Origin of the sequence: Tabrizicola sp. (assembly GCF_016792905.1) — a bacterium.
Taxonomy (GTDB): Bacteria; Pseudomonadota; Alphaproteobacteria; order Rhodobacterales; family Rhodobacteraceae; genus Tabrizicola.
Genome location: NZ_JAEULP010000030.1, coordinates 1 through 45,800 on the forward strand (window position 1 = coordinate 1; position 45,800 = coordinate 45,800).

Consider the following 45,800-nt stretch of genomic DNA (forward strand, 5'->3'; position numbering starts at 1 on the left):
ATACCCGCCCCCGCGACAGCTCGCGACAGATCGTGCTGGCGGACCGGCCCAGAAGCCGCGCGATCTCCCGCTGGCTCGTGCCCCGGCGATGCTCCGCAAAGATCACCGCACGCTCGCATGCGTCCAGATGCCGCCCCCGCCCCTCCATCGCAACCCCCCTCCAAACCTCAGGTGTTGCGTTCCTTTCTAGAGGCTAAGTGGTGTTAAGGGGTGGGGTGACGCCTGGCCTTTTGATCCCACGGTTTGATGGTGTGATCCATATGCGCGTGTGGGAAGAGCACCCTGGGACAGGTTCGTCCTGGCAGCGCCATGACCACGCATGGCGTCGGAGCAGCAAGACCGCGAACGCTAGCGTCGCGTGCGCAGGGAACCGGAAGCGGGGCATCGACTGGAAGACGGTGGTGAAGTGGCTCAAGCGCGACAAGGTCGAGGATATGAAGAGAGGGCGGACGGAGCCGCGATCCACCGTCCTGACGGAGGCCGCGGCGGCGATGGTCGTGGCCGTCCGAAGGCATATCCTGTTGCCGCCGGATGACCCTGCTTGCATGCGCTGCTCGCGGCCGTCTGGCGAGGCAAACCGAAGACCAAGGTGATGATCCACTCCGCCCAAGGATCGCCGTTCACCGGCCGCGCGTGGCAGGTGTTCCTCGGCCTGCACAATCTGTACGCAAGCATGAGCCGCCGCGGCAAGTGCCAGGATCAAGCCATGGGCGCCATTGGTTCAAGCCCAATGGTGAGGGCTGTCGCGGACAGCTTCTTCCAACTGCTGAAGCGCGAACGCATTTGCCGCCGCACATTTCCCATAGGAGCCCCCTTATGGGTATCGCGATCATCGGCCAGCAAGCCTTCGGCAATGCCGTCCTTGAAGCTTTCCTTTCCCGTGGCACCGGTGTTGCCGCCGTTCTCTGCGCGTCGGCACAGCCCGGTGCGAAGCCCGTCCCATAGCGGGAACTGATACCCCTCTCGCTTCTGCCAAAGCATCGTGGCCCGTCGGCGATCAACTGGCCCGTTGCCCTTGGCGCGACAGAAACAAACAACGCCGACGGGTTGTTCTCAATCGCGGTATGAGGTCGGTGACGATTGCAACCCTTTTTCCAGGCGGCGAAGGCGCGACCATCAGCTACTCCACCCCCGCAGGTGGCCTGACCGACGACGGGAAACCTGTCGCCCGTGTCCCCGCAGCCGACGATGTCGCAGTCGCACCGATCCTGACGGTCAGTACGGGGGCGACGAATCCCCCGCTGCCATGAGGACCCGGGCTGCACTGGTGCAAAAGCTTTGTTTCCTTCGGTCTGCTGGCAGTTGAGCCGTGAAAGTGGTCTACAGCTTTGTTGCAAAGGGGCCATACGGATCAGGCCAGTTTGGGTGCAATTGCGCTCTGTCCCGGAATCGTGGGGGAGCGAGCCGGCATCGGCACATTCTTCGGCAGGACGAGGCGGGCCGTGGTGACGACGGCCCACCCTTCGGGTTAGGCGCGTGAGCGGGATGGTAATGCTGCTGCGTCTGTCGGGGGCGGTTGTGCTTCTGCCTTTTGCGACTCGCATGGTCCGGACCGGGGTTGAACGGGTGGGCGGGCTGGCGCTGCGGCGCCATCTGCAACGGGTACTGGCCAATACTGCCGTGTGGATGAAGCCGCATCCCGGTGGATGCAGGAACTGATCGCGGCCTGCATCGCGCTGGAGCACGTCGGCGATGTCGCCAGCGGCAACATGGTGGCGCATGTCAGGCGCAAGCATGACCGGGGGCTGTCGTTCAGCCCGGAAGGCTGGCAGGGGCTGGTCGAGCGGCACGACCTGTTGCTGACGGATGCCCGGTTGCCCTTCAACGGCATCGTGTCGCGCGACCAGAACACGGCGCTGGCGCTGGTCCGGGCCAAGGAACGGTTCCGCGAGGCGGAGCGTCGCGCCACGGCCCAGCATTTCGGCCGACTCAAGGATCGCGGCATCCACAGCATCGATACCTTGTCGCTGCACCTCGACACGATCTGCGACCTCAAGCAGATCAACTCGCTTCTCGCGACACTGGCCTACCCCATCCTGGAAGAACAGGGACTTCTGGCCAGTTCCCGTCTGTGTGTGTCCGACAGCGGCACCGCTTGTCGCACGCCGGGCACTCGCCTCTTCGGGGATGGTGAACGTCTTCACCTGGGACGACTATTTCCAGCCCAACATCGTCGACGCCTTCCAGAAGGCGACCGGCATCACCATCAACATCTCGACCCATGGCTCGAACGGGGTAGCTGCCAGCAAGCTTCGCGCGGCGGGCGGCAAGGGGTTCGACCTGATCTTCCCCTAGGTCGACACCCGTCCGAACCATGACGAGGGCGATCTATCCGGACGCAACGGGCGAGCTGGCGTCGAACCGCGCGATGGACCTTTACAAGCCCGAGGAAAACACCCGCCGCATCTTCGACGGCTGCGTGGCATTTGGCTGCTGTTCACGCCCTGGTTCAGCCAGGTGCGCGAGGAATATGTCGAGAAGCTGACCAACGCCTGATGATCCCCCAGCGGGCCCACGGGGCCCCGCAGCCCTCTCCTTACTCAGGACGGATGCTTCCCATGTTGGACCAGACAACCGGCAAGGCAATCGAATTTGACCGGGCCTCGGTAGGATACGGCCAGTTCCAGGCCGTGCAACCGACGGACCTGCGGATCGAGGCGGGCGAGTTCATCTCGATTCTCATCCCCTCCGGCTGCGGCAAGACCACGCTTTTGCGGCTTTTGGCGGGGTTTCTTGACCCGACTGAAGGCGATGTCCGGATCGGCGGTCAGTCGATGGTGGGCATCGACCCCTCGATCCGGCCGACGGCGCTGATCTTCCAGGACCTGGCGCTGTTTCCCCTGATACCGATCTGGGAAAACGTTGCCTTCGGGCTGGAAATGCGCGGCTGGTCCAAGGGCAAGCGGCGCGACCGCGCGCATGAGCTTCTGGCCACCGACGCGCCGAGCGACCACGCCTAAAAGTTGCCCGCCCAGTTGTCCGGCGGGCAGTAGCAGCGCGTTGCCATTGCCCGGGCGCTGGCGGTGGAGGCGTCAGTGCTCTTGCTCGACGAGCCGCTCTCGGCCCTGGACCTGAAGTTGCGTCGGCACATGCGCGCCGAATTGAAACAAATCCAGGCCCGCACCGGCATCACCTTTCTCTACATCACCCACGACCAAGGCGAGGTTCTGGCCATGTCCGACCGCGTGGCGGTGATGAACCGGGGGCCGGATCATGCAAGTCTGCTCGCGGGACGAGGTCTATGACCGGCCCGATAACGCGTTCGTCGCCACCGTCGTCGGCGAGATGAACGCGCTCGACTGCCGCATCACCGCCAGCGCCGATGGCTTCGCGCAAGTGGATACCCCGCTCGGCGCCGTTCAGCCCCCAATCCGAAGGGGCTGCGGACGGGCAAGACGGCCGAGACCGGATCCGGTGCCCTTCCCGGAAAGCGGCAGCGGCGTCTTCATCGCCATGGTCTACGCCTATATCCTGCTCGTGGTCTTCCCGCTCTACAACGTGCTGGAGACGCTGGACATGAACCAGGTCGAAGCGACGCGCGACCTTTGCGCCTCGACCTGGAACCTCCACCTCCGCGTGGTGATCCCGCACGCCCGGGTAGTGTCTCACTTTGAAATTTGGGGACCTTGACGTTGCACTGGAACCCGACCATCAACTGGACGTTAACGATGGCGTGGGCAAATGTGACCCGGTGGGCCTACTTTCGCCGCGCTGCCGCCCTATGTAAAGGCTATAGCCAAATCACCCAACCCCGTGGCACCATCGGCCCAGCGCCGGGTGACACGGCGGGGCGTAAGGAGGTTGAGAATGCCGAAAGGACCAAACGGGCAGACTCGCCCTGCGGACGTGATCGGCAACGCGGTGCATATCGCGAGGATCGCGACCGGAGAGATCGAAGAGACGGCGTTGAAGCAACCAGCCAAGCGCGCGAGCGGTCTGGCGGGTGCGAAGGCACGTCAAGAGAACACCACAGAGGCCCAGCGCCGCGAGATCGCGGAGCGCGCCGCAGCGGCACGGTGGGGATGATGGCACATTCATCTCTTGTCATTGCAAACGAGTTCATCCGTCGCTCTTTGCAGTCGGGTTGCCCGATAACCCAGATGCAGGTGCAGAAGCTCGTTTATTTCGCGCACGGCTGGTATCTGGCTGTCACTGGAAACCGGCTGGTTGAGGACCAGGTTCAGGCTTGGGATTTTGGGCCTGTTTTCCCGACTCTTTACAGCGCGCTGAGAAAATTCGGACGGAACCCAATCGACCGTGTGCTACGGTGGGGCGAGGATACTCCGTTCAATTTCGATGATGCTGGAGAGGCGATAGAAGTAATGGCGCCAGAAGAGAGCGCGATCATTGATCAGGTTTGGAACGCTTATGGAAGGTTCCCGGCGTTCAAGCTATCTGCGCTAACTCACGAACCTGGCACGCCTTGGGAGGCCGCATTTGAGGGCGGTAAAAATCGGCCCATCGCAGACGCTGACATCAAGAGTTACTTTTACAACCTGATGCAGGCCGCGTGACAGTAGACGAAGAAGCACTTCGTAAGAGGCTCCGGGAGGCAATCAACCGGAGCCTCACTGGCGTTCAGCAAAAGGCGCAACCCGACGACAAGGATAAGCGGGAGGCGCTGGCAGCAGAGAAGAAGCAAAACGCCGAAACACAAAGCATCGTTGAGTCTAATCTTGATCGTCGCGTCAACCGGAGACTGCGATGGAAGTATGCCCGATGGGTCTTTTGCTATCTTGTGTGTTACTCCATCTTCGTGGGCGGCGTTCTGATCATTTCTGGCTTTGGAATTTGCGGTTTTGTGCTTTCTGAGACGGTTCTGTCAACGCTTGTTGGCTCAACAGCTGTCAGCGCCATTGGTCTTGTGTTGGCAGTAACAACAGGGTTGTTCAAACCTATTTAAAGTGAACTTTTTGCTTGCTAAACGATCTGCGGCCCTCTAGATTGAGGGCATGAACAAGCTCGACATCAAAACCCGCGTCACCATCCTCAACATGCTCGTTGAGGGGTCGTCCATGCGTTCGATCAGCCGGATCACCGGGGTTTCCATCAACACCGTGACCAAGCTGCTTGAGGATGCGGGGCGGGCTTGTGCCGACTATCACGATGTGACTGTGCGCAACGTGAAGGCGCAACAGGTCCAGTGCGATGAAATCTGGTCTTTCGTCTACGCCAAGGAAAAGAACGTGGCAGACGCCCGCTCTGCCCCGGACGGCGCTGGCGATGTGTGGACGTGGACCGCGATTGACCGCGACAGCAAGATGATCCTGGCCTTTGAAGTTGGCGACCGTTCGGCAGAAACCGCGCGTGAATTCATGTTCGATCTGGCCGACCGTCTGGCAAACCGTGTGCAGCTGACCACGGACGGCCACGGGGCCTATCTCAAGGCCGTGGGTGACGCCTTCGCCGCCGAAATCGACTATGCGATGCTGGTCAAGATTTACGGAGATGGCGAAGGTGGCAAGGGCCACGAGCGCAAGTATAGCCCCGCCGAATGCACGGCCATCAGGAAAGTCCCTGTATTCGGTGAGCCGGTCAAGGAAATGGTCAGCACGTCACACGTTGAGCGCCAGAACCTCTCGATGCGCATGGGAATGCGGCGCTTCACGCGCCTGACCAATGGGTTCAGCAAGAAGGTGGAAAACCACCTGCACATGCTGTCGCTCTACTTCGTGCATTACAACTTCGTGCGGATGCACAAGACGCTCAAGATGACCCCGGCCATGGCCGCAGGCGTGACAGATACCCTGCGCGACATGTCTTGGTTGGCGGACATGATCGACGCCAGCTTGCCCAAGCCGGGACCGCGCGGGCCTTACAAGAAGAAAGTTTGAGGTATTGAAATACCTCAAGGTGTGAGGTAAGCTGATACCTATGAGTGACCAAGAGATCAGATTTCGGCTGGCCGAAGCGGTCGCCAAAACAACCACCTCGGCTGCGGAGGCTCGGGGGATTGTTGAGGCGCTGTATCGCTTTGTGACCGAGGCGAAAGCCTAACCGTACTTGCGGAAGCCCTTCACGGCGTGAAGGCACTCGGCGTAGGTGTCGAGCAGCCACTTTTTGTCTGGCACATTCTTCCCGTGAGAGAAGAGGTCGCGCCCTTCCATGGACGCCAGCTGATGCACCAACTTTAGCGCCACCTGTTCAGGCGAATTCTCTCCAATGTGGACCACGGTGTTAGTGTCGGCCATTCGAAACATCTCCTCTCAAAAACGAACAGGCAGGCTGTCACCTCGTCCGCGATTCTGCAACGGTAGGGATGGGTGTGGCTTCCGCCATCGCGGCGGCACCCATACCGCTCTCAAAAAAAAGATAATTCAAACTGAGACACTACCCACGCCCGGCCCGGCATTGCCGTCGGCTGCGTCATGACCTTCATGCTGTCCGCCGGGTCCTATGCCGTGCCCCACATCATGACACGCGGCACCGCCTCGTCCTGATTCACCCAGCTGATCTACAACCACTTCGTCGAGGCGACCAACTGAAACGTCGGCGCGGCCTATGCGCTGAGCCTGGTGGTGGTCTGCACGCTGTTCATCTTCGCCATGATGCGGCTTCTGAAAGTCAGCCTGAAGGACATCGCCAAATGAAGCCTGCCGGCATGGGCAGCACGCTGGCGCTGCGGCTCTTGCATGGGCCTGTCGGGCGCGCTTCTCTTGTCGCAGCTTGGCAAACGCTCGGCCGGGCTGCTTTATACAGTCATGGTTTCACCGCTTCTGACCCCGGGAATCATCATCGGCATCTCGACCGTCATCCTCTGGCGAAACTTCGGCACCACGGCGGGCCTCGTCGCCGCCATTCTGGCGCAGTCGGCCTTCATCGCCTCCCATGCCATGCTGATGTTCATGGCGCAGCTGCAACGGCAGGACCACACGCTGGAGGAAGCGGCGCTCGACCTCGGAGCGACCCGGGCGCACGCCTTCCGCCGGATCACCCTGCCGTTCCTGAAGCCGACCATCGTCACAACGGCGGCCATCGCCTTCCAGCAAAGCTTCGAGAACTATAGCACCACGATCTTCTCGATCGGCGGCGAGCATGCCCTTGTCACCGAAATCGGTGCCCGGATGCGGTTCGCCATCGACCCGATGATCAACGCGATCGGTATCCTGTTCATCGCGGTCACGGTGATCTGTGCCGTCGCCTGCTCGCTTCTGCGTCGGCACGAACGGTGGCGCGAGGCCGCAGCATGACCCTGCCGCAGTCCTTTGGCGCGGGCGGCTGGCGGGCGCGGATTGCAGCGCTTGAGGCGGATGAGGCCGCCAAGCTTGCCCATCGCGCCCGCACGGCGCCGCTCTTTGCCCATGCCTACGCCTTCCACCTGAACTTCCGCTTCGGCGGCATGCTTCCTTCCGATCTGCTGGCCCATGCGGCCGCGCACGGGCTGAGCGGGGTTCAGATCCATGTCGAGGATGGCGAAGCCGCCAGCCTTGCCGCGATGACCCCGCCCGAGCTTGCCGCCTTCGGCGCCGAAGCGCGTCGGCTGGGGCTGGCGGTCCATGTGGAAACCTCCTCGACCGAGGCCTGGGATCTGGAGCGGGCCGTCGCCATCGCCCATGCGGTGGGCGCGGTCGCCATGCGCTGCTATCCGCGCCACGAAGGCCGGGTGTCGACGGTGATCGCCCACGCCATCGAAAACCTGCGCGGTCTGGAGACGCTCGACCCCCAGCGCAGGTTGCGATTCACCCTGGAACAGCATGAGGATCTGACCTCGACCGAGTTGGTCGGCATTCTGAAGGCGGTGGACAATCCGCGCCTGGGCCTGCTGTTCGACTTCGGCAACATGGTGAATGCGGGCGAGACGCCGTTGCAGGCGCTGCAAACCCAGGCGCCCTGGCTGCGTGAGGCCCATGTCAAGGATTGCCACGTCCTGCCCGACCGCGGCGGCTGGGCGCATCGTGCCTGCCGAAGCGGCGAGGGCGATCTGCCGATGCAGGCGCTGCTGGTCGAGCTTCTGCTGCTGGGCGCCGAGAAGCCGCAGATCGAGGCTTTCGGGCTGGAGGAAGAGGAAGACTACTATGCCCCCGCCCTGCGCTTTCCGGATGGAGAGCCCGACCCGCTTATCCCGGCCCGCACTGCCAGTTTCACCGATCCGGGCGCGGGCGAACTACCCGAGCGGCTGCGACGCGAGCGCGAAGCTGCCCTGCGCCAGCTTCACGTCGTGAGCGCCATGCTGGACGACATCGCCACCACCGCCGAACGCCAGAGGCCCGCGCCATGACCGACCCCAAGACCCCCTGAGTGCCCGGCCGAAATGGTCGCGCTTGCGCAGGCCAGGCCCGTTTCACCCGTGCCTCGCATGATTGCTATGCGGCCGGGCTTCTGGCGCTTGGCACGGTGGACCTGCTGCTGGTAGGCAATGTCCACGACTACGACATCCTGCCGCAACTGCCGATCATTCAGGGCGCAGGCGGCATCGTGACCGACTGGGACGGGCAGCCGCTGGCCGATGCGGCGCGTTTCGACACGGTGCTGATGGCCGCGAACGCGACGGTCCATGCGGTGGCGCTGAAGGCCCTGCGCGACGCTTGAGCGCCTGCCGCCAGCGGCCAAGATGCGCTGGCGCAAGCCGCTCGACGGGGGGGCATGGCCAAGCGAAAATCCGGCGCCCTTCTGACGCGGATCGTGATCGACCGTGACAGCCGGGTGCCGCTGTTCCGCCAGTTCGAGGACCAGCTGCGCGGCGCGATTCTTGCCGGGTCGCTTTCCGGAGCAACCCGCCTGCCGGCCATCCGGGCCCTTGCCGTCGATCTGGGTGTGTCGCGGACGACCGTGGTGCAGGTGCTGGAAAGCCTTGCCGCCAAAGGGTTCCTGGACCTTCGCCGCGGTTCGGGCACCTTTGTCGCACCCACGTTCCTGCTGCATGTGCCGCAGCGTGTTGAGCCCGTGACGGAACCCGGACAAGCCTTTGCAGCCGCGCCGAGCGTGCCCGGACTGGGCAGCCGCTTTGGCGCGGCAGAGGTCGATCTCATCCCGCTGGAAAACCGGCCCTTCCTGCCGAACGCACCGGCCTATGACCAGTTTCCCTTCGCGCTTTGGCCGAAGAATGTGAACCGGCAGACCCGACAGGCTGGCGCGACAACATGGGCTACGGCGATCCGGCGGGCCATGCGCCCCTGCGCCAGGTCATCGCCGATTGTCTGGCATTGCATCGCAGCGATACCTGTCATCCCGACCAGATTTTCGTCACGCCCCGGCGGTCATGCGGCCTTCGTGGTGGCGGCCCTGCTGTTGACCGACCCCGGCGGTGGGAATCTGTTCGAAAATCCTGGGCCCCTGATCGCTCGCAATCTCTTTGAATCGCTCGGCCGAAGGCTGGTCCATGTTCCGGTGGACGAGGACGGCATGGATTTCGAACCCGCCTTGGCCCTGACGCGGGTGCAGGCGCGGGTCGATCAGGCCCGTGCCAGAGGGAAACCTACGCTCGAACTTGCCGCACCGGTTTGCCGCTGCGCTGCGTCACGCCAACGCCGGGCGCGACGCCGACGGCTGCGTTCGACGGCGGCAAGAGGGGCCGACCGCGCACCATGTCGGCGGCGCGTTCGGCCAGCATGATCGTCGGCGCGTTCAGGTTCGCGTTGGGCTCGCTGGGGAAGACCGAGCTGTCGATCACCCGCAGCCCTTCGAGGCCGCGCACCTTCAACTGGCTGTCCACCACCGCCATCGCGTCCTCGCCCATCCGGCAGGAGCCGCAGGGGTGGTAGGTGCTTTCCATCGTCTCGCGCACCCAGGCGTCGATCTCGTCGTCCTTTTGCACATCCTTGCCGGGCGCCATTTCCTCGCCCCGGAAGCGGTCGAAGGCGGGCTGGGCGATGATCTCGCGCGTGAGGCGCAGGCAGCGGCGGAAGCCCTCGCGGTCCTCCTCGCGGTCAAGGTAGTTGAACAGGATGTCGGGTTGTTCGAACGGGTCGGCCGAGCGCATGCGGACATGGCCGCGGCTTTTCGGCTTGTTCGGCCCTGTCAGCACCATGAAGCCGTGGCCGTCCAGCGGCTTCTTGCCGTCATAGCGCATGGCGGCGGGTAGGAAGTGGAACTGAATGTCGGGCGAGGCCAAAGACGCATCCGAGCGGATGAAGCCGCCGCTTTCGAAATGGTTCGTGACCGACAGCCCGCGCTTGAACAGCACCCATTCCGCGCCGATCAGGAAGCGGCTGAAGAGACCCATCTTGCCGTTGAGCGTGATTGGCTCCTTGCAGGCATACTGGATGTAGACTTCGGAATGGTCCTGCAGGTTCTCACCCACCCCCGGCAGATCGTGCAACACCGGCACGCCCGCCTTCTGCAGCACCGCCCCCGGGCCGATGCCGGAGCGTTGCAGGAGGTGCGGCGCGGCGATCGGCCCGGCTGAAATCAGCACCTCGCGGCGGGCTTTGGCGACATGGCGCTGACCCTGATGCTCGTATTCGACGCCGACGGCGCGTTTGCCTTCCAGCAGCACCCGGCGCGTCATGGCATGGGTGATCACCGTCAGGTTCGGGCGGCCCATCGCGGGCTTCAGATAGGCATTGGCAGTCGACCAGCGCACGCCGTCCTTGACCGTCATGTGCATCGGGCCGAAGCCCTCCTGCATGAAGCCGTTGGGGTCTTCGGTGGTGATGTAGCCCGCCTCATGCCCGGCCTCGACAAAGGCGCGGTAAAGCGGGTTCTTCATCTCGTTCCCGGCATTGGTCGACAAGGGCCCCTTTGCCCCGCGATACTCGTCGGCCCCGCCCTTCCAGCTTTCGGCGCGCTGGAAATAGGGCAGGCAGTTGGCATAGCCCCAATTGCGCGCGCCCAGGCTCTCCCACTCGTCGAAATCGCTGGCATGGCCGCGCATGTAGACAAGGCCGTTGATCGAGGACGACCCGCCCAGCACCTTGCCGCGCGGGCAATGCACTTGCCGCCCGTTCAGCCCCGGTTCGGGCAGGGTCATGTATTTCCAGTTGTACTTGGTGCCGTTCATCGGGATCGACAGCGCGGTCGGCATCTGGATGAAGATCGACTTGTCGCTGCCGCCATATTCCAGCACCAGCACGCGGGTCGCGGGATCCTCGCTCAGCCGGTTGGCCAGAACGCAACCGGCAGAACCGGCACCGATGATGATGTAGTCGAAGTCCTGAGACATGGGGGCCTCCCGGTGATGGATCGAGGAAAGGTGGCGGGGATGCTTCGACCCCCGCCAGTCAAGCGGCCGGAAGGGTCAGCCGCGCGGATAGTTGCCCCAGCCACGGCCCCTGGCGAAGATCCGGGTCAGGACATAGTGCACCAGCCCGGCCGCAAAGCACGACGGCAGCGAGGCGGTGAGGTATTTGAACGCGGGCGCGCTTTCCAAGGTCTGCGGGTTGAAGACCGCGATGTAGACGACAAAGCCCACCACCAGCGCCACGATCCCGATCGGGTTGAATCCGCCGGCGAAGCGATAGGCCGAAGTGGCGGGGTCGCCATGCAGCGCGCGCAGGTCAAGCTTCTGCCGACGCAGGAAGAAGTAGTCGGCAATGCCGATCCCGGCCAGCGCCGAGTTCAGCGCCGAGGTCCAGACGAGGAAGATGAAGAAGCCATCATACATCGTCGGGTAGAAGATCACGAGGATCAGCGGAACGATGCAGAACAGGAACAACAGCACGTCCCAGCGCAGCCCGCGAATGGCGCTGGTGCCTATCTGGCGCAGGCCCACGACCGAGGTATAAAGGATGTTCGCCATCGAGGTGACATTGGCGAAGGCCACGAACCCCAGCGCGATCACCCCAACCGTCACGCCGCCGACCTGCGCCATCCAGATCGTCGGATCGCTGTTGCCAAGTGCGACCGAGCCCAGCAGACCCACGACCTCGCCCAGGGCCGCCGCGCCGAAGATGCCGACGATGTTGGGCCAGAAGGCGGTGCGTTCGTTCTTCGTAAGCCGCCCGAGGTTGCCGATGTAGGGCCACCAGGAGAAGCCCGCGGCCAGGTTGACCTCGACCGCGATGATGAAGTTCAGCGTGTTGTCCTCGAACGGCGGGGCCAGCGCCTTCATCCCCATCAGCTCGCCGAAGGAATGGTGGCTGAGGATCAGGTACATCATCCAACCCATCAAGAGGACCAGCGCGGGCGAGATGACCATGTTGAAGAACTTGATCGAGGTCGGCCCCTTGGCGACGATGAACCAGGTCAGGAGAATCGCCCCGATCGCTGCGACCATGACCTTCGGCCCCAAGGGCGCAGCCTCGCCGCCCGAAACCAGGGCGGTCAACCCGTCGATGGAGCGGCCGAACATCATGCTGAGGACGGCAAGCCAGCCCATGGTCAGGAACACGACCGCAAGGAAATAGACCAGCCGGCTGCCGTTTGGCCCGAACTGGCTGCGCAGCATGGTGAACTGCTCGACCCCGTATTTCCCGGCCGGAACACAGGTCGGCAGCGCGGTAAGGATGACGCCGATGATGTTGCCGATGACGATGGCCGCGATGCCTTCGCGCGGGCCGACGAAGAGGCCGACCGCCCCGCCGATCAGGAAGGCCCAGGTGGCGATGGCCAGGGCCGAATTGGCATAGGTGAATTCCCAGAAGCCCCAGAGCCGTTCGCGCGGCAGCAGGGGCAGGTCGCCGCGCTCGGCGGCCTCGATGTATTCCAGGCTGCCGCTGGTCTCATGCCCGGTGTAGGTGGTATCCGCGTTTGCCATCTCAGACCCCCCAGATCCAGAAACCGGCGACCAAGAGGGCCGTCAGCCCCAGGAGGCCGAGGTAATGCGCGGCGGTCATCCGGCCCTGCCAGCTGTCCTGCGCCTCGATCTCGTCGTAGATCTTGATGCGGCGCTCGAGCTCCCGCGCCCAGGGTTTGTCATTCTCGGTCATCTCTCTCCCCCTTCTGACCCGCCTCCCGCGGGTGTCTGACATGGGCCTCCCCGGCCCGGTTGTCGTTCAGCCCACCCGCACCGGGGTGGCGTAATAGGGCAGCCGGTCGATGCGGGGCTGCCAGGCGCCACTGGCGACCAGCCGCTGCACATGGGCCGCGATCTCTTCCATCGGCGCGAACCAGACATCGCCGCGCGCCACTGCGGTTTCGAGGAAGCGATGCCAGTGATGCCAGCGCGCCAGCCGTCCGGTGGCGAAGGGATGCACCACCGGCACCCAGAGCCCGCCATGCGTGTAAGAAGCCTCGAACTCCTGCATGAAGGGCAAAAGCCCCTGTTCCGGCGCGCGGATCGGCATCATGTAGTCGAGGTCCATCGACTGCACATATTGCGGCCAGTCATCGAGGCCCCAGTGCGAGGGCAGCTCCACCAGCCGCCCCCCGGCACAGTCCAGCAGGTAGGGCTGGTCATCGCCCATCAGCGAGGCGTCGTAAGTGAAGCCGCGATCTGCCAGAAGGTCGGCGGAGCGGTGCGAGAAGTTGTAAAGCGGCGCCCGCCAGCCACGCGGGCGTTGGCCGGTGGCCTTGACGATCACCTCGATGCCACGGTCGAGCCAGTGGGCCTCGTCATCGTCGCTGAGTTCGCGGGGGTGTTCGTGCAGGAAGCCGTGATGGGCGATCTCGTGGCCGCCGTTCAGGATGGTTTCGACCGCTTCGGGGTAGGTCTCGATGCACCAGGCGGGGATGAAGAAGGTCTGCTTGATGCCAAGCTGGCGATAGCTTTCGACAATGCGCGGGATGGCGACACGCGGGCCGTATTGCAGCATGGAAATCGCCGAGACGCGGCTGTGGCCGTCCTGCGGATGGGCGATGTGGACCAGACTGTCGGCATCCATGTCGAAGGTGACTGAGGCCGCGCATTTCGCGCCGTTCGGCCAGGGGATCGGGTTCAGGATCATGGCATGACGCTCCCGCCGTTGGGGCCGATGCCTTGGCCAGTGAAATAGCGCCCGCCGTCGCCGCCAAGGAACAGCGCGAGGGCCGCGATTTCCTGCGGCTGGCCAAAGCGGGCGAGGGGGATCGCCAGCTCCTTCGCGCGCCAATCCGCGCTCATGTTCGCGGCGCCCAGCATCTCGGTGTCGATCGGGCCGGGGCAGATGGCGTTGACCAGGATGCGGGGGGCGAATTCCTTGGCCCAGCTGCGGACAAGGCCGAGGACGCCGTGCTTTGACGCGACATAGGGCGAGAACGTCTCGCGCCCGTAATAGGCCATGTCCGAGGCGATCAGGATGGCGCGGGCGGGGGCGTCTGCGCTGCCCTGCATCAGGCCGATGGCGGTCTTGCCGACAAGGAAACTGCCGCGCAGATTGATGGCGATCACCCGGTCGAAATCGGCGACGGGCGTTTCCAGAAGCGGCGCTTCGTGGATGATACCGGCGCAATGGACCAGAATGTCCAGCCCGCCGAAAGCCTCACCGACCGCCCGGCCCATGGTTGCCACCGCGCCCTCGTCGGACACGTCGCAGGCAAGGCTCAGAACCTCTTCGGCCCCCGCGGCGCGGGCTGCGGCGGCGGTTTCCTGCGGCGGGCGGATGTCGGCCAGCGCCACCCGGTCGCCCGAACGGGCAAAGGCCAGCGCGCAGGCAGCGCCGATGCCGCGATGGGCGCCAGTGATCAGGACGCGCCGCGTCATGCCATCACCTCGCCCCGATCCAGCATCAGCGCCTGCCCGGTCATGTCCTTGGCGCCGTCCGAGGCAAGCCACAGGTAGGGCGCAGCAAGGTCGTCCGGCTCCAAGAGCCCCGGCAGCACCTGGGCGCCGACGATCTCGGCCAGAAGGTCGTCCTCCGACCGCCCCGTCCGTTTCGACATGTTCTGCAAGGACAGCATCGCCGCCTCGGTCCTGACCCAGCCGGGGCAGACGGCGTTGACGCGGATGCCACGCGGGCCAAGTTCTTTCGCCATCACCCGCATGAAGCCAAGGTTGGCGTGTTTCGAGGTGATGTAGGCCGAAAACTCCGGCACCGCGACCCGGCTCCAGATCGAGGCAGTCAGGATGATCCGGCCACCCTGTGCCAGCTTCGGAAGCGCATGGCGGGTGACGTAGAAGGTGCCGTTGGTGTTGATATCGGTGATGCGGCGGAAGGTATCCTCCACCGCGTCCGGGCCATCGACGGGGGTGATCCGCTCGAGCCCGGCGTTGTTGACCAGCACGTCGATGCGGCCCATCCCCGACAGCGCCGCCTTGACCGCCGCGCTGTCAGTGATGTCGCATTCCAGTGCACGGGCCTTGCGCCCGGTCGCGTCGGAAATCGCCTGCGCCGCCGCATGGATGCCCGCGCCCGAGGACAGCACCGTCACTTCGGCCCCCGCCAGGGCAAAGGCGCGCGCCACGGCAAAGCCGATGCCCCGGCTCGCCCCGGTCACCAGAACGCTTTCGCCCGCATAGTCGTAGCGCAGCGACCCCATGGCTCAGGCGCCCTTCGCGTGGATGATCCGGCCGATCAGGTTCATCAGCACCTGCGCCGCAAGGATCGTCGTCGTGCCGGTATGGTCATAGTCGGGCGCGACCTCGACCAGATCGACGCCGACCACGGTGCCGCGCTGGCAGAGGCCGGCCAGCAGTTCCAGCACCTCGTAGTAGATGAAGCCGCCGTGCGAGGGCGTGCCGGTGCCGGGCGCGATGGAGGGATCGAAACCGTCGATGTCGATGGTGACGTAATACCGCGCGCCCTGCGGCACCCGCGCCAGCACCGCCTCTACACCCAGTTTGCGGATCTGGCGGACCGACAGGATGTCGGACCCCATCTTGCGCGCATCCTCATAGCCGTCGCGCGCGGTCGAGGAGACGTTGCGGATGCCCAGTTGCGACAGGCCCGAGACGTAGGGCTTTTCTGCTGCCCGCCGCATCGGGCTGCCGTGGCCATTGCGCACGCCATGGCGGACGTCGACGAAGTCCAGATGTGCATCGATCTGCACGACGTGGATCGGACCCTTCTGGGCGCAGTCCTCATCGAAGGCGTTGATGCAGGGGATGTTGACCGAATGGTCGCCGCCGATCACCACCGGCAGGGCGCCCGCCTTCAGGATCCTGCGCACGCCGAATTCGATGTTGGCATGGCTGCGCTCGGTGTCGGTGTGGATGATGTCGGCATCGCCCAGATCGACGATGCGCACCTTGTCAGCGGGCAGGTAGGTGACGTCATCCTCATGGTCATAGGCGCCGCCGTGGCCGAAGGAGAACAGGGTCGAGGCCTCGCGCACGCCACGCGGCCCGAAGCGGGCGCCCGATCGCCACTGGGTGCCAAAGTCGAAGGGTGCGCCAAGGATGGCGACATCGGCGTCGATGGCGTCCCAGTCGGGCTGGTAGGGCGACTTGCCGAAGGTGCAGATGCCGACGAAAGGCAGGTTCAACCGCCCGGTGTCATAGGAATTCCCCGCCATGTCGGCCCCCCTTGTGCATCTGCCAAGAAGGCCATCGGCATTCGTTTCATGAAATATCTATGTTTCCATGTTCACTTTCCATATTATCAATGTATGAACGCTGCCACCCGCCACGCCCCCGACCGTCTTCCCGTCAGCGACGTCGATCTGCGGCTGCTGCGGGTGTTCTCGACCATCGTTGCCTGCAACGGGTTTTCCGCAGCGCAGGACAGCCTGGGGATGACGCAGGCCACCATCTCCACCCATATGCGCCATCTTGAGGAACGGCTGCGCGTCCGGCTCTGCGAACGTGGCCGCGGGGGGTTCTTCCTGACGGACGAGGGGCGGCAGGTGCATGAGGCCTGCCTCGACCTTTTCGGGTCGATCGACCATTTCCAGACCGCCCTCGGCGATGTGGTGGGCGAGCTTTCCGGCACGCTGACCTTCGGCACGGTGGACGCAATGGTCACGAACCCCTCGCTGAACCTGCACCGCGCCATCGCTGCCTTCCACCGGCGCGCGCCGCGGGTGACGCTGGAGTTCGACGTTGCCGCGCCGCAGGTCCTGTCACAGGGCCTGCTCAGCGGCGCCTACCAGGTCGTCCTCATGCCCGCCCCGTCCCGCCCGGTGAACACGCGGGCGCAGCTTCTGTTTCACGAGACGCAGAAACTCTACTGCGGCCAGGACCATCCGCTGTTCGGCGTACCGGACTTCGAACTGACCCCGGACCTGCTGGCCCGCCAGTCCTTTGCCGGGCGAACCTACATGCCGCGCCTGCCGATCTGCGGCATCGATTTCGACTGGCGCGCAGCCACGCCGCACATGGAAGGGACGCTGATCCTCCTGTTGTCCGGGGCCTATATCGGCTTTCTGCCGGAGCACTACGCCGCGACCGAGGTGCAGGCTGGCCGCCTTCGGGGGCTTGCCGGTGATCGGCTTTCCTTCGATGACCCTTTCCAGATCGCCTACGCCCGACAGTCGCCCTCCCGTGCCGCGCTCGCGCTGACGCGTGCCATCGTCGAGTGCTGCGTCGCACCCGGCTAGGTACTGACCGCGCAGCAAGGAATGTGCACCCTGAACGCCGCCTCCGGCCCCAGAGCCTCCGTTTTCTGATGCCGATTTCCGAAGTGCGACCCGCCTCGGCTGACTGGATCCAGTCTTCGCGATCAGCCTCCGGCGGTGCGCAGCGTGTCGCGCGGCGACAGGCCGTATCGTGCGCGGTACAGTTCCGAAAACCGGCCGAAATGGGTAAAGCCCCAGCGCAACGCCACTTCGGTCACGGTGGTGCCGGGGCTGGCGGCGCGCAGATCGTCATGGGCCCGCGCCAACCGCACGTCGCGCCAGAACCCCAGTGGCGTGGTATCACGATGCTGGCGGAACACCAGTTGCAGCCCACGCGGGGAAATGCCTGCTGCCTCGGCCACGTCCCGCAAGGTCAGCGGTTGGTCGAGGTTTGCCTCGATATAGCTTTCGGCAAGGCGCAAATGACGCGGGCGGGGCGCAGCCTTGTGGCGGGCCAGCGCGCCGAAATGGTCATGCGCCGCCGCCTCTATCAGTCCCGACAGGACGGCGTGCTCGATCTGGCGCGCCATCAGCCCCGCGCCGATCGGCGGGCTGCCCGCATCGGACTCGGCCACCAGCCACAGCACCAGCCGACGCAGCGCAGCCCCCGGTCCGGTGGTCAGATCCAGCGGGCCCTGAAAGGTCAGCGGCCGGTCGGATGGACCGCCGAGTTCGGTCGCAAGGTGGCCCTGCATCGCGCGCCGGTCGATTTGCACCAGAACCTGCCGGGCGCCGGCCTCCCACACCATGCGGGTGGGCAGATGCGGGTTCAACACCGCCGCTTGCGCCGGTGTCGACAGATAGCGGCTGGTGCCATTGGTTATTTCGGCTCCGCCTTCCAGTGGAATCTGCAAGAGATAGAAGCCCTGCAACTCGCCCGGCGCGATCAGCGTGCGCGCGCCATATTCGATATAGTTCAGCGACAGGCTCTGCCCCGGCAGATGGTGGTGGCGCGCATCGAACCGCGCCTCGGTCCCCAGGGTTTCCAGCCGATGAGGACAGAAGACCGCCGCCACCCGTTCCCGCGCCTCGTCCAGATCGGACGAGCGGAACAGGGCGTGTGCCGAAAGCGGGGCTTTCACGCGAGGGGCAGTCATCGAACCTGTCCGGGCCTTTCCTGATCTGACGACGCAAGCCTAGCACGACGCGGCCACAACCGATCCGTCCGATACACGATTTTTTCGTTTTCCGGATAACGAGCGCGCCTGGCGGATAGCGCGAGGGAACCGGCTGCCGAAATCTGTTTCAAACTCAAAATACCCAGGAGGGAACCGGATGCGTGGATTGCAGGGCAAGGTGGCGATCGTGCCGGGCGGCGCCACCAAGATCGGCCGGGCCGTGGTCGCGGGGTTCCGCGCCGCCGGAACGCGGGTGATGGTGGCGGATATCGTCGAACCGGCGGGCGATCTGGCGGGCGATCTGGGCGAAGGGGTCGGCTTTTGCCGCTGCGACCTGCGCGACGATGGCCAGATTGCCGCCCTGGTGGCCGAGACCACCCGGCGCTTTGGCCGGATCGACTTTCTGGTCAATGTCGCCTGCACCTATCTGGACAATGGCGCCGCCTCGACCCGCGCCGAATGGCTTGAGGCGCTGGACGTGAACCTTGTCGGCTCGGTCATGCTGATGCAGGCGGCGCGGGCGGAACTGGCGAAGAACCGGGGAGCCATCGTCAACTTCGGCTCAATTTCCTCGCGCGTGGCGCAGACCGGGCGCTGGCTTTATCCGGTGTCCAAGGCGGCGATCCTGCAACTGACGCGCAATCAGGCGATGGACCTCGCGCCCGAGGGCATCCGCGTCAACGCCGTCAGCCCCGGCTGGACCTGGTCGAACATCATGGACCAGCTGACCCACGGCAACCGCGCCAAGACCGACGGGGTGGCCGCGCCGTTCCACCTGCTTGGCCGCGTGGCCGACCCCGAAGAGGTGGCGGCCACGGTGCTGTTCCTGTGTTCGGACGAGGCGAGCTTCATCACCGGCACCGATATCTGCGTGGATGGCGGCTACACCGCCATGGGACCGGAACGGGCGGAACCGGCCATTCCGAAGCTGATGGACTGAACCGGACAGAACAGGGAGAGAGAGATGAGAAAGATCACCATCATCGGCGGCGGGCAAGCGGGGCTGCAACTGGGCATCGGCCTCTTGCAAAAGGGCTACCGCGTGCGCATCGTGCAGAACCGCACGGCAGAAGACATCGCCACCGGTCGCGTGCTGTCCAGCCAGTGCATGTTCTCGAACGCGCTGGCTCATGAAGCCGCCCTTGGCATCGACTTCTGGGCCAAGGACTGCCCGCCGGTGCAGGGCATCAACTTCATCGTGCCGAACCCGGATGGATCGGGCACGCGGCTGATCGACTGGGCCGCGCGGCTGGACCGCGACGCCCTGTCGGTGGACCAGCGCGTGAAGGTGCCCCGCTGGATGGCCGAGTTCGGCCGGCTGGGCGGCGAGATGGTGATCGCCGATGCCGGGATTGCCGAGATCGACGCCTATGCCGCCGAGGATGACCTGGTGATCGTTGCCTCGGGCAAGGGCGAGGTCGGCCGCATGTTCGCCCGCGATGCGGAGAAATCGGCCTATGACAAGCCGATGCGCGCCCTTGCCCTGACCTATGTGACCGGCATGACGCCGCGCCAGCCACATTCCGCGGTGGAGTTCAACCTGATCCCCGGCGTGGGTGAATACTTCGTCTTTCCTGCCCTGACCAGCACCGGCCCCTGCGAGATCATGGTATTCGAGGGCATCCCCGGCGGGCCGATGGATTGCTGGGCCGATGTGACGACGCCCGAGGCCCACCTGGCAAAATCGCTGGAGATCCTGACGACCTTCCTGCCCTGGGAATACGAACGGTCGAAGAATTGCCAGTTGACCGATGCCAACGGCATCCTGGCCGGGCGCTTTGCCCCGACGATACGCCACCCGGTCGCCACCCTGCCCTCGGGGCGCAAGGTGCTGGGCCTGGGCGATGCGGTCTGCCTGAACGATCCGATCACCGGGCAGGGGTCGAACAACGCGGCAAAGGCGGCGGCGGTCTATCTCGACCGCATCCTCGCCCATGGCGAGGCGCCCTTTGACGAAGCGTTCATGCAAGGCACCTTCGATGCCTTCTGGGCCTATGCGCAATGGGTGGTGCGCTGGACCAACATGCTGCTCTTGCCGCCGCCGCCCTTCATCCTGGACATCATGGGGGCGGCCTGCGGCGAGCCGCGGCTGGCGCACCGGATGGCGAACGGCTTCGACGACCCGCGCGACTTCTTCCCGTGGTTCGCCGATCCGGCCGCCGCCGGTGCCTATCTGGCCCAGCTGAAGGCGGCCTGAGTTGGGCAGCCCCGTCGATCGCGACAGCTTTCGCACGGCCATGGCGCGGTTTCCCGGCGCGGTCACTATCGTGACCAGCCGGGCCGGACCCGAACGGCGCGGCATCACCGCCACCGCGGTCTGCTCGGTCAGCGCCGATCCGCCAAGCCTGCTGGTCTGCCTGAACCGCAAGACCGGCACCTGCGCCATGGTGCGTGAAACCGGGCGATTCAACGTCAGCCTGCTGGCGGGCGAGGCGCAGGCCATCGCGCTGCGCTTTGCCGGGGCGGACGGTGCCACCGGCGAGGGCAAGTTTAGCGAGGGCCGCTGGCACGAGGACGGGCATGGCCTGCCGGTTCTGGCCGATGCGGTGGCCAATTTCTCGTGCGAGGTGGCCGAGATGACCGATGCGGGTTCGCATACCGTGTTCATCGGCCATATCGCCGAGATCGATCTGGGCGAGGGGCCGGCGCTGGTCTACGAACAGTCGCGCTTTCACCGGCTGCAGGCGCTCTAGGCTCCAGCGTCCAGGCTCATTGATCGTCAGAACCAGTCGCCGGGCTCGGACGGTGTCTCTGGTCAAGTTCGGTGCTTGATCGGTGCGCCAAGTTGACGCAGGGTAGCCCGGTGGTAGCGGACCGTCTGGTGAGACGCCTTGAGCCAGGATCTGCGGGTGTGGGATCTGAAAATGTCTTTCAAGCCTGTGTCTCTGGCGATCATCTTCACCATCGCTTTCCTCACGGGCGCGCCCACGAAGGCCGAGGTAAGCCAGGAGGCCGAGCTGGATCTGGCTCTTCGCCTTGCGGTCCTGCTGCAATCGGCCCGTGCCGTCATCGGGGCAGAGCAGGCGCTGATCAATGATCCCGCAATCGGCGACAAGGGATTGACGGGCAAAGAGGTTCTGGCCCGCGCCACCAAGGCATTCGTGGAAAAGACCGGCGCGCCGCCCCTGAGTGACGGCATGGACGCGCGCGAGGCCGACCTTATCTCGGCCCTGATGGCCTCGATCACCGAGGTGATGGATGCCAACGCCGCGTCGATCAACCGTGAAGGCATCGCGTTCAAGGGTTTCGTGCCGGCGGTCTTTGGTCGCCTCGTGAACGAAACCTTCCTGAGCAAGGCCGGGGACCGAGCCGAAATCAAGGTCACCGCGCCAATGAGCCTCGTGCGCAACCGGAAGTCCCGACCCGACGCCTGGGAGGATCAGGTCATCACCGAATACCTGCTTTCTCCCGAATGGCAGAAGGGAGCCGTCTACTCCAGCCTGACCGAGACCGGAGATCGCGAAGCCTTTCGCGTCATGGTTCCCGAATACTACACCGAGGGCTGTCTGGCCTGTCATGGTTCGCCGGCGGGCGAAGTCGATGTCACGGGCTATCCCAAGGAAGGCGGCGCGCTTGGCGATCTGGGTGGCGTGATCAGCATCACCCTCTACCCGTAAGGCCGCGAATGGCGCGGTTGGATCGAGTGGCCAATATGCTGGGGCGAGTGTCGATCTTCGCGCGACTGGCGTTTCTGGCCATCGTCCTGCTGGCGGCCCTGATCGGATCGAACGCCTATCTCGGACAGCGCCTTTCGCGCAATGCCGAGGCGATCGCGCAAGAGGTGGCGCGGGTCGGCGAACTGCGCCTGGCCTATTCTGCGGCGGCCCGCTTCGGCGAATTGAAATACTGGCTTTCGGATCTTGCCGTCAGCCTGCTCATGCGGTCCGAGAGCAATGCCAACGCCGCCCATGATGCGCTGATGGCCGATCTTGACGCGCTTGAGCCGATGGCGCCCGACAGTGTCGCGCGGATCCGCAAGGAAGTGGCCGCCTTGCGGGAGCAGGCCTTCCTGGCGGTCGATGCCTACAGCCAAGATCAGCGTGTTCTCGGCAACTCGCTGGTGGCGCAAGGCCAGTCGCACATCCTGAATGTCGACGCGGAACTTGGCGCATTGGTAGACCGGCTGGAGGCGCAGGCAGTCACGACTGGGCAGGACGCGCTTACCTCGGCAAATTCGGCCGTCACTCGCGCCACGCAGATCTCGGTTGTGGCGGCGGTCCTTGGGCTTTTGCTGACGCTTGGGATCATCGCCACGATCACCAATCCCCTGCGTCGCGTGATGTCTGCGATGACGGAAATTACAGGCGGGAATCTCTCGACGCCGATCCCGGATGCCGGTCGCGACGAGATCGGCGTGATGAGTCGCACCCTGGGCCTCTTCCGCGACAGCCTGCGAGAGCGCGAGGCGCTGGCGGCGAAACAGCGCGAACTCGTCACGAGCCTTGCCGAAGCCCGGGACGAGGCGATGCGTGCCACCACGGCCAAAAGCCAGTTCCTCGCCAGCATGAGCCATGAAATCCGCACGCCCATGAACGGCATCATCGGGATGAGCAATCTATTGCTCGATACTGACCTCCCACCTGAACAGGCGGAATTTGCACGCACCATCAACGACAGCGCCGAAAGCCTGCTGACGATCCTGAACGATATCCTGGATTTCTCGAAGGTCGAGGCGGGCAAGCTGGATCTGGAGCGCGTGGCGTTCGACTTGCGCGAATGCATCGAAGGGGCGCTTGACCTTGTGGCAATGGCCGCGGGCAAGAAGGGTCTGGACCTTGCCTATGTGATCGAAACCGAGGTTCCGCAGAGGATCGTCTCGGATCCGACCCGGTTGCGGCAGGTCCTCCTCAACCTTTTGAACAACGCGATAAAGTTCACCGAAAAGGGCGAGGTCGTCCTGACCGTCGGACGCGAAGGCGGTGCGGCGGCGGAGGTCGACGACTGCACCCTGCGCATGACCGTCCAGGATACCGGGATCGGCATCCCGCCCGACCGGATCGGCCGGCTTTTCCAATCCTTCACGCAGGCAGATGCCTCGACCACGCGCCGCTTTGGCGGAACAGGCCTTGGACTTGCCATCAGCCAGCGGTTGGTATCCTTGATGGGCGGAGAGATCGGGGTGACAAGCGAACCCGGAAAGGGCTCCAGCTTCAGCTTCACGATCAGGGCGCCGGTGGCCGAACAGATACGAGCGGTCCGCATCAACGAGGCGCGTCCCGATCTTGAAGGCAGGCGCGTGCTGATCGTCGATGACAATACCACGAACGGCCAGATCCTGACGCGCCAGTGCGAAATCTGGTCGATGAAGCCGACATATGCAACGGGACCTGCCGAGGCGCTGGTGCTGCTGCGTGATGGCCAGCGATTCGACATCGCAATTCTTGACATGCATATGCCCGACATGGACGGCTTCGGCCTTGCCCAGGCGATCCGCGACCTGCCCGATCCCCAGCCGATGCCACTGATCCTGCTCAGCTCTCTCGGCCATGCGGGTGATCATGATGCCGGGGCGCTGAAAACCGCTGGTTTTGCCGAGGTCATGGCCAAGCCGATAAAGCCCTCGACGCTGCTCAACGCGCTTCTGACCATCGCGCTTGGTGAGCCCGCACGGGTTCTTCCCCACCGGCGCATGGACCGCCCTCGCATCGACGACCAGCTTGCGGCAGAACTGCCGGCCCGGATCCTGCTGGCCGACGACCATCCAACCAACCAGAAGCTCGGCGGGATGATCCTGAAGCGGCTGGGCTATCGCGCCGATGTCGCTGGCAACGGGTTGGAGGTGCTGGAGGCGCTGGAGCGCCAGCCCTACGACCTGATCCTGATGGACATCGAGATGCCCGAGATGGACGGGGTCGAGACAACGCGTCGGATCATCGCGACGTATCCGGAAGGCAAGCGGCCGAAGATCGTCGCGGTGACGGCCAACGCGATGGAGGGAGACCGCGAGCGCTTCATCGCGGCCGGAATGAGCGACTATGTGAGCAAGCCCATCCGTGTCGAAGCATTGGTGCGGGCCCTGAGAGCCTGCCTTGATGGCGGCCTGGAAACGATGGGGGAACCAATGTCCGCACCCGAAGGCGAACTGGACCCCAAGGCCCTTGCACAGCTTCTCGATGTGATCGGCGGCGACCATGCTGCCTTCAGGGAACTGGTCCAGAGCTTTCTTGATGACGGCCCCGGGCTGGTGAATGGCCTTGCTGCGGCGGTTGAAGCGAATGACGCCGACGCCCTGCGCCGTGCCGCCCACACCCTCAAGGGCAGCGCGACGGATTTCGGGGCCGTTGCCCTGGAGGCACTCTGCCGCGAAATCGAGGCGATCGGGCGGGAGGGCGAGGTCGCCGCCGCCGCCTCCCGGGTCGATGCGGTAATGCGGGAATACAAGACTGTGGAAATGGGCCTGAAAGGCCTGCTGGTGGCCTGAAACGGCAGGACGATGGGGAGAATGGCAATGGCGGGGTTCCGCGGCAGGGTTCTTGTGGTCGACGACCACAAGCAGACCCGCCTGAAAATGACACTGGCGGTCCGCAATCTTGGCCACGATGTCGAGGAAGCGCCGGATGGTGCAGCGGCTCTCGGGCGCCTTGCCCAGGGCGGCATCGACATGGTCGTGCTCGACATCGTCATGCCGGGAATGGACGGCTTTCAGGTCTTGCAGGCGATGAAGGCCGACACTGCCTTGCGCGACGTGCCAGTCATCGTGATCTCCTCGCTTGAGGAAATGGACGATGTCGTCAAGGCCATCGAACTGGGGGCCGAGGATTTCCTGACCAAGTCCTTCGACATCGTCCTTTTGCGGGCGCGCATCAACGCGGGGCTGGAACGCAAGCGCCTGCGCGACAAGGAGCTGGAGTATCTGCGCCAGGTCGACCGGCTGGCAAGCGCATCGCGTATGGTCGAGGGCAAGGGTTTCGATCCGTCACGGCTTGGGCTGGACGACATTTCGCGCCGCGACGACGCGCTGGGCAACCTCAGCCGCGTCTTCGTGACCATGGCGAGCGAGGTCTACCGCCGGGAACAGAACCTGCGCAGGACGATCAGCCTCCTCAAGGGCGGGTTCCTGCTGCTGCTGATCGGCGCGCTGTGGGGGGTGATCCCGTCCCTGTCGCGCATCGTCATGCAAGAGGGCCTCAGCCCGTTCGGTGTCATATTCTGGACGCTCTGGTGCAGCGCCACGATCATGATCTTCCTCTCGATCGTGTCCGGGCAGTACCCGGGCCGAAGCCGTGCCGACCTCGCGCGATATGGCCTGATCGGCCTGATCGGCGGGGCGCTTCCACAGATGACGTTGTTCTGGGTCGCCGAAAACCTGCCGGCCATGGTGATCTCGATCATCCTGGCGGTCGAGAGCTTCATCGTGTTCGCTGTGGCTGCACTGATCGGGCTGGAGGCCCCCAGTCTTAAGCGGTTCATCGGACTGAGCCTCGGCCTTGTCTGTGTTCTGATGATCATCCTGCCCGGCGGCGGCGCAATTGGGTCCCACGGCTGGATCTGGATTCTGGCGGCGCTCCTGGTTCCCGCTTTTTACGCGGCCGAAGGCCTTATGATCGCCTCTTTGCCCGAGACGGCCTCCGGCGCGATCGGCACAACGACCGGCATCGTCGTTGCATCGGCGCTGATTGCCACTCCCATCTCGGTGCTGAGTGGCTCGTTCATCCCCGTGAACGAAGTCATCAACGGCGTTGGCTGGGCCTTTCTCCTCATCGCCGCAATGAGCGCGACGAGCATGGTGCTGTCGGTGATCGCGGTCCGCACCACCGGGGCCGTCTTTACCAGCCAGGTCGGCTATGCCGCGACCGGCGGAGGCATCATCTGGAGCATCATCCTTCTGGGCGAACATATGACGGGTTGGATCGCCGCCGCGATTGCCTGCCTGATTTCGGGCGTGGCGCTGGTCATGCCCAAAGCATACGGGGACGATGACGAGGAGCACGTTTTTCTCGCAGATCCCGCGCCCGACACCCGCGCAGCGAAATAGGCGTCGGCCAGACGCGTGTCGGGGCAAACCCGACGGTGGGCGACATGCCCGCCGTTCAGGTGGTGGGAAGATCCCGTGGCGTCTTGGCGACACCAAGGGCAGCGACGAACCAATGCGGTTTTCCGTCGCCGCCCTGCCAGGAGCCACTGCGACTGGTTTCCCAAGGTCTTCCTCTCTGCCATCGCCCTCGCTGCAACCGACATGCTCTGGTCGTGATGCAAGAACGGGTCCTGACCCTTGGGCGTGGGACGGTGTCCGATCTTCCTGGTCGCGACGGGAGTCGGGCAGAACCCTGACCTGCGATGGGGGCGCGGGGTGGAGGTGGGCCCTGTTGACTCCCCCGGTTTTGCCTCTATAAGCCCAACCGTCCCGGAAGCGATTCCGGGGCTTTTCATTGGTGTTGGTGGCCCCCGCAAGGGGATGCCTGTCGGGCCGCAAGGTCAGAGGACAACGCCCTTCGACAACATAGAAGGAGATCAGCGGTGACCAAACGCACCTCTGCCAAGTACAAGATCGACCGCCGCATGGGCGAGAACATCTGGGGCCGTCCGAAGTCCCCGATCAACAAGCGCGAGTACGGTCCGGGCCAGCACGGCCAGCGCCGGAAGAACAAGCTGTCGGACTTCGGGACGCAGCTGCGCGCCAAGCAGAAGCTGAAAGGCTACTACGGCGACCTGACCGAAAAGCAGTTCCGCAAGATCTATGGCGAAGCCGAGCGTGTGCGCGGCGACACCGGCGAGATGCTGATCGGCCTGCTGGAGCGCCGCCTGGACGCGGTGGTCTACCGCGCCAAGTTCGTCCCGACGATCTTCGCTGCCCGCCAGTTCGTGAACCACGGGCATGTCCTGGTGAACGGCAAGCGGGTGAACATCGCGTCCTACCGTGTGTCGGAAGGCGACGTGATTTCCGTCCGCGAAAAGTCGCGCCAGATGGCGGCCATCGTCGAGGCGATTGCCCTGACCGAGCGGGACGTGCCTGACTATCTGGAAGTCGACACCCACAAGCTGACCGCGAAGTTCGTCCGCACCCCGGGCCTGGGCGACGTGCCCTATCCGGTGCAGATGGAACCGAACCTGGTCGTCGAATACTACGCCAAGAACTGATCCCTGCCCCTTGTCGGCAGAGCAGGGGCCCGCCACATCCGGCGGGCCCTTTTCATTTCCGGAGCCCGATATGCCAGAAAGACCCTCGATCGAGACCCGCTTCGAACAGGGGCTCTTTGCCAGCCGCTGGTTGATGGCGCCGATGTATCTGGGGCTGGCGGTGACGCTCGGGATGCTGACGGTGATCTTCGTCAAGGAGCTGGTCCACTACCTGCCGCAGGTGCTGGAGCTGACGGCGGAGAAGATGATCCTGGTCGCGCTGACCATGATCGACCTGACGCTGGCGGCGAACCTTTTGCTGATCGTCATGTTCTCGGGCTACGAAAGCTTTGTCTCGAAGTTCGACATTGACGTGGGCGAGGACCGGCCGGGCTGGATGGGCAAGGTCGATTTCGGCGGGTTGAAGATGAAGCTGATCGCTTCGATCGTTGCGATTTCGGGGATCCACCTGCTGAAGCGGTTCATGGAGATCAGCGACCTGGAGACCGCGACGACCTTTGGCGAGACCGAGATGTTCTGGCTGGTGGTGATCCATCTGACCTTCGTCGCCTCGGGCGTGCTGATGGCGCTGATGGACTGGTTGCAGGCCCGGTCGTTGAAATAGGGAGACAGCGATGACCCATACCGTCCACGCCCGCATCGCGGGCGCGCTGGTGATGATCGGCTTCGGGTCGATCGGCCGGGGGACGTTGCCGCTGATCGAACGGCACATCGGTTTCGACCGGGGGCAGTTCACGGTGATCGAACCGTCGGATGAGTTTGCGCATCTCCTGCACCAGCGGGACATCCGGCATCTGCAGGTGGCGCTGACCGCGGAGAACTTTGCCGAGGTTCTCCGGCCGCTGTTCCCTGAGGGGCGGGGAATGATCGTCAACCTGTCGGTGGACGTGGATTCGATCGAGCTGATGAAATTGGCGCAGGAGATCGGGGTCCAGTACATCGACACGGTGGTGGAGCCCTGGCCGGGGTTCTACTTCGGCTCGACCCTGCCGAATGCCGAGCGGACGAACTATCCGCTGCGGGAACGGGTGCGGGATTTGGGCAAGGCCTATGTCGGCGGGCCGACGGCGGTGTCCTGCTGCGGGGCCAATCCGGGGATGGTGTCGTGGCTGCTGAAGGAGGCGCTTCTGCGGCTGGCGGCGGATACCGGGGTGGCGGCTGATCCACGGACGCGCGAGGGCTGGGCTGGGCTGATGCAGGGGCTGGGGGTCAAGGGCATCCATATCGCCGAGCGTGACACGCAGGTGTCGGCGCGGCCCAAGCCCGCCGGGGTCTTCGTAAACACCTGGTCGGTGGATGGCCTCTTGTCCGAAGGCTACCAGCCCGCCGAACTGGGCTGGGGCACGCATGAGAAGTCGCTGCCGCCGCAAGGTCATGCCTTCGAGCACGGGCCGGGCTATGCGATCTGGATCGACCGCCCCGGCGCGGATACAAGGGTGCGCAGCTGGTGCCCGGATGTCGGCCAGCAATACGGGCTGGTCATTACCCACAACGAGGCATTGTCGATCCCGGACTATTATACGGTCTGGGATGGCGCTGACGCGCTTTATCGCCCGACCTGCCACTACGCCTATCACCCCAGCAATGACGCGATCCTCAGCCTCTATGAGATGAACGGGGCCGGACAACGCCAGCCGGAGAGCCATATCCTGACGGTCGAGGAAATCACCGCCGGGGGCGATGATCTGGGCGTGTTCCTTTATGGCCATGCGAAAGGCGCGATGTGGTATGGCTCGCGGCTGTCCTGCGAGGAGGCTCGGCGGCTGGCCCCCTGGCAGAACGCGACGGGGATGCAGGTGACATCCGCCGTGCTGGCGGCGATGGTCTGGGCGGCGGAGAACCCGAAGGAAGGCTTTGTCGAGGCGGACGAGATGGACCATGTCCGCTGCCTTGAGGTCCAGCGCCCCTACCTGGGCCGGATCGAATGCCACTACACCGACTGGACGCCCTTGCAAAACCGGATCAACCGCTTTGCCGAGGATCGGGACGAGGACGACCCTTGGCAGTTCACCAACTTCCTTGCGGTCTGATCCGGGGCGGTGTCACGGTCGCAGCACCGGACGGAACCCTCTGGCCATGTGCGCTTCAGGCGGGTAAACGGGGCCTGCACCCCGGGGGCCATGATGAACGACCAGATCAAGCCGCAGCCAGGCATCCTTGACATCGCTCTTTACGAGGGCGGCAAGGCACATGTGGCGGGCGTGGCCAATGTGGTGAAACTTTCGTCGAACGAAAACCCGTTCGGGCCCTCGGACAAGAGCAAGGAAGCCTTTGCCCGCACGGTCCACAGCCTGCACCGCTATCCCGTCACCGACCACGCCGACCTGCGCGCCGCGATTGCCGAGGTGCACGGGCTGGACGCGGCCCGCATCATCTGCGGGGCGGGCTCGGACGAGATCATCACCTTCCTCTGCCAGGCCTATGCCGGGCCGCGCGACGAAGTGGTGTTCACCGAGCACGGCTTCCTGATGTACCGCATCTCGACGATGGCCGTGGGTGCGACTCCGGTCGAGGTGCAGGAGCGCGAGCGGACGGCGGATGTGGATGCGATCCTGGCCGCCTGCAACCGGCGCACGAAGCTGGTGTTCATCGCCAACCCGAACAACCCGACCGGCACCATGATTTCCGCAGCCGAAATCGCCCGGCTGGCCGAGAACCTGCCGCCGCAAGCGCTTTTGGTGCTGGACGGGGCCTACGCCGAGTTTGTCGAGGGTTACGACGGCGGCGCGGGGCTGGTCGATGCGCGCGACAATGTGGTGATGACGCGGACCTTCTCGAAGATATATGGCCTTGGCGGGTTGCGGATCGGCTGGGGCTACGGGCCAAAACATGTGATCGACGTGCTGAACCGGATCCGGGGGCCGTTCAACCTGTCGACGACCCAGCTTGAGACTGCCGAGGCTGCCGTTCGTGACCAGGACTATGTCGCGAAGTGCCGCAGCGAGAACACACGGATGCGCAGCTGGCTGGCGAATGCGCTGGCCGAGATCGGCGTGCCTTCGGATACCTCGATGGCCAACTTCATTCTCGCCCGCTTCGCCAGCCAGGACGAGGCCGAGGCCTGCGATGCCTTCCTGCAGAAGCAGGGCCTGATCGTGCGGCGGGTGGCGGGCTACAAGCTCCCGCATTGCCTGCGGATCACCATCGGGGACGAAGCCTCGTGCCGCCAGGTGGCGCATGCGGTGGCGCAGTTCAAGGGTGTCCGGTGAAGGGTCAGGTGATCTATCCGCGCGTCGCCCTGATCGGGCTGGGGCTGATCGCCTCGTCGATGGCCCATGCGATGCGGGCGGGCGGATTGGCCGGTGAGATCGTCGGTTACGCCAAATCGGCTGAGACGCGGGCGGTGGCGAAGACGCTGTTCTGCGACCGCGTGACCGACAGCGCCGCCGAGGCGGTGCAGGGCGCCGATCTGGTGGTGCTGGCGGTTCCGGTCGGCGTGATGGGCGAGATCGCCGCCGAGATCGCGCCGCACCTGAAGCCGGGCGCGACCGTGACCGACGTTGGGTCGGTCAAGCAGGCGGTGGTCGATGCGGTGTCGCCGCACCTGCCCGAAGGGGTGCATTTCATCCCCGGGCATCCGATGGCGGGGACGGAATATTCCGGCCCTCGCTCCGGCTTTGCCACGCTGTTCCAGAACCGCTGGTGGCTGATGACCCCGCCCGAAGGCTGCGACCCGGAGGCGCTGGCGCGGTTGCGGGCGCTGATCGAAGGCATGGGAGCCAAGGTGGACACGATGGATGTGGCGCACCATGACCTTGTGGTCGCGGTCGTGAGCCATGTACCCCACGCCATCGCCTACACGATGGTGGGCGTTGCGGACCACATGCGCCGGGTTTCGCAGTCCGAGGTCATCAAGTATTCCGCCGCCGGTTTCCGCGATTTTACCCGGATCGCGGCCAGCGACCCGGTGATGTGGCGTGACGTGTTCCTGACCAACAAGGACGCGGTGCTGGATATCCTTGGCCGCTTTGCCGAGGAGCTGTTCGTGTTGCAGCGCGCGATCCGGATGGGCGACGGCGAGCATCTGCACGCCTATTTCACCCGCACCCGCGCGATCCGGCGCGGGATCATCGAGGCCGGACAGGACACCGCCGCGCCGGATTTCGGGCGAGGCGTGCCGCCTGCGAACGAGGGCTGAGCCGGTGCGGCGCGGATTTCTGGCGCTGTGCCTCTGCCTGGGGCAGGGGGCCTTTGCGCAAGAGATCAACCGCTCGCCGTTGCCGCCGCCAAACCCGCGCCTGACCGTTGTCTCTGCCGCAGAAGCGCCAGCCGTCGAGGCGACCGTCGCGGCCGATGCTGCCGTCGCCCCGGAAGCCGCACTGTCGGACAGCGTTCTGGCCAGCTCCCTGCGCCCTGTGCCGCGACCCAGGGCCCTGACCGAGGGGCTGGCGGCCCTGAAGGCCGCCTCCAACGCGCCGGGGCTGGACCTGTCCGGGAAAGTGCCGGACGACGAGATCGACCTGGCGTCGATGCCGCCGCCCTCGAAGAAGGAAGAGCGGAAGAAGAAGCGTGAGGCTGCCTCGAAGAAGGGGTCGGTCTGCGGCATAGCCTCGATCAAGGGTGAGGAGATTGCGCCGATCAAGTCGAAGGTAAAGGGCTGCGGGGTCGAGGACCCGGTGGCGATCACCTCGGTCGCGGGGGTCCGGCTCAGCCAGACGGCGACGGTCGACTGCTCCATCGCCAAGGCGCTGGACCGCTGGGTGGACGAGGTCGCGCAACCGGCCTTCAACGGCAACCTCGTCGAGATGCGGGTGGCTGCGCATTACAGCTGCCGCAGCCGCAACAACATAAAGGGCGCGAAGATCAGCGAGCACGGCAAGGGCCGCGCCATCGACATCGCGGCTTTCGTCTTGTCGAACGGCAAGGTGCTGACGGTCGCCCAGAACTACAACAAGCTGCTCCGCCGCATCTACAAGGCGGGCTGCGGCTATTTCATGACCACGCTCGGCCCGGGGTCCGATGGGTACCACGAGGACCATTTCCACTTCGACGCCTCGGCCCGGAAGGGCGGGGCTTACTGCCGCTAGCCGGTCGGCGGCACCATCCGGGGCGCAGGGCCGAGCGGGAAGGGGCCGAAGCTCATCTGGCCGTCGGTGAGTTTCAAGGTCAGCGAGAGGACCGAAAGATCGGGCGACTGGGATGCCAGCGCCTGCATTCCGCGCGCGATGGTCGGGGCCATTTCGGGTTTGACCAGCCCTGCGGCGACAAGGATCGCGGGGAGCCGGTCCCAGTTGGTGATCTCGACCGTGATCTCTCCGGCGGCGAAGCCCTGGTCGTCGGCCTCGACCAGACCCTTGGCGGTGGCGGCGAGCTGGCCCCAGGCGAAGTTGAGCTGGTTGACCTCGATCCGCGTGAGATAGGGTTTCGTCTTGCGCGCATGACGGTCAAGGGGCGCGGAGAGGGTCACGAAGATGCTGCCGATCACCCGGTCCATCGTCTGGGGCAGGTCCGAGGGCGGCAGGCCCGGGATCGCCACCGCCTTGACCCTTGCGAGGAATGCGGGGTCCGGCGTCACGTCGGCCATGTCCAGTGACAGGACATAGGTGTTTAGGGCGTCGCCCGCGCCGGGCACGTCCTCGTCAGCGCTGATCGAGGCGACGCTGCGCCCCGCCCCGACCGTCCAGCCCGCTGTCGAACTTGCCGTCAGGCGGTTGGTTTCCAGGATTACGGCGGCAAGCGGCAGGTCCAGGGCGGGCTTGGCCCGAAAGCTCGCGCGCATGCCTTCGGAGGCCAGGGTCACCACCTGATCCGGCAGGGCCACCTCTTGGTCCGGCGGGAAGGCGGCGATGATGTGCCAGGGCTTCCAGGTCATCGCAAAGACCTGCACGAAGGGGGCGGTCCAGCCGACGGCGGCGTCGGGGTCGGCCAGGTGCAGGCCCTCGACCGTCAGATCCCAGCGGTTCGGGTAGCCTGCGACCGTCACCCCGGTATTTTCGGCGACCAGGCCCTGACCTGCGGCATCCGCGAACCAGCTGTTCACCCCGTCGCGCACCGCGCTCCGGCCGACGTACCAGTAGCCCGACCAGAGCGCCACCAGCACCACCGAGAAGAACAGAAGCTTGCGCATCTTGCGGCCCTTTTCATTGCCCGTCCGCCGGTGTTTACAGGGCGGATCGCAACAGGGCCAGTCATGCAGGAACCTCTCTGGGTCTTCGGCTACGGATCGCTGATCTGGGACCCCGGCTTTCCGGTGGCCGAGCGGCGCATCGCGCGGCTTGACGGCTGGCACCGCAGCTTCTGCATGCGGTCGATCCACCATCGCGGTACGGTAGAGCATCCGGGGCTGGTGCTGGCGCTGGACCGGGCAGACGGTGCAAGCTGCACCGGGATTGCCTTCCGGGTCGATCCGGGGGCCGAGGCTGCCACGCTCTTCACCCTGCGCGAACGCGAGCTTGTCTCCTCGGCCTATCTGGAGATGACCTTGGCCCTCGCCACCGATGCCGGGTCCTTGCAGGCGCTGGCCTATGTCATCGACCCCGATCACGTCCAATATTGCCACCTTGATCGCGAGGAACAGGCCCGGATCATCGCCACCGCCACCGGCGGTCGGGGCCGGAACTGCGACTACCTCTGGTCCACCGCCGCCCATCTGGCCGATCTCGGCATCCGCGATCCTGACCTCGACTGGCTGGCCGAAAGGGTCCGTGCGCTGACCTGACCTTTTGCTTGGCACCCTGCCGCATCCTGCTAGACTCCGCGCCAGGCAGGACACCAGAGGGCAGCATGTCCCAGACAGACACCCGGGCGGCCGAGGTCACGACGACTTTCTCGCAGCCGATCCGTGCCATCACCACCATGCTGCTGGTCTGCATCCTGGTGGGCGCCGGGGCCTGGCTGATCTACGGCACCGTGCTGAACATCCTGCACACCAACCCGATCCTGAACGGCCTGATCGGGCTGGTCTTCCTGTTCGGGGTGCTGTCCTGCTTCTGGCAGGTCTGGATTCTGGCGCAGTCGGTCTACTGGATCGAGAACTTCGTTCGCGGCGCATCCGAGGCCGAAACCGAAACGCCGCCCCGTCTGCTGGCGCCCCTTGCCGCGCTTCTGCGCTCGCGTTCCGCGCGGATGTCGATCTCGTCCTCCTCCTCGCGGTCGATCCAGGATTCGGTCGTCCAGCGGATCGACGAGGCGCGCGACATCACCCGCTATCTGATCAACCTTCTGGTCTTCCTTGGCCTTCTTGGCACGTTCTGGGGGCTGGCCACCACCGTCCCCGCCGTGGTCGAGACGATCCGCTCGCTGGCCCCGCAGGAAGGCGAAAGCGGGCTCGACGTCTTCGGCAAGCTGATGGGGGGGCTGGAGAGCCAGCTTGGCGGGATGGGCACGGCCTTCTCCTCCTCGCTCTTGGGTCTGGCCGGATCGCTGGTGCTGGGCCTGCTGGAACTGTTCGCTGGCCACGGCCAGAACCGCTTCATCCGCGAGCTGGAGGAATGGCTCTCCTCGATCACTCGTCTCGGCTTTGCTGGCGACGGGGAAGGATCGGACCAGAACGCGCTTGGGCTTCTGGTCGACCACATGGCGCAGCAGATGGAGGAGTTGCAGGCCCTCCAGACCCAGACCGAGGCGAACCGCTATGCGTCGGAGGCGAAGATTTCCGAACTGGTCACGGTGATGACTCGGCTGACCGAGAAGATTGACGCCGAGAAAGGGCAGCCCGCGCTGCTGCGCCGGATCGCCGAGGGGCAGGAGAAGCTTCTGGCGGTGCTGGAGGCCACCGAAGGCGGCACCGCAGACCCGGAAAGCCGGATGCGGCTGCGGTCGATCGACGTGCAGCTTCTGCGCATCCTGGAAGAGATGTCGGCCGGGCGGCAGGAGACGCTGACCGACCTTCGGACCGACATTTCCCAGCTGACCGCCGCGATCCGGCAACTGGGCCGCGGCGCCGGGCGGGGCTGAGATGGCCACGCGCACCCGCCGCCGTGACAGTAGTCTGATCTGGCCGGGCTTCGTCGACGCGGTGACGACGCTGCTGATGGTGCTGATGTTCGTCCTGACCATCTTCACCGTCATGCAATCGGTCCTGCGCGACACGATCACCACGCAGGACAGCGAGTTGTCCTCGCTGACCGCGCAGGTTGCGCAGCTGGCCGATGCGCTGGGGCTGGAACAGGCGAAGGCGACGGACCTGGAGACACAGGTTGCGCAGTTGAAGGCTGGGCTGGCCACGGCACAGGCCGAGGGAGACCGGCAGGCCGGAGTGATCGCCACGCTCACCGCCGATCTGACGGCGCGCGAGGGGGAACTGGCGACGGCGAAATCGCGGATCACCGATTTCGAGGCGCAGGTCGCCGCCCTGCTGGTCGAACGCGACAAGGCGCGGGGCGATGCGGAGCGGCTGACTGCCTCGGTGGCCGATCTGGAGGCGGCGAAGTCGAAGCTGGTCAGCGAGGCCGAGGCGATGACGCTGGCTCTGGCCAAGGCGCGCGAGGAGGTAGACGCGAACGCCGAGGCCGCCCGGCTTGCCGCCGCCCGTCGCGAGGCGCTCGAGGCCTTGCTTGCGCAAGAGAGGGACAAGGGGGCGGCCAGCACGGCCGCGCTGGAGGCCGCCAAGAGCCAAATCACCGAAGCCGAAACCGCCCGGCTGGCCGATGCGGCGGCGCTGCAGGCCCTGCGTGACAAGTTGGCCAATTCGGATACCGAGCTGACGGCGATGACGCTGGCGTTGGAGGCGGAGCGGAAGAAGGCGGAGGAGACCCTGACCCTGCTGGCGGCGGCCCGGACCGAGGCCGCGAAGGGCGCGACCGAGAAGGACGCGGCCTTGTCGGCAGCCGAGACTGCGCTGCTGGCCGAGCAGGAGAAGGTGCTGGCGGCGGCGCGGGAGGTGGAGCTGCTGAACCAGCAGGTCGCGGCGCTGCGCAGCCAGCTTGGCAGCCTGCAATCGCTGCTCGATGAGTCCAAGGCGCGGGACGAGGCGGCAAAGGTGCAACTCGACTCGCTGGGCAAGGACCTGAACACGGCGCTGGCCCAGGTGGCCGCCGAACAGCGCAAGCGGGCGGAACTGGAGGCAGCGGAGGCCGCGCGGCTGGAGGCCGAGAACAAGGACCTGGCCCGGTTCCGGTCGGAATTCTTCGGGCAGCTTTCCACCCTTCTGCAAGGGCGCGAGGGCGTGCGGGTGGTGGGCGACCGTTTCGTCTTTTCCTCCGAGGTGCTGTTCAACCCCGGTTCCGCCGATCTGGCCCCGGAAGGCCGGGCACAGATTGCCGGGGTGGTGCGCATCCTGGACGACGTGCGGGCCGAAATCCCGCCGGGGATCGACTGGATCATCCGGGTCGACGGCCATACCGACAACGTCCCCATCGCCCCCGGCGCCGCCTTCGCGGACAACTGGGAACTGAGCCAGGCCCGGGCGTTGTCGGTCGTCCGCTACATGCAGGACGAGCTGGGTTTTCCGCCGGACCGGATGGCCGCGACGGGTTTTGGGGAATACCGCCCGGTCGCGGCGGGCGACAGCGAGGAGGCGCGGGCGCAGAACCGGCGGATCGAGCTGAAGCTGACCGAAAGGTGATCCGCACCATTCCGTGACTGCGCTGACCGCCAAATCGTGCTAGGCTTCGTCAGGAGAAGTGCTTGCAGTCGATGCCATTGGGACGCCCCACGGCTAGACAAGTCAGGGCGCCCCCCGAGCGGGAGGAAGCCTGATGCCGAAGACGATCGGAAATCCCCTTTCCTGGACCATGGGCGCGCTGGGCTCCGCCGCCGGATATGCGACCGTCGTCGCGACCCCGGCGCGCGAGCAGGCCACGCCGGTGACGCGACGGTTGACGATGGCCGACCTGCGCACCGCGCTGCGGAAGGGCTGGGACGACCTGGCGGCCATGCGGTCCGACGTGATCTTCGCCTGCATGCTGTATCCGGCGGTCGGCGCGGTGCTGCTGGCGATGGCGGCACAGGGGAACCTGACGCATCTCCTGTTCCCGGTGCTGTCCGGTTTTGCGCTGGTCGGGCCGGTGGCGGCGCTGGGGCTCTATGAACTCAGCCGTCGGCGGGAGGCGGGGATGGAGGTCGGCTGGGGCGCAATGTTCGAGGTGCTGCGCTCGCCCCGGTTTCCGCGGATCGTGATGCTCGCGCTGTTCAACGGGGTGATCTTCATGGCCTGGCTTCTGATCGCCGACGCGATCCACGCCGCGACCCTAGGACCGGAACGGCCTGCCAGCCTGATGGCGCTGCTGACTGCGGCCGTGACGACCCCGGCCGGCTGGGCGATGACGATCATCGGGACCGGGCTCGGCTTCCTGCTGGCGGTCGCCGTGCTGGCGGTGTCGGTGGTGTCCTTCCCGTTGCTTCTGGACCGGGACGTGAGCCTGCCCGTGGCGGTGACGACCTCGGTCCGCGTGGCGCGTGAGAACCCGATGGTGATCGCGACCTGGGGGCTGATCGTCGCGGCAGGTCTTGTGGTCGGCATCCTGCCTGCGTTACTTGGGCTGGTCGTGGTGCTTCCGCTGCTGGGGCATGCAACCTGGCATCTTTACCGGGCGGCGGTGGCCTGATCTGTCCACCGTGGACAAACGTGAAATAGTGAAGGAACACAACGTCTTGCTTGCGGGCATTCAGGAATTCTTAACGTTTTCAGATGACTTCGCGTGCAACGACGTCTTTCCACCGCGGTGTAGTCAGGCATGACGACGCCATCGCCGCACGACCCCCAGTCAGCCATTCGGCCGACCCCCAACCCCTGCACCTCGGCCAGAGGAAGTGGGGTGGTGCGTCTTTGGGTGGCAGGACCTTGTGCGTGAAGTGAAGCAGGAGTGACGTCTTGACCGAGATCATCCAGTCTCTTGTCGGCCTCTCGGGCCGCTACGACGCCGTCTTCTGCGACCTCTGGGGCTGCCTGCACAACGGCAAGGCGGCGTTTCCGGCTGCCGTCGCCGCGCTGCAAGGCTTCCGCTCAGCTGGTGGCAAGGTCGTTCTCCTGACCAATGCACCCCGACCGGACTCGAGTGTCATCAGGCAGTTGGACGGCCTCGGCGTGCCCCGTGACGCATGGGATATCGTCGTGACTTCGGGCGATGCCGCCCAGATGGGGATGCTTTCGGGTGCTGTCGGTCGCCGCGTCCACCACATCGGGGCGCCCAAGGATGAACCCTTCTTCACCGATTTCGCCGAAGATCTGGCAGCCTATGCGAAAACCCAGCCGCCGATCCTCCGCGTCCCCCTGAAAGAGGCCGAGGGCATCGTCTGCACCGGCCTGCGCGATGACCTGACGGAAACCCCCGCAGACTATCGCGCGGCGCTTCTGCTTGGGAAAACTCTCGGCTTGCCAATGCTCTGCGCCAACCCGGACATAGTGGTCGACATGGGTGACAAGCGGCTTTATTGCGCAGGCGCTCTGGCGCAGGCCTACGAAACGATGGGCGGCACTGCGCTTTACTTCGGCAAGCCACATCCCCCGATCTACGACCTCGCCCGGCGTCGGCTGTCCGAGGCCGGGGCGCCGTCCGATCCGCAGATCCTGTGCATCGGCGACGGGATTCACACGGATATTCAGGGCGGTATCGGTGAAGGGCTGGATACGCTTTTCATCACTGGCGGGCTGGAGGCCGAGCGGTTCGGCCCCGACGTCGAAAACCCGAACCGGCGCCTCCTCGACGACTGGTTTGACGTGCGCGAGCTGTCGCCCACTTACGCCATGGGTCGCCTGCGATAGCAACGACGCGGTAACTTTCGTTCACAGACTTTCGTCTTGGTGAACATTTATTGCGCAGGCGATTGTTCTGCGCCGCAGCATATGCTACGGTTCCCGCATGACTGGTAGGGATTCGGAACCCATGCTCGACAACATGCCCCGCGGCACAATCTGCATCGAGGACATCGAAATCGGCATGTCCCGCCACCTGATGAAGGTCGTCACCGACCGGGATATCGAGCTTTTCGCCGAAGTCTCTACCGACCGGAACCCGGTCCATCTGGATGAACAGTACGCCCAGGACACCATCTTCGAAGGCCGGATCGCCCATGGCATGCTCACAGCAGGCCTGATCTCTGCCGTCATCGGCGAACAGCTTCCGGGTCATGGCACCGTCTATCTGGGGCAAAGCCTGAAGTTCATGGCCCCCGTCCGCCCCGGCGACATGGTCCGCGCTGAAGTGACCGTGACCGGCATCGACCACGCAAAGCGCCGAGTCACCCTTGAAACCCTCGCCTCGGTGGGTAAAACCGTTGTTCTGAAGGGCGAAGCGCTGGTTCTGGCGCCCAGCCGCAAGTTCGACTGACGGGGCCATCGCCCCAAAAGGGCGCGGATGCAGATTCATCAGGACTTTCAGTGGCTTGACCCGAACGCCCGGGGTGCCTCCGTCGCCATGGGCAATTTCGACGGCGTGCATCTTGGCCACCGCTCGGTGATCGACCTTGCCCGGGGCCACGGCCCCTTGGGCATCATCACGTTTGAGCCGCACCCCCGCCAGTTCTTCGCTCCCCATGCCGCGCCCTTCCGCCTGATGAACGCCGAAGCCCGCGCCAACCGACTGGCGAAGCTTGGGGTCGAGCATCTGTTCCAACTGCCGTTCAACCGGGCGCTCGCGGCCCTGACGCCCGAAGAGTTTGCCGGGAAGGTGCTCGCCGGAGGGCTTGGCATCGGCCACATCGTCGTCGGCGCTGACTTCTGCTTCGGCAGGGGCCGCACGGGCACCGCCGACGATCTGCGGACCCTTGGCGACCGCTTCGGCTTTGCCACCACCATTGCGCCACTCGTCGAAATCGCCGGGCGCGAGGTTTCCTCCACCGCGATCCGGCAGGCCCTGACCGACGGTCGCCCGAGGGACGCCGCCGACATGCTGGGCCACCTGCACCGGATCGAGGGCGAGGTGATCCACGGCGAAAAGCGGGGACGCGAGCTGGGTTTCCCGACCGCGAACATGGAACTGTCCGGCCTGCATCTGCCGCGCTTCGGGGTCTATGCGGTCAAGGTCGATGTTCTGACCGGCCCCCATGCCGGAAGCTATATGGGCGCCTCCAGCCTGGGTGTGCGTCCGATGTTCGACGGCGAAGTGCCGAACATCGAGACCTTCCTCTTCGACTTCAAGGGCGACCTTTACGGCCATCACCTGTCGATCGCGCTGGTCGATTTCTTGCGGCCGGAGATGAAATTCGACGGGCTCGCCGCGCTGATCACCCAGATGGACGCCGACTGCGCCAAGGCGCGGGAGATTCTGTCAGCGCTCTGAAGGTCCTTCATACTGGCCGCCCTGTGCGTCGCCCAGTGCGATCAGCAGCAGTATCGCAAGCGGGGGCGAGCCGACAATGCTGATCAGAACCCAGACGCCGGGGCTGCGCCCGCGCTCGGCAGCCATGTTTGCGGGCAGGATGAAGATGATCCAGATCGTGAAAGTCATCACGAAAACCATGAAGCAAATCGCAAGCAGGATACCGAACGGCTCAGGCACCACTTTCCTCCGGCACAAGTCAATCCTGCCACTACCTATTCACTCCTGCGCGGGATTGAAGGGCCAGAGCGTCACAGCCCCTTCCCTTTTCCGCCCCGCCGCCGCACTTTGCGCCCATGACCAACCTGCGCCCCCGCTTCTGGGAAACCATTCCCCTGAACAAGCTCACCCAACAGGAATGGGAGGCTTTGTGCGACGGCTGCGGCAAGTGCTGCCTGAACAAGCTGGAGTATGAGGACACCGGCGAGGTTGCCTACACCCGCATCGCCTGCCGCCTGTTCGATGGCGCCACCTGCCAGTGCCGCGACTACCCGAACCGGAAGATGCATGTCCCGGAATGCGTGGTGCTGACACCGAAGACCCTGCCGAAGATCGCCTACTGGATGCCGTCGACCTGCGCCTACAAGCTTTTGTTCCAGAAGAAGCGGTTGCCGGACTGGCACCCGCTTCTGACCGGCGACCCGGACAGCACCCACAAGGCCGGTCAGTCGATCAAGGGGATCACTCTGTCCGAGACAGATATCCCCGAGGACGACTGGGAAGACTACCTGATCGAGGAAACCCCCTGATGCGTTTTGCCTCCGACAACACCTCCGGCGCGGCGCCCGAGATTATGGCTGCAATCCTGAGGGCAAACGAGGGCTACGAACGCAGCTACGGCGCCGACGCCGCAATGGAGCGGGTGACGGCCCTTGTCCGCGACATCTTCGAGGCGCCACAAGCCGTGGTCTATCTGGTCGCCACCGGCACCGCCGCGAACGCCCTTGCCATCGCCACCCACTGCCAGCCCTGGGGCGCGGTCTTCTGCCACCGCCACGCCCATATCGCCGAGGACGAATGCAACGCGCCGGAGTTCTACTCCGGGGCCAAGCTGGTGCTTGTCCCGGGGGATGAGGGCAAGATCACGCCCGACGGCCTGACCGCCGCGCTGGCGTCCACCGGCGAAAGCGGTGTCCATGGCGTCCAGCGCGGGATGCTCAGCCTCACCAATGTCACCGAGGCCGGGACCGCCTATACCCCGGCCGAGATCGCTGCCCTGACCGCGCTGGCGAAGGCGAAGGGCATCCCCTGCCACCTCGATGGCGCGCGCTTTGCCAATGCGCTGGTGGCCACCGGAGCCAGTCCGGCAGAGATGACCTGGCAGTCGGGCATCAACGTCCTCTCGCTGGGCGGCACCAAGAACGGCTGCCTGGGCGTGGAGGCGGTTGTCCTGTTCGACCCGGCGAAGGCCTGGGAGTTCGAGCTGCGTCGCAAGCGGGGCGGGCATCTCTTCTCCAAGCACCGCTTCCTCTCGGCGCAGATGGAGGCCTACCTGACCGGCGGCCTCTGGCTGCGCCTCGCCGCACAGGCGAATGCGATGGGGCAGCGGCTGGTGCAGGGCCTGCGCGACCGGCAGGCGCAGGTGCCCGAGGCCCCCGCCAACATGCTCTTCCCGGAATGGGCGGCAGGCAAGCACGAGAAACTTGAAGCCGCAGGCGCCGTCTACTACCGCTTCCCTGCGCCAGAGGGCCGCGAGCGCGCGCGCCTGGTCGCCAGCTGGTCCACCACCGAAGCCGACGTGGACGCCTTCCTCCGCGCCTTCTGACCCCGGCTTTTTCGCACCGTTAGCGGTCGCGCCGGTTTGCATCCCGGAATCGGGATGATAAGCGGTGCGCACACCCCGAATCCGCTGCCCGGAGACCCCCATGCCCGCCGTCACCGAACCGAAGCTCATCGCCGGAAACGCCAACCAGCCTCTGGCGAAATCCATCGCCCGGCGGATGTCGATGCACCGGGGGATGAGCGTGAACCTGGTGGATGCGCGGGTCGAACGCTTCAACGACCAGGAAATCTTCGTCGAGGTGTTCGAGAATGTCCGGGGCGAGGACATGTATGTCATCCAGCCGACCTCGAACCCGGCGAACGACAACCTGATGGAACTTCTGATCATGACCGACGCCCTGCGTCGGTCTTCTGCTTCCCGGATCACCGCCGTGATCCCCTATTTCGGCTATGCCCGCCAGGACCGCCGCGCCAAGGCCCGCACCCCTATCACCGCCAAGCTGGTGGCGAACATGATCGAGACCGCGGGCATCGACCGCGTTCTGACGCTTGACCTGCACGCCGCGCAGATCCAGGGCTTCTTCGACATCCCGGTCGACAACCTTTACGCCAGCCCGGTCTTCGCCCTGGACATCGAGCACCATTTCAAGGGCCAGATGGATGATCTGATGGTCGTCTCGCCCGATGTGGGCGGTGTGGCCCGCGCCCGGGAACTTGCCAAGCGGATCAACGCCCCCCTCTCGATCGTCGACAAGCGGCGTGAAAAGGCGGGCGAAATCGCAGGCATGACCGTGATCGGCGACGTGAAGGGCCGCAAGTGCATCATCGTCGACGACATCTGCGATACCGCCGGCACGCTCTGCAAGGCCGCCGAGACACTGATGGAGGCGGGCGCAACCGAGGTTCACAGCTACATCACCCACGGTGTCCTGTCCGGCCCGGCGGTCGAGCGGGTGTCGAACTCGGTAATGAAATCGCTGGTGATCACCGATTCCATCGAACAGGGCGACAAGGTGCTGGGCGCGAAGAACATCCGCGTGGTGCCGACCGCGCCGATGTTCGCGCAAGCCATCCTGAACATCTGGGGCGGCATGTCGGTGTCCTCGCTGTTCGAGACTGATACGCTGGTCCCGATCTACGAGGGGCTTTACCAGCGCAACTGACGCGAAACGGCGCAGGTTGCGCCCAATTTTCATCACAATTCCCATGGATTGCTTCAACTGTCGCGGCATGAAGAACAGCCCGGCGAAAGGAGCGCCTGGTGGAGATAGTGAGTTCCGAGCGCCGGGCATGGCGCGACCTGTTCGACCTGACATCCGCCGAGAAGGTGCTGCTGGGCTTTGCGATCGGCGCCGAGGTCGCGGCCTTCCTCTTGGCCGAAGCACTCGACCGCATCGTGGACTGGGCACCGTTTCTGAGCGGCTATCTGGCGGCGCTCGGATTCGTGCTGATCGGAGTCTACATCCGGCGCGTCAAGGCCAAGCCGCGTATCGCCATGGCGCTACAGGGCATCGGCTTCTTCATGGCTTTCACCTCGGCCTGTGCGGTGCTGATCTATACCCTGTTGCCGCTGCCTTTCCCGATGGTCGACCCGTATCTCACGCAGACAGGACATTGGGTCGGCTACGACTGGCGGGAATTCGTGAGCACCATGATTGCCTACCCGGCAGTCTCTCGCGCGCTTGGATATGTGTATCACAGCGCCATCCCGCAAATGCTGCTGACGATCTGCCTTCTTTCGATCTACGGGCGCTCGCTGGAACTGTACCGATTTCTGTTCGTCGGGATGGTCACCTTGGTCATCGCGGTGGCGATCTGGTGGCGTTGGCCAAGCGTCGGCTATGTGGGCGTGCTTCCGTATCCGCCCGAAGTCATGGCTGAAAACGGCTTCCGGTTCAAAGTCAACTACGGTGAACTTCTGACCCGGCTGTTGCAGGAAGGCCCGGGTCGCATCACTCCGGCCGTCATTACTGGTGTTGTCGGTTTCCCCTCGTATCACACGGTCATGGCACTGATGGTCACCTGGTATTGCCGGCGAACCATATTGTTCGTGCCGATACTTCTGGTGAACCTCGCGATGATCCCCGCGACACTGCTGCACGGCGGACACCATTTGATCGACCTCGTTGGGGGGTTGGTCGTCTTCAGCATCGGTGTCCAAATCGCCAATCGGCTGATCAAACCCGACGGTCACGCAGTCGGCGGACCAGCCTAGGCCACGTCCCAGTCATCCTCGTCACGGGCCTGACCGATTGCCATCCAGTCAGCCCTGATCCGCGCGATCCTGGTGTCGGCCCAGGTGCGGAAGACGATCTCGAACCCGTTCTCCGTCACATTCTCGGCGGAGATATCGACGCGAGAATTCGTCGCGTGGTCGATGTCCCACATCGAGATGCCAAGCTTGACCACTGGCGGTTCGGCGAAGGCTTCGCGGAAGGTCTCCTGGTGGCGTACCTCGCGCGGGCCGGACCCCGTCCACATTGCTCCATCATGTGCGAAATCGGAAAACAGGACCTTGGTGCCCTGTTCAATGCCAATTGGACCGCTGAACCGCTTCATTACAATTCCAGAACCCTAACCCGATGCTGATCATGCCGGATTCTTCGGCAGGAGTCATGAGAAACGCACTGGCCCCGGGCAAAGCCGGGGCCAGTGCATTCCTGAAGCCTGTACGGGGGATCAGATCCCTGCGGCTGCCCGCATCGCGTAAAGATCGGCCACTGCCTTGTCGGCTGCGTCCTTGTCCGAGTTGACGGCTGCTGCCTCACAGGCATCGGCCACCAGCGCATCCAGAGCCGCCGGGGTCAGCTCGTTCAGCGGCACCGCCTGTTCCGCCAGGACCGAAACGCCCGTGGCGCTGATCTCGGCAAAGCCGCCGGTCACGACATAGGCTTTCATCCCGTCGGCAGCAGACACGCGCAACACGCCCGGCCGCAGCGAGGTGATGGTGGCCGCGTGGCCCTCCATCGCCGTCAGATCGCCCATCGCACCGGGGATCTGGACCTCGGTCGCCGGGAACGACGCGAGGCGGCGCTCCGGGCTGACCAGGTCGAATTGAACCGTGCTGGCCATGTCGCCCCCTTACGCCGCAGCTGCCGCGAGTTTGGCAGCCTTGGCTTTCACTTCCTCGATGTCGCCGACCATGTAGAAGGCGGCTTCCGGCAGATGGTCATACTCGCCGTTCACCACCGCCTTGTCGGCGGCGTCCTTGTCCGAATTGACCGCCGCCGCCTCGCAGGCATCGGCCACCAGCGCGTCCAGCGCCGTCGGGGTCAGCTCGTCCAGCGGCACCGCCTGTTCGGCCAGGACCGAAACGCCCGTCGCGCTGATCTCGGCAAAGCCGCCGGTGACGATATAGGATTTGACCCCATCGGCACCCGTCACCCGCAGAACG

The 45,800-nt window shown here is 65.0% G+C and carries 51 protein-coding genes and 3 pseudogenes; 38 read left to right on the forward strand and 16 right to left on the reverse strand.

Translation table 11 applies throughout. The features are described 5' to 3' along the window. Window positions 1-148: helix-turn-helix domain-containing protein (locus tag JNL31_RS06225; RefSeq protein ID WP_294971289.1), on the reverse strand; the 148-nt coding region annotated here is incomplete at its 3' end. A gap of 393 nt (window positions 149-541) precedes the next feature. Between JNL31_RS06225 and JNL31_RS06230 the strand changes: the two are divergent. Next, window positions 542-799 (forward strand): annotated as a pseudogene (locus tag JNL31_RS06230) (hypothetical protein); the annotation flags it as partial. On the opposite strand, the gene JNL31_RS06235 reads toward JNL31_RS06230, so the two are convergent. Next, entirely contained in the window at window positions 700-981 is a 282-nt protein-coding gene (locus JNL31_RS06235; protein WP_294971295.1) for a hypothetical protein, read from the reverse strand. The pseudogene JNL31_RS06230 and the gene JNL31_RS06235 sit on opposite strands and share 100 nt — an antisense overlap. A gap of 665 nt (window positions 982-1,646) precedes the next feature. Here JNL31_RS06235 and JNL31_RS06240 point away from each other — a divergent pair. The 9 genes from JNL31_RS06240 (at window position 1,647) to JNL31_RS06280 (ending at window position 5,997) form a co-directional block, all read left to right on the forward strand. Beyond that, a complete protein-coding gene (locus tag JNL31_RS06240; RefSeq protein ID WP_294971193.1) occupies window positions 1,647-2,318 on the forward strand; it encodes a hypothetical protein in 672 nt (223 codons plus the stop codon). Between the two features lie 240 nt (window positions 2,319-2,558). Next, window positions 2,559-2,960, forward strand: coding sequence for an ATP-binding cassette domain-containing protein (locus tag JNL31_RS06245; RefSeq protein ID WP_294971195.1), 402 nt, complete (start codon window positions 2,559-2,561; stop codon window positions 2,958-2,960). Between the two features lie 81 nt (window positions 2,961-3,041). Further along, window positions 3,042-3,245: a hypothetical protein gene (locus JNL31_RS06250; protein ID WP_294971198.1), complete on the forward strand. Its 204-nt coding sequence runs from the start codon at window positions 3,042-3,044 to the stop codon at window positions 3,243-3,245. Further along, window positions 3,214-3,630, forward strand: a complete 417-nt coding sequence (locus JNL31_RS06255) for a hypothetical protein (RefSeq protein WP_294971201.1) — start codon at window positions 3,214-3,216, stop codon at window positions 3,628-3,630. The genes JNL31_RS06250 and JNL31_RS06255 overlap by 32 nt, the downstream gene beginning before the upstream one ends. Window positions 3,631-3,807: 177 nt before the next feature. Next, window positions 3,808-4,026 carry a histone H1 gene (locus tag JNL31_RS06260; RefSeq protein WP_294971203.1) on the forward strand — a complete coding sequence of 73 codons (219 nt, stop codon included), beginning with the start codon at window positions 3,808-3,810 and terminating at the stop codon, window positions 4,024-4,026. Continuing rightward, window positions 4,026-4,514 carry a type II toxin-antitoxin system antitoxin SocA domain-containing protein gene (locus JNL31_RS06265; protein ID WP_294971206.1) on the forward strand — a complete coding sequence of 163 codons (489 nt, stop codon included), beginning with the start codon at window positions 4,026-4,028 and terminating at the stop codon, window positions 4,512-4,514. Before JNL31_RS06260 ends, JNL31_RS06265 begins: the two co-directional genes overlap by 1 nt. Then, entirely contained in the window at window positions 4,511-4,903 is a 393-nt protein-coding gene (locus JNL31_RS06270) for a hypothetical protein (protein ID WP_294971209.1), read from the forward strand. The genes JNL31_RS06265 and JNL31_RS06270 overlap by 4 nt, the downstream gene beginning before the upstream one ends. 49 nt (window positions 4,904-4,952) lie before the next feature. After that, complete coding sequence (locus JNL31_RS06275) at window positions 4,953-5,834, forward strand: IS1 family transposase (RefSeq protein WP_294971211.1); 882 nt, start codon at window positions 4,953-4,955, stop codon at window positions 5,832-5,834. Between the two features lie 40 nt (window positions 5,835-5,874). Next, window positions 5,875-5,997 (forward strand): hypothetical protein, encoded by a 123-nt coding sequence (locus tag JNL31_RS06280; protein WP_294971214.1) that lies wholly within the window; start codon window positions 5,875-5,877, stop codon window positions 5,995-5,997. Here the strand turns inward: JNL31_RS06280 and JNL31_RS06285 are convergent. Further along, window positions 5,994-6,191, reverse strand: coding sequence for a hypothetical protein (locus JNL31_RS06285; protein WP_294971216.1), 198 nt, complete (start codon window positions 6,189-6,191; stop codon window positions 5,994-5,996). The two genes, JNL31_RS06280 and JNL31_RS06285, sit on opposite strands and share 4 nt — an antisense overlap. Window positions 6,192-6,632: 441 nt before the next feature. Between JNL31_RS06285 and JNL31_RS06290 the strand changes: the two genes are divergently transcribed. From JNL31_RS06290 to JNL31_RS06305, 4 genes and pseudogenes are all read left to right on the forward strand, one after another. Then, window positions 6,633-7,190, forward strand: a complete 558-nt coding sequence (locus JNL31_RS06290; RefSeq protein ID WP_294971218.1) for an ABC transporter permease — start codon at window positions 6,633-6,635, stop codon at window positions 7,188-7,190. Further along, window positions 7,187-8,218: a TIM barrel protein gene (locus JNL31_RS06295; RefSeq protein ID WP_294971221.1), complete on the forward strand. Its 1,032-nt coding sequence runs from the start codon at window positions 7,187-7,189 to the stop codon at window positions 8,216-8,218. The genes JNL31_RS06290 and JNL31_RS06295 overlap by 4 nt, the downstream gene beginning before the upstream one ends. Window positions 8,219-8,238: 20 nt before the next feature. Next, on the forward strand, window positions 8,239-8,529 hold the full coding sequence (locus JNL31_RS06300; protein WP_294971224.1) for an inositol monophosphatase family protein: 291 nt from the start codon (window positions 8,239-8,241) through the stop codon (window positions 8,527-8,529). A gap of 54 nt (window positions 8,530-8,583) precedes the next feature. Then, window positions 8,584-8,829: pseudogene (locus tag JNL31_RS06305) on the forward strand (GntR family transcriptional regulator); the annotation flags it as partial. Window positions 8,830-9,415: 586 nt separating this feature from the next. On the opposite strand, the gene betA reads toward JNL31_RS06305, so the two are convergent. From betA to speB, 7 genes are all read right to left on the reverse strand, one after another. Then, a complete protein-coding gene (gene betA / locus JNL31_RS06310; RefSeq protein ID WP_294971226.1) occupies window positions 9,416-11,101 on the reverse strand; it encodes a choline dehydrogenase in 1,686 nt (561 codons plus the stop codon). Between the two features lie 75 nt (window positions 11,102-11,176). Continuing rightward, a complete protein-coding gene (locus tag JNL31_RS06315; RefSeq protein WP_294971230.1) occupies window positions 11,177-12,634 on the reverse strand; it encodes a cytosine permease in 1,458 nt (485 codons plus the stop codon). 1 nt (window position 12,635) lies between these two features. After that, a complete protein-coding gene (locus JNL31_RS06320; RefSeq protein ID WP_294971232.1) occupies window positions 12,636-12,806 on the reverse strand; it encodes a hypothetical protein in 171 nt (56 codons plus the stop codon). Between the two features lie 66 nt (window positions 12,807-12,872). Continuing rightward, complete coding sequence (locus JNL31_RS06325) at window positions 12,873-13,763, reverse strand: polysaccharide deacetylase (protein ID WP_294971234.1); 891 nt, start codon at window positions 13,761-13,763, stop codon at window positions 12,873-12,875. After that, a complete protein-coding gene (locus tag JNL31_RS06330; protein WP_294971236.1) occupies window positions 13,760-14,497 on the reverse strand; it encodes an SDR family oxidoreductase in 738 nt (245 codons plus the stop codon). The genes JNL31_RS06325 and JNL31_RS06330 overlap by 4 nt, the downstream gene beginning before the upstream one ends. Further along, the gene (locus JNL31_RS06335) at window positions 14,494-15,273 is read right to left on the reverse strand and encodes an SDR family oxidoreductase (protein ID WP_294971237.1); all 780 of its coding nucleotides are present in this window, start codon (window positions 15,271-15,273) and stop codon (window positions 14,494-14,496) included. The genes JNL31_RS06330 and JNL31_RS06335 overlap by 4 nt, the downstream gene beginning before the upstream one ends. A 3-nt stretch (window positions 15,274-15,276) precedes the next feature. Beyond that, entirely contained in the window at window positions 15,277-16,248 is a 972-nt protein-coding gene (gene speB, locus JNL31_RS06340; RefSeq protein WP_294971239.1) for an agmatinase, read from the reverse strand. A 93-nt stretch (window positions 16,249-16,341) separates the two neighbouring features. On the opposite strand from speB, the gene JNL31_RS06345 reads away from it, so the two are divergent. After that, window positions 16,342-17,271 carry a LysR family transcriptional regulator gene (locus JNL31_RS06345; protein WP_294971240.1) on the forward strand — a complete coding sequence of 310 codons (930 nt, stop codon included), beginning with the start codon at window positions 16,342-16,344 and terminating at the stop codon, window positions 17,269-17,271. Between the two features lie 122 nt (window positions 17,272-17,393). Here the strand turns inward: JNL31_RS06345 and JNL31_RS06350 are convergent, their stop codons facing one another. After that, entirely contained in the window at window positions 17,394-18,386 is a 993-nt protein-coding gene (locus tag JNL31_RS06350) for an AraC family transcriptional regulator (protein ID WP_294971241.1), read from the reverse strand. A gap of 178 nt (window positions 18,387-18,564) precedes the next feature. Here JNL31_RS06350 and JNL31_RS06355 point away from each other — a divergent pair, with 178 nt between their 5' ends. From JNL31_RS06355 to JNL31_RS06410, 12 genes are all read left to right on the forward strand, one after another. Beyond that, window positions 18,565-19,347 carry an SDR family oxidoreductase gene (locus tag JNL31_RS06355; protein ID WP_294971242.1) on the forward strand — a complete coding sequence of 261 codons (783 nt, stop codon included), beginning with the start codon at window positions 18,565-18,567 and terminating at the stop codon, window positions 19,345-19,347. Window positions 19,348-19,371: 24 nt separating this feature from the next. After that, window positions 19,372-20,604, forward strand: coding sequence for a styrene monooxygenase/indole monooxygenase family protein (locus tag JNL31_RS06360; protein WP_294971243.1), 1,233 nt, complete (start codon window positions 19,372-19,374; stop codon window positions 20,602-20,604). Window position 20,605: 1 nt separating this feature from the next. Next, complete coding sequence (locus tag JNL31_RS06365) at window positions 20,606-21,100, forward strand: flavin reductase family protein (protein ID WP_294971244.1); 495 nt, start codon at window positions 20,606-20,608, stop codon at window positions 21,098-21,100. Between the two features lie 138 nt (window positions 21,101-21,238). Further along, the gene (locus JNL31_RS06370; RefSeq protein ID WP_294971245.1) at window positions 21,239-22,024 is read left to right on the forward strand and encodes a DUF3365 domain-containing protein; all 786 of its coding nucleotides are present in this window, start codon (window positions 21,239-21,241) and stop codon (window positions 22,022-22,024) included. 35 nt (window positions 22,025-22,059) lie between these two features. Then, the gene (locus JNL31_RS06375; protein ID WP_294971291.1) at window positions 22,060-24,828 is read left to right on the forward strand and encodes a response regulator; all 2,769 of its coding nucleotides are present in this window, start codon (window positions 22,060-22,062) and stop codon (window positions 24,826-24,828) included. A 27-nt stretch (window positions 24,829-24,855) separates the two neighbouring features. Then, window positions 24,856-26,382 (forward strand): response regulator, encoded by a 1,527-nt coding sequence (locus JNL31_RS06380; RefSeq protein WP_294971246.1) that lies wholly within the window; start codon window positions 24,856-24,858, stop codon window positions 26,380-26,382. A gap of 482 nt (window positions 26,383-26,864) precedes the next feature. Beyond that, complete coding sequence (rpsD, locus tag JNL31_RS06385; protein ID WP_294971247.1) at window positions 26,865-27,485, forward strand: 30S ribosomal protein S4; 621 nt, start codon at window positions 26,865-26,867, stop codon at window positions 27,483-27,485. Window positions 27,486-27,555: 70 nt separating this feature from the next. Continuing rightward, window positions 27,556-28,089 carry a TIGR00645 family protein gene (locus JNL31_RS06390; RefSeq protein ID WP_294971249.1) on the forward strand — a complete coding sequence of 178 codons (534 nt, stop codon included), beginning with the start codon at window positions 27,556-27,558 and terminating at the stop codon, window positions 28,087-28,089. 10 nt (window positions 28,090-28,099) lie between these two features. Then, window positions 28,100-29,515 (forward strand): saccharopine dehydrogenase C-terminal domain-containing protein, encoded by a 1,416-nt coding sequence (locus JNL31_RS06395; protein ID WP_294971251.1) that lies wholly within the window; start codon window positions 28,100-28,102, stop codon window positions 29,513-29,515. Window positions 29,516-29,608: 93 nt separating this feature from the next. Then, on the forward strand, window positions 29,609-30,694 hold the full coding sequence (hisC, locus tag JNL31_RS06400) for a histidinol-phosphate transaminase (protein ID WP_294971253.1): 1,086 nt from the start codon (window positions 29,609-29,611) through the stop codon (window positions 30,692-30,694). Window positions 30,695-30,702: 8 nt separating this feature from the next. Continuing rightward, complete coding sequence (locus tag JNL31_RS06405) at window positions 30,703-31,623, forward strand: prephenate/arogenate dehydrogenase family protein (protein ID WP_294971255.1); 921 nt, start codon at window positions 30,703-30,705, stop codon at window positions 31,621-31,623. 4 nt (window positions 31,624-31,627) lie between these two features. Then, the gene (locus JNL31_RS06410; RefSeq protein ID WP_294971257.1) at window positions 31,628-32,512 is read left to right on the forward strand and encodes an extensin family protein; all 885 of its coding nucleotides are present in this window, start codon (window positions 31,628-31,630) and stop codon (window positions 32,510-32,512) included. Here JNL31_RS06410 and JNL31_RS06415 read toward each other — a convergent pair. Then, window positions 32,509-33,552 (reverse strand): DUF2125 domain-containing protein, encoded by a 1,044-nt coding sequence (locus JNL31_RS06415; protein WP_294971259.1) that lies wholly within the window; start codon window positions 33,550-33,552, stop codon window positions 32,509-32,511. The two genes, JNL31_RS06410 and JNL31_RS06415, sit on opposite strands and share 4 nt — an antisense overlap. Before the next feature lie 63 nt (window positions 33,553-33,615). Between JNL31_RS06415 and JNL31_RS06420 the strand changes: the two genes are divergently transcribed. The 7 genes from JNL31_RS06420 to JNL31_RS06450 all read left to right on the forward strand — a co-directional run bounded on the left by JNL31_RS06420 (window position 33,616) and on the right by JNL31_RS06450 (window position 40,645). Next, a complete protein-coding gene (locus JNL31_RS06420) occupies window positions 33,616-34,143 on the forward strand; it encodes a gamma-glutamylcyclotransferase (RefSeq protein ID WP_294971261.1) in 528 nt (175 codons plus the stop codon). 65 nt (window positions 34,144-34,208) lie between these two features. Then, window positions 34,209-35,381: a biopolymer transporter ExbB gene (locus JNL31_RS06425; RefSeq protein WP_294971263.1), complete on the forward strand. Its 1,173-nt coding sequence runs from the start codon at window positions 34,209-34,211 to the stop codon at window positions 35,379-35,381. Window position 35,382: 1 nt separating this feature from the next. Then, the gene (locus JNL31_RS06430; protein ID WP_294971265.1) at window positions 35,383-36,990 is read left to right on the forward strand and encodes a peptidoglycan -binding protein; all 1,608 of its coding nucleotides are present in this window, start codon (window positions 35,383-35,385) and stop codon (window positions 36,988-36,990) included. 133 nt (window positions 36,991-37,123) lie between these two features. Next, entirely contained in the window at window positions 37,124-37,972 is an 849-nt protein-coding gene (locus tag JNL31_RS06435) for a DUF2189 domain-containing protein (RefSeq protein WP_294971267.1), read from the forward strand. Between the two features lie 266 nt (window positions 37,973-38,238). Beyond that, window positions 38,239-39,129, forward strand: coding sequence for a TIGR01459 family HAD-type hydrolase (locus JNL31_RS06440; protein WP_294971269.1), 891 nt, complete (start codon window positions 38,239-38,241; stop codon window positions 39,127-39,129). Between the two features lie 121 nt (window positions 39,130-39,250). Then, window positions 39,251-39,694, forward strand: a complete 444-nt coding sequence (locus JNL31_RS06445) for a MaoC family dehydratase (RefSeq protein ID WP_294971293.1) — start codon at window positions 39,251-39,253, stop codon at window positions 39,692-39,694. A gap of 27 nt (window positions 39,695-39,721) precedes the next feature. After that, entirely contained in the window at window positions 39,722-40,645 is a 924-nt protein-coding gene (locus JNL31_RS06450; protein ID WP_294971271.1) for a bifunctional riboflavin kinase/FAD synthetase, read from the forward strand. Here JNL31_RS06450 and JNL31_RS06455 read toward each other — a convergent pair. After that, window positions 40,634-40,864, reverse strand: coding sequence for a hypothetical protein (locus JNL31_RS06455; RefSeq protein WP_294971274.1), 231 nt, complete (start codon window positions 40,862-40,864; stop codon window positions 40,634-40,636). The two genes, JNL31_RS06450 and JNL31_RS06455, sit on opposite strands and share 12 nt — an antisense overlap. Before the next feature lie 116 nt (window positions 40,865-40,980). Here JNL31_RS06455 and JNL31_RS06460 point away from each other — a divergent pair, with 116 nt between their 5' ends. From JNL31_RS06460 to JNL31_RS06475, 4 genes are all read left to right on the forward strand, one after another. Beyond that, complete coding sequence (locus JNL31_RS06460; RefSeq protein ID WP_294971276.1) at window positions 40,981-41,433, forward strand: YcgN family cysteine cluster protein; 453 nt, start codon at window positions 40,981-40,983, stop codon at window positions 41,431-41,433. Beyond that, window positions 41,433-42,449: a low specificity L-threonine aldolase gene (locus JNL31_RS06465; protein WP_294971277.1), complete on the forward strand. Its 1,017-nt coding sequence runs from the start codon at window positions 41,433-41,435 to the stop codon at window positions 42,447-42,449. The genes JNL31_RS06460 and JNL31_RS06465 overlap by 1 nt, the downstream gene beginning before the upstream one ends. A gap of 100 nt (window positions 42,450-42,549) precedes the next feature. Continuing rightward, window positions 42,550-43,569 (forward strand): ribose-phosphate pyrophosphokinase, encoded by a 1,020-nt coding sequence (locus tag JNL31_RS06470; RefSeq protein ID WP_294971279.1) that lies wholly within the window; start codon window positions 42,550-42,552, stop codon window positions 43,567-43,569. Between the two features lie 98 nt (window positions 43,570-43,667). After that, complete coding sequence (locus JNL31_RS06475; protein WP_294971281.1) at window positions 43,668-44,621, forward strand: phosphatase PAP2 family protein; 954 nt, start codon at window positions 43,668-43,670, stop codon at window positions 44,619-44,621. Here the strand turns inward: JNL31_RS06475 and JNL31_RS06480 are convergent. The 3 genes and pseudogenes from JNL31_RS06480 to JNL31_RS06490 form a co-directional block, all read right to left on the reverse strand. After that, window positions 44,618-44,887 carry an H-type lectin domain-containing protein gene (locus JNL31_RS06480; protein ID WP_366928925.1) on the reverse strand — a complete coding sequence of 90 codons (270 nt, stop codon included), beginning with the start codon at window positions 44,885-44,887 and terminating at the stop codon, window positions 44,618-44,620. The two genes, JNL31_RS06475 and JNL31_RS06480, sit on opposite strands and share 4 nt — an antisense overlap. A gap of 198 nt (window positions 44,888-45,085) precedes the next feature. After that, window positions 45,086-45,478, reverse strand: a complete 393-nt coding sequence (locus tag JNL31_RS06485; protein ID WP_294971287.1) for a F0F1 ATP synthase subunit epsilon — start codon at window positions 45,476-45,478, stop codon at window positions 45,086-45,088. 9 nt (window positions 45,479-45,487) lie between these two features. Next, window positions 45,488-45,800, reverse strand: a pseudogene (locus JNL31_RS06490) (hypothetical protein); the annotation flags it as partial.

What these genes read in the sequence shown, in the direction of transcription:
- JNL31_RS06235 (WP_294971295.1), bottom strand. Translation starts at nt 981, where the DNA reads ATGCTTTGGCAGAAGCGAGAGGGGTATCAGTTCCCGCTATGGGACGGG.
- JNL31_RS06240 (WP_294971193.1), top strand. Translation starts at nt 1,647, where the DNA reads ATGCAGGAACTGATCGCGGCCTGCATCGCGCTGGAGCACGTCGGCGAT.
- JNL31_RS06245 (WP_294971195.1), top strand. Translation starts at nt 2,559, where the DNA reads ATGTTGGACCAGACAACCGGCAAGGCAATCGAATTTGACCGGGCCTCG.
- JNL31_RS06255 (WP_294971201.1), top strand. Translation starts at nt 3,214, where the DNA reads ATGCAAGTCTGCTCGCGGGACGAGGTCTATGACCGGCCCGATAACGCG.
- JNL31_RS06260 (WP_294971203.1), top strand. Translation starts at nt 3,808, where the DNA reads ATGCCGAAAGGACCAAACGGGCAGACTCGCCCTGCGGACGTGATCGGC.
- JNL31_RS06265 (WP_294971206.1), top strand. Translation starts at nt 4,026, where the DNA reads ATGGCACATTCATCTCTTGTCATTGCAAACGAGTTCATCCGTCGCTCT.
- JNL31_RS06275 (WP_294971211.1), top strand. Translation starts at nt 4,953, where the DNA reads ATGAACAAGCTCGACATCAAAACCCGCGTCACCATCCTCAACATGCTC.
- JNL31_RS06280 (WP_294971214.1), top strand. Translation starts at nt 5,875, where the DNA reads ATGAGTGACCAAGAGATCAGATTTCGGCTGGCCGAAGCGGTCGCCAAA.
- JNL31_RS06285 (WP_294971216.1), bottom strand. Translation starts at nt 6,191, where the DNA reads ATGGCCGACACTAACACCGTGGTCCACATTGGAGAGAATTCGCCTGAA.
- JNL31_RS06290 (WP_294971218.1), top strand. Translation starts at nt 6,633, where the DNA reads ATGGGCCTGTCGGGCGCGCTTCTCTTGTCGCAGCTTGGCAAACGCTCG.
- JNL31_RS06295 (WP_294971221.1), top strand. Translation starts at nt 7,187, where the DNA reads ATGACCCTGCCGCAGTCCTTTGGCGCGGGCGGCTGGCGGGCGCGGATT.
- betA (WP_294971226.1), bottom strand. Translation starts at nt 11,101, where the DNA reads ATGTCTCAGGACTTCGACTACATCATCATCGGTGCCGGTTCTGCCGGT.
- JNL31_RS06315 (WP_294971230.1), bottom strand. Translation starts at nt 12,634, where the DNA reads ATGGCAAACGCGGATACCACCTACACCGGGCATGAGACCAGCGGCAGC.
- JNL31_RS06320 (WP_294971232.1), bottom strand. Translation starts at nt 12,806, where the DNA reads ATGACCGAGAATGACAAACCCTGGGCGCGGGAGCTCGAGCGCCGCATC.
- JNL31_RS06325 (WP_294971234.1), bottom strand. Translation starts at nt 13,763, where the DNA reads ATGATCCTGAACCCGATCCCCTGGCCGAACGGCGCGAAATGCGCGGCC.
- JNL31_RS06330 (WP_294971236.1), bottom strand. Translation starts at nt 14,497, where the DNA reads ATGACGCGGCGCGTCCTGATCACTGGCGCCCATCGCGGCATCGGCGCT.
- JNL31_RS06335 (WP_294971237.1), bottom strand. Translation starts at nt 15,273, where the DNA reads ATGGGGTCGCTGCGCTACGACTATGCGGGCGAAAGCGTTCTGGTGACC.
- speB (WP_294971239.1), bottom strand. Translation starts at nt 16,248, where the DNA reads ATGGCGGGGAATTCCTATGACACCGGGCGGTTGAACCTGCCTTTCGTC.
- JNL31_RS06345 (WP_294971240.1), top strand. Translation starts at nt 16,342, where the DNA reads ATGAACGCTGCCACCCGCCACGCCCCCGACCGTCTTCCCGTCAGCGAC.
- JNL31_RS06350 (WP_294971241.1), bottom strand. Translation starts at nt 18,386, where the DNA reads ATGACTGCCCCTCGCGTGAAAGCCCCGCTTTCGGCACACGCCCTGTTC.
- JNL31_RS06355 (WP_294971242.1), top strand. Translation starts at nt 18,565, where the DNA reads ATGCGTGGATTGCAGGGCAAGGTGGCGATCGTGCCGGGCGGCGCCACC.
- JNL31_RS06360 (WP_294971243.1), top strand. Translation starts at nt 19,372, where the DNA reads ATGAGAAAGATCACCATCATCGGCGGCGGGCAAGCGGGGCTGCAACTG.
- JNL31_RS06375 (WP_294971291.1), top strand. Translation starts at nt 22,060, where the DNA reads ATGCTGGGGCGAGTGTCGATCTTCGCGCGACTGGCGTTTCTGGCCATC.
- JNL31_RS06380 (WP_294971246.1), top strand. Translation starts at nt 24,856, where the DNA reads ATGGCGGGGTTCCGCGGCAGGGTTCTTGTGGTCGACGACCACAAGCAG.
- JNL31_RS06390 (WP_294971249.1), top strand. Translation starts at nt 27,556, where the DNA reads ATGCCAGAAAGACCCTCGATCGAGACCCGCTTCGAACAGGGGCTCTTT.
- JNL31_RS06395 (WP_294971251.1), top strand. Translation starts at nt 28,100, where the DNA reads ATGACCCATACCGTCCACGCCCGCATCGCGGGCGCGCTGGTGATGATC.
- hisC (WP_294971253.1), top strand. Translation starts at nt 29,609, where the DNA reads ATGAACGACCAGATCAAGCCGCAGCCAGGCATCCTTGACATCGCTCTT.
- JNL31_RS06415 (WP_294971259.1), bottom strand. Translation starts at nt 33,552, where the DNA reads ATGCGCAAGCTTCTGTTCTTCTCGGTGGTGCTGGTGGCGCTCTGGTCG.
- JNL31_RS06420 (WP_294971261.1), top strand. Translation starts at nt 33,616, where the DNA reads ATGCAGGAACCTCTCTGGGTCTTCGGCTACGGATCGCTGATCTGGGAC.
- JNL31_RS06425 (WP_294971263.1), top strand. Translation starts at nt 34,209, where the DNA reads ATGTCCCAGACAGACACCCGGGCGGCCGAGGTCACGACGACTTTCTCG.
- JNL31_RS06430 (WP_294971265.1), top strand. Translation starts at nt 35,383, where the DNA reads ATGGCCACGCGCACCCGCCGCCGTGACAGTAGTCTGATCTGGCCGGGC.
- JNL31_RS06435 (WP_294971267.1), top strand. Translation starts at nt 37,124, where the DNA reads ATGCCGAAGACGATCGGAAATCCCCTTTCCTGGACCATGGGCGCGCTG.
- JNL31_RS06445 (WP_294971293.1), top strand. Translation starts at nt 39,251, where the DNA reads ATGCTCGACAACATGCCCCGCGGCACAATCTGCATCGAGGACATCGAA.
- JNL31_RS06450 (WP_294971271.1), top strand. Translation starts at nt 39,722, where the DNA reads ATGCAGATTCATCAGGACTTTCAGTGGCTTGACCCGAACGCCCGGGGT.
- JNL31_RS06460 (WP_294971276.1), top strand. Translation starts at nt 40,981, where the DNA reads ATGACCAACCTGCGCCCCCGCTTCTGGGAAACCATTCCCCTGAACAAG.
- JNL31_RS06465 (WP_294971277.1), top strand. Translation starts at nt 41,433, where the DNA reads ATGCGTTTTGCCTCCGACAACACCTCCGGCGCGGCGCCCGAGATTATG.
- JNL31_RS06470 (WP_294971279.1), top strand. Translation starts at nt 42,550, where the DNA reads ATGCCCGCCGTCACCGAACCGAAGCTCATCGCCGGAAACGCCAACCAG.
- JNL31_RS06480 (WP_366928925.1), bottom strand. Translation starts at nt 44,887, where the DNA reads ATGTGGACGGGGTCCGGCCCGCGCGAGGTACGCCACCAGGAGACCTTC.
- JNL31_RS06485 (WP_294971287.1), bottom strand. Translation starts at nt 45,478, where the DNA reads ATGGCCAGCACGGTTCAATTCGACCTGGTCAGCCCGGAGCGCCGCCTC.